This window comes from Mesorhizobium sp. NBSH29, assembly GCF_015500055.1.
Classification (GTDB): domain Bacteria; phylum Pseudomonadota; class Alphaproteobacteria; order Rhizobiales; family Rhizobiaceae; genus Neomesorhizobium.
The window spans coordinates 382,501-438,052 of record NZ_CP045492.1 but is presented as its reverse complement, the minus strand read 5'-3'; the positions used below and the strand labels follow the sequence as shown (position 1 = coordinate 438,052).

Here is a 55,552-nt window from a genome sequence, read left to right as displayed (position 1 = left end):
TAGGTGATCTTATTGACACTGTGGTTGCGGCAGAAGCCAGTGCCGAGCTCGTGATAATCGGCAAGCGGGGCGAGGGGGCGGATTTCGCCAAGCTGCATTTGGGATCAAATCTGGAGCGGCTGGTGCGTGCTTCGACCAAGCCGACCTTTGTTGCCTCACGCGCCTACAAGCCGATCGAGCGTTTTATCATTGCCTATGATGGCGGGAAGAGCGCGAAGCGGGCTGTTGAATATGTAGCGCATTCGCCGCTTCTTAATGGCATGGGGTGCACGCTTTTGAGTGTCGGTACTGACAGTTCAGAAAATCGGACAGCACTTGAGGCGCCTGCGCAACAATTGGCTGCGGGTGGGTTCGAGGTGGACATCCAGCTGCTGCCCGGCGATGCTGACGAAGTGATTGGCGCACGCGTTGAAGCTTCTGATATCGGTCTTCTGGTCATGGGCGCCTATGGGCACTCACGCATCCGCAATCTTGTGATTGGCAGCACCACGACCGCTATGGTGCGGCGCTGCAAGGTTCCGGTGTTGATGTTCCGCTAGAATGCCACCTGAATGGCTGCTTTAATCCAGCCAGTCAGGTAAGGAATCGAGCCCTATCAAATCCTCATAGGTCGGGCGGGCCCGCACGACGTGGAAACGGTCGCCATCGACCATCACTTCGGGGATCAAAAGGCGGGTATTATAGGTTCCAGCCTGAACAGCGCCATAGGCCCCAGCGGTGCGTACCGCGATGAGATCGCCCGGTGCCATGCGCGGCAATTCACGGTCAAGCCCAAGATAATCACCCGTCTCGCAGACCGGCCCGACAATGTCGGCGGTAAGGCGCGGGGCGTATTCAGCAGCCAGGCGCACCGGCACGATGTCGTGATGGGCGTCATAGAGCGTCGGGCGGATCAGATCATTCATAGCCGCATCAACGATCAGGAAGTTCTTTGCGTCGCCCTCCTTTACGTAAATCACTTCGGAAACCAGAATTCCAGCATTCCCGACGAGTAGACGTCCCGGCTCGAAAACCGTCTTCAGGCCAAGCGGGGCGATGTGTTTATGTACGATCTGGGCATAGGCATCAGGCAAGGGCGGGGGCGAATTGTCCGACCGATACGGAATGCCCAGCCCGCCACCCACATCAACATGGGTGATAGCGTGGCCATCTTCCTTCAGCTGGCCGACAAGTTCTGCCAGCAGTTTGAAGGCAGCGTCATAGGGCTCCAACTCAGTGATCTGGCTGCCAATATGCATGTCCACGCCAGCGACCCGCAGGCCGGGCAGGCTAGCCGCCCGCGCATAGGCGGTGCGCGCGTGCTTTAACGCGATGCCGAACTTGTTTTCGGCCTTGCCAGTGGAAATCTTCTTGTGGGTGCGGGCATCGACATCGGGATTGATGCGCAATGAAACCGGTGCCGTCTTACCAGCTGCCACGGCGCGGGCAGACAGAAGCTCCAGCTCAGGCTCGGATTCGACGTTGAAACAATGGATCCCGATCTCGAGCGCGAAGTCGATCTCGCGCGCGGTTTTGCCGACACCGGAAAAGACAATCTTCTCAGGTGCAATGCCTGCTGCAAGCGCACGTCGCAATTCACCTTCGGAGACGACATCGGCGCCCGCGCCCAGCTTTGCCAGCGTGCGGATGACAGCCTGATTGGAATTGGCCTTCAGAGCATAGCAGACCATAGCGTCGAGTTTGTCGAACGCTTTGGCGAAAACCTCGTAGTGACGGGTAAGCGTGGCCGTTGAATAGCAGTAAAATGGGGTGCCTACCTGTGTGGCAATGTCGGGCACCGAAACGTCTTCAGCGAAGAGGACGCCGTCGCGGTAGTCAAAATGGTTCACAGGTATAGGTCCTGGCTAAAATTGCCTGATGCGCGTCTAAAAGCCACGAGACTAGATCAGGCCGTCGAGAATGAAACGCCTGTCCTTTAGGGGCGGCGTTGGTTCCGGCGGCAGCGGCTCCTTCGCCTTTTCTGCATCCTTGCGCGCTTGCACTGCGGCCTCATAGGGCGAATCCAGACCTGATTTGCGGCCACAGCCTGATACAGCGAGAGCCGCTGTCAAAACCAACGCTGTTGCAAGGGTACGCGCCATCATCGATTTATCATCCCAAATTCTGCCAGACGCTTGTAGCGCATCGACGCCTGCGGGGGGAAACGGTTTTTCAAGGGTTCACGCATTGTCCAGACGGGCGCGCCAATAGGCAATCTGTTGTAGCACCTGATCGGGTGCGGTGCCGCCAAAGGAAATCCGGCTTTTCACTGAGTTTTCCACCGATAGTACATTGAAAACATCCTGCGTGATGGCGTTATTCAGCGCTTGCAAATCTGCGAGCGGAAGCTCCTCGATGCCGATCTTGCGTTCCTCGGCCATGGCAACAGCTCGGCCAGTCACGTGGTGGGCATCACGGAAAGGCAGGCCTGCCTCGCGGACCAGCCAATCTGCAAGGTCGGTGGCAGTGGAAAAACCAGCGCCGGCGGCGCGGCGCATGGCTTCTTCATTGATGTTGAGGTCACTGAACATGCCAGTCATGGCAGCCAGCATCAGATCCAGGGTTTCGGCTGCATCGAACACCGATTCCTTGTCTTCCTGCATGTCCTTTGAATAGGTCAGTGGCAGGCCCTTGAGCATTGTGAGCATGCCGATCAGATGACCGCTGACGCGCCCGGTCTTGCCACGAATCAGCTCAGCGGCGTCGGGGTTCTTTTTTTGCGGCATGATGGAAGAGCCGGTAGACCAGGAATCTGACAAGCGCACAAAACCGAATTGCGGCGTTGACCAGATGACGATCTCTTCTGCCAGGCGCGAGAGATGTGTCGCGGTGATGGATGCTATAGACAAAAATTCGAGCGCAAAATCGCGGTCCGAGACGGAATCGAGAGAGTTGCGTGTCGGTTCACGAAAGCCAAGTGCCTGCGCTGTCATGTGGCGGTCGATTGGGAAACTGGTGCCGGCTAGGGCTGCTGAACCAAGCGGGCTTTCATCCATGCGTGCCAGTGCATCGCGCACGCGCGACAGGTCGCGGCCGAACATTTCCACATAGGCCATTGTGTGATGGCCAAAGGTGACGGGCTGCGCTGCCTGCATATGGGTGAAGCCGGGCATGACGGTCCCCGCATGGGCCTCAGCCTTGTCGATGAAGACGGTGATAAGCTGCTTCAATGCTTGGGCAGTCCGGGTCAGCTCCTGCTTGACCCATAGGCGCATGTCGAGAGCGACCTGATCATTGCGCGAGCGTGCCGTGTGCAAACGTCCAGCCGTCGGGCCGATCAGTTCTGCCAAACGGGCTTCGATGTTCATGTGAATATCTTCGAGCCGAGTGGAGAACTCGAATTTTCCATCTTCGATCTCTGACCTGATCGTGATCAATCCCTCAGAGATTTTCCTTTGATCTTCGGCCGTGATGATGCCTTTTGCGGCGAGCATCTTGCTATGAGCAAGCGAGCCTTCAATGTCTTGCGCATAAAGCTTCTTGTCGAAGGAGATCGACGCATTGATGGCTTCCATTACGGCAGCCGGCCCCGAGGCAAATCGTCCGCCCCACATTGCGTTTCTGGCCTTCTTGTCGCTCATCGTGATATCCAATCCCCGGAGATTTTTTGACTATGACAGAGCCTAGAAAATCGATGTCCCTGACCTGGCGGGTGGTTGCCGCAGCCACCGTTGCAGGCGTGGCGGCAGGTGCGCTGGCGGTATACGTCACTGGGGCTCCTTCTGGCAACGGAGTCGAGGCTCCAGCTACATCGCAGCAGCTTGGATCCGGTGAGGCCGATACCGCCGCCTGCATTGCCAAGACGGATAAGGCAAAGCGTGTCGGCGCTGCTGCTATAGGCGACGTGGCGGCTATGCTGGCAGCAGACCCTCCGCAGTCGCTCAAGGGCCTGGCTTTCAATTCGCCCGAAGGTACGCCGATGACGCTGGCCGATCATTCGGGTAAAACGTTGCTGATCAACCTCTGGGCAACTTGGTGCGCGCCATGCCGTGCCGAGATGCCTGAGCTTGATGCCTTGCAGAAGGAGATGGGCAGCGACACATTCGAGGTAATCGCAGTCAATGTTGATACCGGCGGGGATGAGAAGCCGAAAAAGTTTTTTGAAGATGTCGGAATTGGTAGCCTCGCGTTTTACCGCGAAAGCAGTCTGGCACTATTTAACGATCTAAAGAAGCGCGGTCTGGCGCTCGGGCTGCCGGTCACCCTGCTGGTCGATGATGATGGCTGCCTGCTCGCTCATATGAACGGGCCTGCGAACTGGGCCAGCGACGATGCAAAGCGATTAATCGAGAGCGTGAGGTAGCGCTAGCGTTTCTTTGCTACCAGCAACTGGTTGGCTCCAAACAGAAAGCGTTGGTAGGTCACATCCTCAAAGCCGCAGTCTTTGGCCAGCTTAATCAGACTACTGCGGTCGAACATCACTTCATGCTCGTCGGCAGCATCGCGACTAAAGATTCCAGCCTTTGCGCCGAGGTCGTGAACTTTCCGGAATGCCTTGTGAGGAGTGGTCAGAACGATCCTGCCTCCCGCCTTCAGCCTCTCATGCCATCGCACAAGCTCGCCTGCCGGATCGGGCAGGTGCTCAACCAACGCTAGCGCGACGATAGTATCGAAACTGGAGTCACTTGGCATGGACGACGTAAATAGGTGTGAAGGAAATGCCTGTTTCGCTTCAAAAATGACTGCGACGTCGCGATCATATCCCACATAGTTGTCTGCAGAAACGAACGAGGCGATCCGTCCGGAACCACACCCGATGTCCAGAACCTTGCCATTCAACCACTTGCGTGCGGCGCGCAATCGCGCATTTCGGAGAAACGGCGAAAGCATCCCCTGCGTACCCTGGTCTGCCATCTTTCGCGAAGCCTCTATTGTAACTTGTAATCTAGCGCGTTGGGACCGGATGTTCGCCGCGGTAATCGTAGAAGCCGCGGCCGGTTTTGCGGCCTAGCCAGCCGGCTTCGACATATTTTACGAGAAGCGGGCAGGGGCGGTATTTGCTGTCAGACAGGCCATCATGCAGCACCTGCATGATGGAAAGGCAGGTGTCCAGTCCGATGAAATCCGCCAGCTGTAGCGGGCCCATTGGGTGGTTGGCGCCGAGCTTCATGGCGGTGTCGATAGAATCGACAGAGCCGACGCCTTCATACAGCGTGTAGATCGCTTCATTGATCATCGGTAGCAGGATGCGGTTGACGATGAAGGCGGGGAAATCTTCAGCCACGGTCGACGTCTTGTCGAGGCGGCGGATAAATTCCTTGGCGGCTTCGAAGGTTTCATCACCGGTAGCGATGCCGCGCACCAACTCGACCAGTTTCATCACCGGCACCGGGTTCATGAAATGAATGCCGATGAAGCGTTCGGGTCGATCCGTCTGGGCTGCCAGCCGGGTGATCGAGATCGATGAGGTATTGGAGGCGATGATCGCTTGCGGGTTCAACACCGGACAAAGCTGCGCGAAGATCTTGCGTTTGACGATCTCGTCTTCGGTTGCCGCTTCGATCACGAGATCGGCGCTGGCCAAGTCAGACATTTTGGGCGCTGCCTTGATACGGTCACTGGCAGCCTTGCGGTCTGCTTCGTCGAGCTTGCCGTGGCTGACTTGGCGCGCCATGTTGCCGCTGACAGTGGCGAGGCCCTTTTCGATTTGCTCGGGCGAAAGGTCGTAGAGCAGAACCTGATAGCCTGCCAGCGCTGCGACATGGGCGATACCGCTGCCCATTTGCCCTGCACCTACGATGCCAATGGTTTCGATCGTTGCGGCCATGTCTGATCCCGTCCGGAGCTGGTTAAGGGCAATCTTTTGCCCGCCCCTTGTTATTGCAGTGCAAACTAAAAGAGCGGGGCAGCTTCGTCTACCCCGCTCTTAAAACTTTGCATGTTTGGACAGTCAGTGGCTCAAAGCGCTTTTTCAAGCTCAGGCAAGATAACGAAGAGGTCACCCACCAGGCCGTAATCGGCGACCTGGAAGATTGGCGCTTCTTCGTCCTTGTTGATGGCGACGATGACTTTTGAATCCTTCATGCCTGCCAGATGCTGGATCGCGCCGGAAATGCCTACTGCGATGTATAGGTCAGGCGCTACGACCTTGCCGGTCTGGCCGACCTGCCAGTCGTTTGGCGCGTAGCCAGCGTCAACTGCCGCGCGCGAGGCGCCGACGGCAGCACCCAGCTTATCAGCCACTGGAAGCAGGACTTCCGTGAACTTTTCTGCCGAGCCGAGGGCGCGGCCGCCCGAGATGATGATCTTGGCCGAAGTCAATTCGGGGCGATCGCTCTCTGACAGGCGGTTTTCCACGAAGGTTGACAGGCCAGGATTTTCTGCCGCTTTGACGGTTTCCACGGCTGCTGAACCACCTTCGCCAGCTGCCTGGAAGGAGGCTGTTCGAATGGTGATAACCTTGGTCTTGTCGGTGGACTGCACAGTCTGGATCGCGTTGCCTGCGTAGATCGGGCGCTTGAATGTGTCGGCGGAAACGATCTCGACGATCTCTGAGATCTGCATGACGTCCAGCAATGCAGCGACGCGTGGCGTGACGTTCTTGCCCATGGAGGTTGCCGGGGCAACGATGGTATCGTAGCCGCCGGCGAGCGACACGATGAGGGCTGCTAGCGGCTCGGGAAGTTGTTCGGCCAGTTCATCGGCCTCGGCAAGCAGAACTTTACGCGCGCCGTTTAGCTTGGAAGCCGCATCGGCGGCCGCCTTGGCGCCCTTGCCTGCGACCAGGATATCGACATCAGAGCCGATCTTCAGTGCTGCTGTCAGCGCCTTGGCCGTCTGTTCAGAAACGCTTGCATTGTCGTGTTCTGCAATCAGCAAAATAGCCATATCTTCAAACTCCTTGTGATTGCCTTAGAGGACGCCGGCTTCGTTTTTCAGCTTGTCGACAAGTTCGGCGACATCCTTGACCTTGACGCCTGCCTTGCGGCCGCTTGGCTCTTCGGTCTTGAGGACTTTGAGTCTCGGAGACAGGTCGGCGCCGAAATCGGCAGCGGTCTTTTCTTCCATCGGTTTCTTCTTTGCCTTCATGATGTTGGGCAAAGATGCATAGCGCGGTTGATTGAGGCGCAGATCGGTGGTGATGATCGCTGGCATTTTTAGCTCGACGGTCTGAAGACCACCATCAACTTCGCGGGTAACCTTTACCGAACTGTCAGCGACTTCAACCTTCGAGGCAAAAGTGCCCTGGCTCCAGCCGAGAAGGGCAGCGAGCATCTGGCCGGTCTGGTTGGCGTCGTCATCAATTGCCTGCTTGCCAAGGATCACGAGGCCTGGCTGTTCGGCGTCGACAACGCCCTTGAGCACCTTGGCTACGCCAAGCGGCTCCACCAGATCATCGGTTTTGACCAGGATTGCACGGTCAGCGCCCATGGCAAGTGCGGTACGCAGGGTTTCCTGCGCTTGCTGAGGGCCAACAGAAACAACGATGATTTCTTCGACCTTGCCAGATTCCTTGAGACGGATCGCCTCTTCGACGGCGATTTCGTCGAACGGGTTCATCGACATTTTCACATTGGCGAGTTCGACACCCGATCCATCCGACTTGACGCGGATCTTCACGTTGTAATCGACTACCCGTTTTACAGGAACCAGCACTTTCATCGAGTTTATTACCCCTTAGACGGAAATTTCGAAGGCGCTATAGCAGCGCCGCAAAGGTCCAGCTTGTCGAAAGCCGACATGCCGGAGATGAAAAAGTCGTGTTGCATACCGTTCAAGGCCAGAGAGCCAGTTGGGAGCGCGCGGACCGTAGTTGCCTGTCGCAAGAGCGTCAATACCGCGCCGTAGCGCGAATCGTTTGAATTATTGGCGTCCCCAGCGAGGCACTGGCCCGGCCCTGCCCGGCGCTACGGCGCTGTTGTCCTCGACGACAACCGCGTCTGGCGTGACGATCGCCTTATCCAGAAGAGGCACGTCGCTGCGGCGCAGCAAGAACACCAGGACACCGCCAGCCAAGATGCCGCCGACATGACACGCCCAGGAAATCTGATCGTCTCCGCCCAGTGCAAACATAGAGATCTGGAACAAAATCCAGAGCGCTAGCACGGCATAGGCCGGGATGCGCAACGGAATACGGCCAAAGGCCAGCACCCATATTTTTACCCGCGGATGCAGCACCAGATAGGCAGTCACGATGCCAGCAATGGCGCCCGAAGCTCCGATTAGCGGCATCTGCGATTCCATAGCCACGATGCCATGCAAGAACGCGCCGACGGCGCCACAGATGAAATAGAAAAAGAAATATCGAACATGCCCAAGTGCGTCTTCGACATTGTCACCAAACACCCAGAGGAACAGCATGTTGCCCCCGAGGTGAAAAATGTCGCCATGCAGAAAGGTGTAGGTGACGTAGGTCAGGCTTTCGGGGACGAACTCATATTGCGGAGGCAGTTGGGCGATGTCGAATGCGACTGAGGGGATATAACTGAAGCCGATTACGGCTGCCTCGCTGAATTGCGCGCTGCCTAGCGAGGTCATCAGATAGACCACAACGTTAGCTGCGATCAGCGCCAACGTCACATATTGCAATTTGATGTACTTCAGGCTGTTGGCGTCATGGAGCGGGATGAACATGGTGTTTCCGCTCCCTCTGGCTTAGCGGTTCTGGCCAGGCACCCATAGCACGTCGGCCTTTCCGTTGTCATTGACGACGCGAGCCGCGACAAACAGAAAATCGGAAACGCGGTTGATGTATTTCAACCCTTCAGGATTGATGGGCTCGGCCTGCGCCAACTCGACCATCATGCGCTCGGCACGGCGGGCAACAGTGCGCGCCAAATGGAGATTGGCCGAGGCAGCTGAGCCGCCGGACAGAACGAAAGAGCGCAGTGGCTCAAGGTTCGTGTTCAAAAGATCGAGGTCGTTTTCCAGCCGGGTGACCTGTGTGGCGATGATGCGCAGGGGCTCATAGCCGAGTTCCTTGCCGCCGTCGGGAGTTGAAAGATCGGCGCCGAGGTCGAACAGATCATTCTGTATGCGCGACAGCATGGTATCGAGGTCGGGATGGGTGGTTCTGGTATGCACGCGTGCGAGCCCGATACATGCGTTGGCCTCGTCGACAGTGCCGTAGGCTTTGACGCGGAGGTCGAACTTCAGCCGCCGCTCGCCGGTGCCGAGACCCGTTGTGCCGTCATCGCCGGTTCGGGTGTAGATCTTGTTTAGCTTGACCATGTGTCAGCCGTTCAGCCGCCGCGGGTGAAGTAAAACGCCAGAAGTATGAACACAAGTGCCACGGCCTGCAGCATGACGCGCGCCTGCATGAGCTTGTTGGAAGCATTGCCGGAGCCGCCGCGCAGCATGTTGGCGAGGCCTCGGATCAGAACGACCACCACAGCGAACATGACGAGGATGGCCAGAATGTTGAATACGGTACCCATGAAGCCTTCCGGGGTTGCTGCATTCAGCCCTGCCGGGAAAGAATCCGGTAGAGCAGCGATGCCGGCAAAATGCGTTTCAAGAACACGCCGATCTTCGCTGGCGTTGTGACAGTATAATGCGGCTTGGGCCGCCGCGACAGGAGGGCGTGGCGCAATACCGCATAAACTGCCTCCGGCCCGAGCTTGAAACGCGAATTGGTACCGCCACCGCGCAGCCTTTTAAGTTGATCACGGTAGGCCTCGCGGTGAGCAGAATTCGCAACGTCGATGTTTTTTTCGAACCAATAGAGACCATTTGAAGCGATTTTTGATGTCACCGGTCCGGGCTCTATAAGCGAGACATGAATGCCCGAATCCTCAAGCTCCATGCGCAGGCATAGCATCAGTCCCTCCAGAGCATGTTTGGAGGCTGCATACGCCCCTCGAAACTTAACTGGCGTCAGCCCCAGGATGGACGAACAGTGAATGATGCGGCCATGCCCCTGGGCGCGCATGATAGGCAGAATACGCCGGGTGAGGTCATGCCAGCCGAAAAGATTGACCTCGAATTGCTGGCGTAGCGCATCGACCGGCAAGTCCTCGACGGCGCCAGGCTGGGCGTAAGCGCCATTATTGTACAGAGCGTCGAGCGTTCCGCCGGTGCGCGTCAGAATTTCGTGGACAAGGGCTGCAATTGATTCTGGTTCGCTGTAGTCGAGGTAGAGAGATTCTATGCCGTCTGCATGGAGAGCGGAAATATCCGCAGGTTTGCGGGCAGTGGCAAAGACCCTCCACCCATCGGCCTTCAGGGCGCGGGCGCAATGTGCGCCGATGCCTGACGAAGCACCGGTGACAAGAATAGTGCGCGGCGCGTCGTGATTATGAACAGGGCTGGTTGTGCTTGCCATTTGGGCAAAAGCCTTCCCATATTCGCGGCGGTGAAACAATGGAAGGAGCTGCATTGCGGAAGATCGTTGCGATACGGCGCATCCTTTCGGATGCGCTTGGCCATTTCAACGATGATGACGGTTGGTCGATGGCCAGTCATCTGGCTATCAGCGCGTTGATGGCGCTGTTTCCATTCCTGATCTTCGCAACCACGCTTGCCAGTTTTCTCGGTGCCGAAGCATTTTCGGAGACTGCGGTCCATTTGGTTTTCGATACCTGGCCCGACCAGATTGCTGAACCTATCGCCCGAGAGGTCGTCAATGTGCTGACTATCCAGCGCGGTGACCTGTTGACGTACGGTGTGTTGTTGGCGGCGTTCTTTGCCTCCAACGGTATTGAGGCGCTTCGCACATCTCTGAACCGGGCTTACCGCGTCAGCGAGACACGCGGTTTTGTGTTCCGGCGTCTGCAGAGCCTGGGCTTTGTGGTGTTTGCCACAATCATTTTCGTTATCATCAGCGTGTTTCTGGTGTTTGCGCCCATTTTGGCGCGGCTGGCAACTTCGCAATTTGAATGGCTGCAACCCTACACGGGTACCAGCACAGTGTGGCGATATGTCATTGCATCAAGCGTCATCGTGGTGGGGCTGGTCGCAGTGCACTTCTGGTTACCTGGCGGTAAAAGACGATTTGTCGACATTGTCCCAGGGATTATTTTCACGCTGGCCGCTTGGCTGGCGGGCTCGACGATCTTCGCCGCCTATCTCGACCGCTTTTCGTCCTACGTGTCGACCTATGCGGGGTTGGCCTCGATCATGATCGCGGTGGTGTTTCTCTACATCATGTCGCTGATTTTTATTCTGGGCGGCGAATTTAATGCCGCGATAAAGCGCTATCTGGACGCGCGGGCCCGCGTCGGCACCTAGAGAAACTCCAGCAAAAGTGTGCAGCGACTTGGCGTCTGGAGACGTTTGAAACAAAGGGTTATAGCTATCTAATGTTTTAGCAAACATTGGATAGCTATAGGATAGCGCAGCGTTTTAATTCTGGAGCCCGGCCGAGAGCTTGGTCGCTGTGGCGATCCATAAATCGCCGAGGCTCATCCCTGAACTGCTGGCGCCGGCAACGATGGCAAGCGAGATTAGAGCTCCGATCAGCCCATACTCGATTGCGGTTGCGCCGCCCTGGTGCTTCAAAAATTGCCGGATCATAAAATCGTTCTACAAGATGGATATTAAGAAAGGTTAAGGTGGCGTCGCTAGCAGTCGCCTTCCCGTTGGCCATAACTGCGGATAATGCATCCTGCACTGGGATTGGACTGCAGAACGCTGCGCCGAATGGTATAGTTGTCAAGCCGCCGCACGCTGCCGGTGGTAAAATTGTCGACACCGGCTGGTAGTTCGTTGCGAGCCGACCAGGACCGCGACGTCTCGTCTGCAGTAGGGACGAGAATAAGCGTAAACGCAACGGCAATGACGCCAAAGAGCAGCGCCAGCCGGATCAGGCCCATGCCGGTTTCGCGCAAGCCGCGAACTGACGGCTCGATCAAGTCCCAATCATCGTCAGAACGCATGTTCTGGATCTCCGGAGTGCGCGTACGCCAAAATAGTTCCTCCGCCAATTTTTCACATAGGGCTAAAGGATCGATTAACGATGACGCAGGAAGAGCCTTATCAAAGGAGATCGAGCAGGAAAGGGATCAAAGGGGCATCGGCAGCGGGCATCGGATAGTCGCGCATGTTGCGCGGACGCACCCATTTCAGGGTTTGGCCCTCTCGCGGGTGTGGCGTACCCTCGAAACGGCGACAAACATATAGCGGCATCAGCAGATGAAAAGTCTCGTAGCTGTGGCTGGCGAAAGTGAGCGGAGCGAGGCAGGCGGCCTTTGTCTCGATGCCGATTTCTTCCCGCAATTCGCGGATGAGCGCTTCTTCGGGCGTTTCGCCGGTCTCAACCTTGCCGCCTGGAAACTCCCAAAGGCCGGCGAGGGACTTGCCTTCAGGCCGCTGCGATAGCAACACGCGGCCATCGGCGTCGACAAGGGCGCAGGCGGCAACGAGGAGCAGGCGCTTCGCATGGGTTTCCATTTTCAGACAGCCGGTGGCCGTCTGTAGTGATAGCGGTAAACTTCTTTGAAGCCGAACGAGCGATAAAGCGCACATGCAGGCAGATTGTCAGCCTCGACCTGCAGCCAGACCTCGCGTGCACCGCGTGACTTCGACCAGTTCAACATTGCCAGAAGGAGCCGGCGCGCATGGCCCTGACCGCGATGGTTCAGGCTGGTGGCGACTTCGAAAATGCCGGCAAGATCGTTATCGTGTACTGAGATGGCGCTGGCCAACGGGCCCTTGCTGGATTCCAGTACGAAGAGACCAAGATGCGGCTGAATGCGCCCAAGCAGTTCGGCCAGACCGGCCAAGTAGGCGGGATCGGCGTCATGCACCATGGCGGCCTGTGCGATGAAGGACGCCCTATCTTCGACCGGTGGTAAAACCTGCTCGATGTCGACAGTTAGGTTTGTCAGCGGCAACCGCATGACGATGGATTCGGAAAAGCGCGACCAGCCAAGATGGTCAAAATGTCCATCTAATACCGAACCCGAGAGTGGAGAGAGGCGGAAGGTCAAGATTTGTCCGTTGGCCTGAAAACGGCGCGCGGCGCGCACGACCCGCTCGTCGAGATCGGTAATATCGCCCGGATCGAGCGGATTTACCGAGTTCAACCGTTTGGCAGGATGATCGAGCGTCAGGCGGATCACCCATGTACCGTCATAGTGGACGGAAGCCGCCGGCCAGGCGCGAAAACCTGCGGCCTCATAGCGGCGGACGCGTGCCAGATCGGGTGTCACGGCGATCGCCAAGTCAGCTCCGGTAGTCGCCGTTGATCTCCACATATTGCTTGGTGAGATCGCAGGTCCAGACGGTGGCTTTGCCGCGGCCAATGCCGATATCGGCGCGGATTCGGATTTCATCCTGTTTCATGTAGTCGGATGTGGCTGCTTCCGAATATTCGGGATCCCGTTCGCCATTGTGGGCCACGCGGATGTCGCCGAACCAGACCGACAACAGGTCGCGGTCCGCGGGTTCGCCAGCCTTGCCGACCGCCATCACCACGCGGCCCCAATTGGCGTCTTCGCCGGCAACCGCAGTTTTGACCAGTGGCGAGTTGGCGATAGAGAGAGCGATGCGCTTGGCCGAGCGAGCGGATTTGGCTCCGGTGACGTTGATCTCAACCTCCTTGCGCGCGCCTTCGCCATCACGCACCACCTGCAACGCCAGTGATTTTAGAATTCGGTTGAGGGCACGCTTGAAACTTGAAAGGCGCGGATCCTTCAACTCGGTAATCTCTGGTGCGCCGCGCTTGCCAGCAGCACCTGTCGCGAAGAGGAGCAGCGTGTCGCTGGTCGACGTATCGCTGTCCACAGTCACCGCATTGAAGGTCCTTCCCACACCTTGCGACAACAGAGCCTGCAATACCGGCGCTGCAATTGGCGCATCGGTTGCGACGAAGGATAGCATAGTCGCCATGTCGGGGGCGATCATGCCTGCGCCCTTGGCGATGCCGTTAATGGTCACGTCGACATTGCCGAGTTTGACCGTTTGAGTGGCATATTTCGGGTAGGTGTCGGTGGTCATGATGGCCCGACCTGCGTCGGCCCAGCGCGACGGCTCAGCGTCCTTCACCATATCTGCCAGAAGATGGCTGAATTTGCCGGCGTCCAGAGGCTCGCCGATGACACCGGTCGAGGCAAGAAACACATCGCCGGGCGTACAGCCGGCAGCCTTTGCTGCAGACTCGCCGGTGGCGATTGTCGACTGGAGGCCCTTCCGACCGGTGAAGGCGTTGGCATTGCCGGAGTTTACGACAAGTATGCGTGCCGATCCTTTTCCGAGATTGGCGCGGCAGAAATCGACGGGGGCGGAAGGGCATTTGGATCTGGTGAAGACGCCGGCAACCTGTGTGTCCGCTTCAAAGCTCATCACTAAAAGATCGGTGCGACCCTTATATTTGATGCCCGCCTCCGCTGTGGCGATGCGTACGCCGTCAATCGCCGGCATTTTTGGCTGCTTTTTGGGTGCAAGCGGTGAGATTGCGGTCGACATGGGAAGCCTCGGCGGCGTGAACGCGAAAGGAAGGCCGGTTTGCCCGATGAATTGGGGCGACGCAAGGCGTATTCGCTCAGTGCCTTTGCGACATAGACCAGGTTTATGATGGCGCCGCTTCTGGGCGGCGCCATTGAAGCTTGCAGAATGGTACGGTTACGGCTTGGCTTCGGCCTCGCCCCGCGCCTGTTTTTCCATCTGCTCGACGCCCGCCTTGAGGTCGGCATCTGCGATATCTACCTTGGCCGCATCGCGCAGCGATTTTACCAACGCGAAATATTTATCGCGCAGTACCATCGAGCGAAACTGATCCTTGACCTGATCAAATTCGGGTGCCTGTTGGGCGCGTTTGTCCTCCACCTTGATGATGTGGAAGCCAAACTGGCTCTGAACAGGTACTTTGGTGTAGGCGCCGACTTCGAGCGCCATTGCTGCTGTTTCAAACTCAGGGACCATCTGGCCGGGACCGAAATAGCCGAGATCGCCACCGCTTGTCTTGCCGCTTGGATCGCTGGTGTGCTCGTTGGCGAGCTTCTCGAAATCACCGCCGGCGTCGAGTTCTTTCACAAGGGCTTCGGCCTCTTCCTTGGTCTTCACCAAGATGTGGCGTGCATGTACTTCGTTGACGGGAGGCGTAGCGGCAATTTCGGTGTCGTAGCGGGCGCGGATTTCTGCGTCCGTTACTTTGGCTGCAACGTCTGCCTCGACAACCACGCTGTGAAGTGCGCGCTGCTGGAGGAATTCCATCCGGCGTTGAAAGTCTGCATCCTTATCCAGTCCATCAGTCTTGGCTTTTTCGCTCATAAGACGGATTTCGATAACGGCTGAAAGCGCTGCTGCGCGGCGCTGATCTTCGGGGAGCCTTGAGAATTGCTGGTCTAGGTCGCTCTGTGCAAGCGACAGCTCGGCATCGGTGATGGGCTGCCCATTGACGGTGGCGATCACCTTGTCTTCCTCGGCGCTGGCGAGGCCAGCAGGGAGCAACAGGGTACCGATGGCCAGTCCGCAAGTGACTAACGTGGCGCGAGAAAACAAAACAGGCATCGGCAACTTCTCCGGTGGGGTCTGAAAAATGCTTCCAAACCAGTCGAATGGGGCGGAATTGAGCGCATCACGCCGCAATCAAGCGGCGTTGACATCGTAGGGGGCCCCTCTTATCTGTCCTTCGACTTTGCGTCCAGAAGCGAATTCGGGGCGCTTTTTTGATAAATTCTGCCCCGGCGGATTGTCACGGCTGCACCGGCCGAGCTGTCGGCACGTTTGAAAGGACCATTGGATGGTCAGTCTCGGCGGCCTCGCCCGCAAAATCTTCGGTTCTTCCAATGATCGCCGCGTGAAATCGATGCGGCCGCGTGTTGAGGCAATCAACGCGATGGAAAATGAGATGGCGGCGCTTTCCGACGCCGAATTGCAGGCTAGAACCGCGCAGTTTCGAGCTGATATCGCCAATGGCGCCTCTCTGGATGACCTTTTGGTGCCTGCCTTCGCAACCATGCGCGAAGCCGCAAAGCGCGTGCTTGGTATGCGGCCTTTTGACGTTCAACTGATTGGCGGCATGGTGTTGCATGAAGGCGACATCGCTGAAATGCGCACAGGTGAAGGCAAGACACTGGTCGCTACGTTGCCGGTGTATCTCAACGCGCTGGCTGGGAAGGGCGTACACGTCGTCACCGTGAACGACTATCTCGCTTCGCGTGATGCGGAATGGATGGGTCGCGTTTACAAGTTTCTCGGGCTGAGCGTCGGCATAATCGTGCACGGTCTTTCGGACGAGGAGCGAAAGGCCGCCTACGCATGCGATGTGACCTACGCCACAAATAACGAGCTCGGCTTCGACTATCTGCGCGACAACATGAAGTATGAGCGCTCCCAGATGGTGCAGCGCGGCCATAACTACGGTATTGTCGATGAGGTGGATTCCATCTTGGTCGATGAGGCGCGGACGCCGCTCATCATTTCCGGTCCGCTTGAAGACCGTTCCGAAATGTACAACACCATCGATGCCTTCATCCTGCAGTTGCAGGCAGAGGACTACGAGGTTGACGAAAAGCAGCGCACTGCGATCTTTACCGAAGAGGGCACTGAAAAGCTCGAAAACCTTTTACGCGATGCGGGTCACCTTAAGGGTGAGTCCCTCTACGATGTTGAAAATGTTGCCATAGTGCATCACGTCAACAATGCGCTGAAGGCACATCGGCTTTTCCAGAACGACAAGGACTACATCGTCCGCGACGACGAGATCGTCATCATCGACGAATTTACTGGACGCATGATGCCGGGTCGCCGATTCTCCGAGGGTCTGCACCAGGCGCTCGAGGCCAAGGAACATGTGGCGATCCAGCCTGAAAACCAAACGCTGGCGTCGATCACCTTCCAAAATTATTTCCGTCTCTATTCGAAGCTTTCCGGAATGACTGGAACGGCGCAGACGGAAGCTGAGGAATTCGGCAATATTTACGGGCTGGAAGTTATCGAGATACCGACCAACCTGCCGGTGCTGCGTCTTGACGAAAGCGACGAGGTTTATCGAACGGTCGAAGAAAAATACAAGGCCATCATACGCGACATTCGCGAGGCTAGCGCCAAGGGCCAGCCGATCTTGGTAGGTACAACGTCCATCGAAAAGTCGGAACTTCTGGCCGAACGTCTGCGTAAGGAAGGCATGACGGGGTTCAAGGTGCTGAACGCCAAACAGCATGAGCAGGAAGCTTCCATCGTGGCGCTTGCCGGTGTTCCCGGCGCGGTGACGATCGCAACCAACATGGCTGGCCGCGGCACCGACATCAAGCTCGGCGGCAATGAAGAAACCCGCTTTGCACTTGAGCTTGGCGATATGCCCGAAGGCCCTGAACGGACGGCACAGGAAGAGGCTATCCGTCAAGATATACAGCGTCAGAAAGAAAAGGCGCTTGCCGCTGGCGGCCTCTACGTTCTGGCTACCGAACGCCATGAGTCGCGGCGCATCGACAACCAGTTGCGCGGTCGTTCTGGTCGCCAGGGTGATCCTGGCCGGTCAAAATTCTTCCTGTCGCTGCAGGATGATCTGATGCGAATCTTCGGTTCAGAGCGCATGGATGGAATGCTGCAGAAGCTTGGCCTCAAGGAAGATGAAGCCATCATCCACCCCTGGATCAACAAGGCTTTGGAGAAGGCCCAGAAAAAGGTCGAGGCGCGCAACTTCGACATACGCAAGAATCTGCTCAAATATGACGACGTGATGAATGACCAGCGCAAGGTCATTTTCGAGCAGCGCATCGAGTTGATGGATGCCGAAAGCCTTTCCGAAACGGTTGGCGAGATGCGTCAGGACGTGGTTGACGACCTGGTAGCCAAGCATATTCCTGAAAACGCCTATGCCGAGCAGTGGAATGTTGCCGGTCTCAAACAGGATGTCATTCAGAATCTCAATCTCGACCTGCCCGTAGAGGAATGGGCGAAGGAAGAGGGTATCGCCGAAGAGGAGATCCGTTCGCGTGTTTCGGAAGCGGCCGACAAAGCGGCTATGGACCGGGCCGAACGTTTCGGCCCCGAGGTAATGGCCTATGTGGAGCGCTCGGTGGTCCTCCAAACACTTGACCATCTGTGGCGCGAACACATCGTCAACCTTGATCATCTGCGTTCCGTAGTGGGTTTCCGCGGCTACGCGCAGCGCGACCCGCTCAACGAATACAAAAGCGAGAGCTTTGAGCTATTCCAGGCGCTTTTGGGAAACCTGCGCCAGAACGTCACTTCTCAGCTGATGCGCGTTGAACTGGTTCGCGAGGCTGCCGAAGCGCCGCCGCCCGAGGCACCCGAAATGCACGGCCACCATATCGATGGTTCTACAGGCGAGGACGATTTCGGCGACGCCGAACTCCTGGTTCGCCATGAAGCGGCAAAAGTGGTTGCACCGGAAGACCGCGACCCGAACGATCTTGATAGCTGGGGTAAGGTAGGCCGCAACGAGGCCTGCCCCTGCGGCTCCGGGAAGAAATACAAACACTGCCACGGTGCATTTGTATGATGAAGCGTTAGATCGGGGGGCCGGTCTATCGCTTAAAGACCCCGGTCGATTGTCATTCGGCAACTGGCCGGTAATTGCCCATCTCGGCCTTGATGCCGAGTCTGGCAAAAAACTGCTGTGGGTCGAAATTGTTCTTTGCGTGCAGGACCTGAACCTGTTTGCGGGCGTTTGCAACCACGTCCTCGTTATCCCATTCTGCGACGGTCACAATCGTTAATTTGGCCTCGTCAAGGTGTTGCTCAACGATAAAATCCTGCCGAAAACCATCCTGTTGGCGTAGCACAGCGTGGGTCTCGTGCACACGGGCAAGAAACTCCGTGCGTGCAGCGACGGGCACGAGAAAACTGTCGATCCGATAGTAGGGTTTGGCGGTTTGCGTCGGCTTGTTCATTTGGTGGGTATCCATCTTTTCGCTGGCTCGGAAATCCAGCCCTAGGACTTCAAGTGCAGTTGAGGTCAAGGGCAAATTTGTACCGGTGCACTTTGCAACGTGTGCTTCACTCCGGGCGGATTGCAGGCTGCTGCCCAACCGTTTCTTAAAGAGTTGTGGCTATGCCTGTTGGATACGAAGGGAAACGGAGAAAAATGCGTTGCGCTTTTCCGCGGCAATGACTGCCGAGCGGCTTTTGCCGCAGCGACTTGCGCTGCGCGCGCGGCCTATGCTCAACCGCGTGGACGCGCTGCTTTTCTCAAACGATGAGCGGGGCAGCGCTGGTCGTATGTCGCTTATCGCTTTCTCCATCCGGATTTTCAACGCTGCCGTGGCCTTTGTCAGCCAAGTGTTGCTGGCCCGCTGGATGGGCAGTTTTGAGTATGGGATTTTCGTACTCGTCTGGGTGACGATGATCATCGTTGGCAATCTTTCCTGCCTCGGGTTCCACACCTCAGTCATCCGCTACATCCCCGAATATCTAGGCCAGAAACGTCTTGCAGAACTGCGCGGTATCCTGCTCGTCAGCCGGGTGTTCGTGCTCATCGCCTCAACGACAATTGCAGCCGCCGGGATGATTGGATTGTGGCTGTTCGCGTCGATGGTCGAGAGCTATTATGTGGTGCCGTTTTATCTAGGTATCATCTGCATCCCGATGATTGCTCTGTCTGACGTCCTGCAAGGTATTTCGCGGGCCAATTCATGGACGATTTCTGCATTGGCGCCGGCCTATATCACGCGTCCCACTCTCATTTTGCTAATCATGGGTGCGGCATTGCTTGCCGGCTACGAGCCATGCGCGTCGAACGCAATCATTGCGGCCATCCTTGCGACCTATCTGACGACAATCTCACAACTGATTGAGGTAAAGACGCGGCTTGACCGCAAATTGCCGGCAGGCCCGCGCACCATCCACATGCGCGAATGGTTTGTGATCTCCCTGCCGATCTTCCTGGTCGAAAGTTTCTTTTTCCTGCTCACCAATGCTGATGTCTTGATGGTTGGCGCGTTCATGCAGCCTGACGACGTGGCAGTCTATTTCGCGACCGTGAAGACGTTGGCGCTGGTTCATTTCGCATATTTTGCGGTGAAAGCCGGAGTGGCGCAGCGCTATTCGCATTTCACGCACACCGACCCGGATCGACTGGCGGCGTTTGCGCGCGAAACCGTTTCATGGACGTTCTGGCCGTCGCTTTTGATGGCGGCGGTAGTATTGGCCGTCGGCGAGCCCATGCTGGCGCTGTTCGGCCCCGAATTCGTGCGCGGTTACCCACTGCTGTTCTTGCTCGTTATAGGCGTGGTGGCACGCGCGGCCGTCGGGCCAGCGGAAAGCGTTCTGACGATGAGCGGCAACCAGAATGTCTGTGCTGTGGTTTACGCGCTGACGCTTGCATTCAACGTCGCTCTGTCAGTCGCCTTGATCCCCCTGTTCGGTCTTTGGGGTGCCGCCATTGCGACTGCCTTGTCGATGATTTTTGAAGCGTCTGCCCTGTCATTTACGGTCTGGCGCAAACTCGGGTTCCTGATGGCCATTTTTGTGCCGGCAGTGCCGGCCAAAGGAGCAGACTGATGGTCGCTATCCCGCTGCTGGAAGAACTGAGCGGCAGCCCTTCTGCGCCGATGATTGCCGAACTGGCGGGGCTGAGAAATGCCGCGGTTGAGCGCGCCCAGATTGAAACGCTGGGGGATCACCGGCCGCCGCGCAAGCTGGCGATCTACTCAGCCTCGGCGGGTTTCGATCTGGTCGAGGAGCTCGACCATCTGACACCGCGTACCATCGAGTCGAATGTATTTTTCAATCCACGCTTTCTGGCACCGGCGATGCCACGACTGGATGATCGCGAAGTGCGGTTGGCGGTTATCCGTGACGGTGATGAGTTTCGTAGCCGGCTGAGACTTCTAGTGCCGTTTTCAATCGAGAGACCAACCATTCCTCTTGGCGTCTCAATCATGCGTAGCTGGGCCAGTCCTTTCGGCCCTCTTGGCACCCCACTCGTCGACAGAGACGACCCAGCCGGCGTGCTAGAGGACCTATTTACCATTTTGTCGCGCAAGCATCTGAAGCTTCCCAAGGTTTTTGTCATGCCCGACATCCGGCTTGACGGGCCAGTTTCAACGATCCTCCGCTCAATCGCGGATACCAAGGGACTTGCTCTTGTCACCACAAACCAGAACGAGCGGCCATTTCTGGAGAGCAGACTGGAAGGCGAGGACTATTTCAAGCAGGCGCTAAGACCGCATCATCTGCGCGAATTTCGCCGTCTCAAACGCCGACTGGCTGATCAAGGCGTTCTTGAATATCACGTGGCGCGCGATGAGGATGAGATCAGGCGTGGCGCCGAAGCATTTCTGACGCTCGAGGCTGCCGGTTGGAAGGGGCGTGAACGCACCGCCATGGCGATCGACCGCTACCGTGCAGCCTTCGCGCGCGAAGCGGTATTCCTGATGGCCGAACGGGATCTGTGCCGGGTCCATTCGTTGACGCTGGATGGAGTTGTCATTGCCTGCCTGATTGTGTTCCTAGAAAACGGCATCGCTTATACTTGGAAGACGGCCTACGACGAACGCTATGCGGCGTTCTCGCCTGGCGCGCTTCTGATGATCGAGGTCACCCACAACCATCTCGATGATCCCAACATCATGGCGACTGATTCCTGCGCTGTGCACGATCATCCTGTGCTCAGCCGCCTCTGGACCGAGCGAAAGCCTATCGGCACCATGGTGCTGGGGCTGACGCCGGATGCTGACAGGGCAGCACGCCAGGCGGCCTCGCAATTGCACCTCTACAGCGAAACTCGCAATATGGCGCGTATGTTGCGGAACCGGGTCAAGGAACTTTTCGGCCGTCGCTAATGAACGCTACGCTGAGCCGCGGCGTAGATAATCCCATATCGACCGTTTGCTGGTCCCATTACTAGAAAGTGGCGGGCCGCGCCGCCGTGCAACCGATTTCAACCCAAAGTTTGAGCGCTCGTGCAGGCCACGCAAAGCAATGCACGTTTAAAGTGTTGTTAGTCATGTCACACTCTCGCTCTACGTGAAACTTCTTCTAATCACCCGAATTAATTGAATCGTTACGACTAGAGGACCAAAACGGGGTGGGACAGGGCTTACTTGACGATCAACCCGCGATTTGCGGGCTATCTTGAAGGAGCGTCTTATGAAACTTGTACCATTGGCCCTAGTGGCCGCCGTCGCGACAACTCTGACACCTATGGGGCCGGTTATGGCTGCCACGTCGACGGCCAACATGAATGTTAGAATTACGATCCAGGCAGCATGTTCGGTAGGTTCCGCTAGCGACATGGACTTTGGCACGCAGGGCGTGATAATGCCAATGTTGATCAGATCAGCACGGTCAGCGTCCAATGCACGCTGCTCACCCCTTACACGTTGGGATTGGGTGCTGGAAATGGTGCCGGAGCAACGATCGCTGCGCGCAAGATGACTAATGTCGCCGGTACGATCGACTATTCGCTCTATACCGATTTACTGCACACCGATGTCTGGGGAACAGGCGGAGGTGGTGCGAACGGATCAACTGTTCCCGGCATTGGTACTGGTCTTGCTCTTCCCCACATCGTTTATGGACGCGTTCCGCCGCAAACCACCCCTGGACCGGGTGTCTATACGGATGTCGTAGCGGTTACCGTCACATACTGAACAACGAGCGGAGGAACTTGTATTATGCGTTTCCTACCGAAACTCAGTACTGCCATCGCGCTTCTGACGCTTGTATCACCGATTGCCGACGCTGCGTCGCTGCAGGTGGCTCCGACAACCATCGAGATGCTGGCGCCCGACAGCGCGGGCATGCTCAACCTTCACAATGATGGCAAAGCACCGATCCAGGTGCAGGTCCGCGTGTTTCGCTGGAGTCAAAAAGGCGGCATCGAAACGCTGGAGCCAACCGCTGCGGTCGTGGCTAGCCCTCCGCACACAAGGCTTGCACCCAACGCTGACTATGTCGTCCGTGTTGTGCGCGTTTCCAAGAGCGTGGTGAAGGCAGAGGAAAGCTACCGCTTGGTGGTCGATGAGGTGCCTGATCCCTCCCGCCTGAAGGCGGGTACGGTGGCGCTCGTGGTGCGGCAGTCCATACCAGTCTTCTTTCGAAATCCTGCCGCATCGGGGCCGGAAGTGTCATGGAAGCTGAAAAAGAACGGTAGCAGCCTGATGCTTGTTGCACAAAACAAGGGCGCGAGCCGGCTTCGCCTTGCTGATATTGGTCTGTCTCAGGATGGCAAAACGATTGCCAGCAGTCCCGGTCTTGTCGGCTATGTGCTCGGCGGGGCTACCATGCAATGGCCGCTCGGAGGGGCGAACCGGCTGTCCGGATCTAATGCCAAACTGTCCGGAGCCAGCCATCTGGGGCCGATCGATGCGCAAGTTGCGGTCGGCCGCTAGGCTCACGGTACTACTTGGTTCGCTGGCGGTATCTGTCTTCCCGGCCTTTGCCGAGGAGACCGATACGCCGCGCGCTGACCAGACCGAGGCAGAGGTGCCGGCGGTGCGTGAGCTCTATCTCGAAGTTTTCATGAACATGGTGTCGACGGGGCTGATCGGGAACTTCAAACAGCTTGCCGATGGAAGTCTAGCGACCACGATAGACGAACTGGTCGAGATCGGGTTGAAACCGCAGGGCGCGCCGGTAAGTGCCGATGGGTTGGTGAGGCTCGACGACCTGCCAGATGTTTCAGCCGACCTCGACGAAGCGATGCAACAGCTTTACATCATCGCCACCAACGATGCGCGGGCCCCCAAAATCGTCGATGTTGCCGGCCCGGGGAAGACAGAGCGCATCAAGCCGCAATCGTCGATAGGGGCAGTTCTCAATTATTCACTGTTTGCCAGCTCCAATACCCTGTTTGAGGGCGAAACCAACCTTTTTGAGGGCATTACGGGTGGATTTGAAGCGCGAGCTTTCGGGCCAATGGGGACACTCAGCCAAGGGTTTATAGCCGGGTATTCAGAAGGCAAACTGGGTGACGTCACAAGGCTTGCCACTACCTGGAGCTATTCCGACCCCGAGCGCATGATGGTTTACCGGGCCGGCGACTTTACTTCCGGCGGCCTAGGCTGGACACGACCGGTTTATCTCGGCGGTATCCAGGCGCAGCGCCGCTTTTCCTTGCGCTCCGACCTTGTGACATTGCCGCTACCATCTTTTGCAGGCACTGCTGCGGTGCCGTCGACGCTGGAAATTTACACTCAAAATACCCGCAGCTATGCTGGCGATATATCCGCCGGGCCATTCCAGGTCATCAACGTGCCGGCCTATTCTGGTGGAGGCGAGGCGCGCGTCGTGGTGCGCGACAGCCTTGGGCGCGAGACGGTGACGACGTTGCCGTTTTACACGTCGAACTTGCTTCTCGCCAAAGGCCTGCTGGATTTTTCGGCAGAGGTTGGCTATCCGCGCCGCAACTTTGGCGTCGAGTCCAATGACTATGATGACCGTCTGATGGGTTCAGCGACATTCCGCTACGGGCTGACAGACCGTCTGACGTTAGAGGGGCACGCCGAAGGCGGAGACAGCCTGATCAATGGTGGCCTTGGCGTGGCTTTCCCGCTTGGCCCGTACGGCGTTGCTTCGCTTGCTGGCGCCGGTAGCTATCATGACGGGCGAACCGGTGGGCTGGTAAATGCTACTGTCGAGCTCAGCCACTCAGGGTTCACGCTTTACGGTCGCGTGCAGAGAGCATTTGGTGATTATCAGGACATTGCCTCGGTAACGGCCATGCCCGCGCTGTCCGACGAACATGGACTGCCGATCTTCAGTGCCGGGGTGCCGCGGGCCATTGAACAGGTGACGCTCAGCGCGCCGATGCCGCTCGACATGTCCAGCCTCAACCTTTCCTATACTCATATCAAGGACGCCGAAGGTGACAGCAGCCAGATTGTCGGCGTGTCCTACCGCCAGCAGGTGTTCAAGCGAGCGTCGCTCTTTGCCACCGCCTTCAAGGATCTGGACGATCGCGATAGCTTTGGTGTCTTCGCCGGCTTATCATTTTCACTGGGAGAGTCTGTAACAGCATCCTCAGCAGTCGAGTATGGGCCTGATGGCACCAGCGTCGCGGCCGACGTGGTCAAGTCGGAGCGGCTTGAGAATGGCAGCTATGGCTGGCGCCTGCATGCTTCTCAGGGTGCTGTGGTCAACCGATCGGCTTCGGGCAGCTACCGCGCGCCGTTTGCCCGCATGCAGGCCGGCATCCAGCAATATGCCGGCGACGTTCGCGCAACCGCGCAGGTGGACGGGGCGTTGGCGATGGCAGGCGGTGCCATCTTTGCCACGAACCATATTCATGACGCGTTTGCGGTTGTTGATGTGGGGGCGCCCGATGTCGATGTGCAGTTGCAGAACCGCCCGATTGGAAGGACCAATCGCAATGGCAAGATTCTTATTTCCGATCTCAACTCCTATGAACCCAACACGCTTTCCATTGATCCAAGCCGCTTGCCGATCGATGCAAACGTTCCTGTAACCAAAGAAGTGGTAGTTCCTGCTGATAGGAGCGGCGTGGTCATCAACTTTGGCGTGACTGAGAAAGCGGCAGCCGCACTGGTCAAATTCGTCGACGGCAACGGGACGCCGCTGGGAGTTGGGATGGAAGGCAAGGCCAACGGATCGTCGGAAACATTTGTCATTGGCTATGATGGCGAAGCCTATGTGACGGGCCTGCAGACCCAGAACTCGGTCCACGTGTTATTGGCAGGTTTGGCCAGTTGCGATGCCAGCTTTGCCTACCGCGAAAGCCCAGGCGAACAGGTGGTCATCAGCGGGGTGGTCTGCCAATGACCCGGATGATGCGGTGCAGTCTGTCAGCTTTATTTTTGACGGTAGCGCTAGGTTGGACAAGCAGCGCCAGCGCGCAGTCCTGCAACTTCACGGTCAGCACTCTCAGCTTCGGCAATGTGGATACGTTGTCGGGAAGCGCAACCAATTCAACGGCAACAATAAGCGCCAGTTGCAGCGGCTATTCGGTCTTGACTCCACGTGTGCTTGTCTGTCCGAATATCGGAGCGGGCACCGGTGGGGCTACCGCTGGCGCTCGGCAGATGGCAGGCGCTGGTACGCTCAACTACCAACTCTATTCCGACGCCTCGCGCACGGCAGTATGGGGGTCTTACGCCTGGCCCTATCCGGCGCGAGCGCCGGCGATGGCGGTAGGACTCCTGCTTGGCGCAGGCTCGGCCAGCGATACGATTTATGGCTCGGTGTTTGGCGGCCAGCAGGCGGTGCCGACAGGAAGTTATCTGGCTGCCTTCAGCAGCGCCGATGTCGAATTTCTATACCGCGCGACGTCGAGCAGTGACTGCACGACACCCAGCGGCACTGCTGCACGTCCGACTTTCAACGTGACAGCGAACATTCCCGCGAACTGTCTGGTTTCAGCCCAAAATCTCGATTTCGGAACCAATGGTGTTTTGAACACCAATGTCGATGCCACGGGTGGCGTCGCCGTGCAATGCACGCAAAACAGCGCCTATTCGGTGTCGCTTGGTGGCGGCAATGCCAATGGAACACCGACGGAGCGAAAGATGTCCAGGCTTCTCGAGAGCGTTACCTACGGTCTTTACAAGGATGCAGCGCGTAGCCAGCCGTGGGGAGACGTGGCAACACCGGGCAGCACCGTGCCGGGCTCCGGCAGTGGCGGCACTCAGAATTTCACCGTCTATGGCCGTGTGCCAGCGCAACAGACCCCCTCGCCGGGGGTGTACAACGACACGGTGGTGGTGACCGTTACATATTGAGTGATCAGGCGGCTACTGGCGTCGCTCGTAGCAACATCCCGAAAAGGTCGCGTGGTTCGTCAGGGTCAGCCAGCAGGTCAAGCTCGTCGTAAAGGCCCGTCTTGCCCAATTGGTCCCGGACATAGCGCAGTGCCGAAAAATCCTCGATGGCAAAGCCGACGGAATCAAACAGCGTTATTTGTCGCGCGTCGGTCCGGCCTTGGGTTTTTCCAACGATCACTTCCCACAGTTCCACCAGCGGATGATCGTCGTCGAGCTGCTGGCTTTCGCCTTCGATACGAGTCTGAGGTGGATATTCGACGAAAATGCTGGAGCGCAACAGGATGTCCCGGTGTAGTTCAGTCTTGCCCGGGCAGTCGCCTCCGACCGCGTTGATATGGACGCCGTTGCCTACCATGTTGTCGGTGAGAATGGTGGCGGAGCGCTTGTCGGCGGTTACCGTGGTGATGATATGTGCACCCTCGACTGCTTCCTGGGCGGATGCGACACAGTCAATGTCGAAACCGTAGCCCTGAAGATTTCTGGCGCAGCGCTGAGAGGCCTGTGGGTCGATGTCGAACAGCCGCAGACGCTTGATGCCGACCAGCGCCTTGAACGCGACTGCCTGAAATTCGGACTGGGCGCCATTGCCGATAATGGCCATGCATTCGGAGCCTGCCGGTGCCAGATACTTCGCTGCCATCGCCGATGTCGCTGCGGTGCGTAGCGCAGTGAGGATGGTCATTTCGGTCAACAGCATCGGGTAGCCATTGCCGACATCGGCGAGTACGCCGAATGCGGTTACCGTCTGGCGTCCATCGCGCGTGTTTTTCGGGTGCCCGTTCACGTACTTGAAGCCGTAGAGCTGGCCGTCGCTGGTTGGCATCAGCTCGATGACACCATCCATGCTGTGGGACGCGATGCGCGGGGTCTTGTCGAACTGCTCCCAACGCCGAAAGTCTTCCTCAATGTAATCGGCAAGCTCTCGAAGGAAGCGGTCTATGCCGATGGCGTGTACCAGCTTCATCATGTTGTCAACGCTGACGAAGGGTACGATGTTCAGGTGTTCAGTCATTTTCAATAGCTCCGGGTCGGGCGGTCCATGATGCTGCGGCCCATGAGGCTCGCAGTCAGGTCGACCATCAGGGTAGCCGTGCGGCCGCGTTCATCGAGGAAGGGGTTCAGCTCAACAAGGTCGAGGCTGGTGACCAGGTGGCTGTCATGCAGCATTTCCATGACCAGATGCGCTTCGCGAAAAGTCGCGCCACCTGGAACCGTGGTGCCAACGGCGGGCGCAATAGAGGGGTCCAGAAAATCGACGTCAAAGCTGACATGCAACATGCCGTTTTCCGCGCTGACGCGTTCAAGGAAGGTGCGCAACAGCGGGGCTATGCCCATCTCGTCGATGGCGCGCATGTCATGCACGGTGACGCCGGCATGACGCAGCGCTTCGCGCTCTGCCCGGTCAACGCTGCGGATCCCCATGGCGCAAATGTTTTCGGGGTCAACCGGCACCGCAAGGCGCGGAAAAAAGCCCTGGAAGCCTGCCTGACCGCTGGCATAGGCCAACGGTACGCCGTGCAAATTTCCACTGTTTGTGGAATCGAGCGTATGAAAATCCGGGTGGGCGTCCAGCCAAAGAACAAAGAGCGGGCGTTTCGCCTCGAATGCGCGCCGTGCCATGCCGGCCAGGGTACCGGCGGCAATGCTGTGGTCGCCGCCTAGAAATATCGGAACCGCGCCGTCAGCAGCGTGGTAGGCAGCTTCCGTGATGGCGGTCGTCCAGGCGACGATTTCGGGCAGGCATTTCAGGGACGTGTTGCCGTGAACGGCCGGTCGCGCCTCGCGCGGCACCACAGTTCCAAGGTCGGTTAGCGTATGGCCGAGTTCCCTCAGCGCGAGCGCCAGTCTTGCAGTACGCAAGGCACTTGGCCCCATTTCGCACCCCATGCGCCCGGACCCATCTTGGACCGGCATCCCGAGTATCGTAAAATGCACTTTTTGTTACCCCGATATTCTGCAGCGCATCCAAGCCGGTAATGCTGGCAATTTGAATGGCTCAAAGTGGCAAAAGCGCGAGAAGGGCTTGCCAAATTGGCAGGTATGGCTTTCAATTTGGAACATGGATACAATCGACGAACAGCTGATCACTCTTTTGAGACACGATGCGCGGCGCAGCATTTCGAACCTGGCGGTGGATCTCGGGGTCTCACGTGCGACCGTACGATCGCGGGTTGCGCGGATGGAACGCGCCGGCATTATTATCGGATATACGGTGATCTTGCGGGCGGATGCGGTCGACCAAAGCGTTCGGGGCATTACGATGATTGAAATTGAGGGTCATGCGGCGGACCGGGTGATCCGCACACTTGGTGGTTTTGCGGAGGTGACAACCATCCACACCACCAATGGCCGTTGGGACCTGGTTGTCGAACTCACCACTCAAACCCTGGCCGAATTCGATGCGATACTGCGCCGCATCCGGCTGGTGCAGGGTATCACGGGCAGCGAAACCAGCCTGCTGCTGGCAACTCCAAGGAGCACGCGGGCACGACTTTAAACGGTTGGCGAACCAGCAGCGCCTTGGCGTGAAGCTGGAGCAACACAGAGATGCGCGATCAAAAACCAGAATGTTGGATTCAATGGGAGGATCAGCAGCGTCGAAAAATCACGCTCAGATTGTTTGCTGGCATCTCGATACGCGCGATCTGCTCGAACCCGGAATCCCCTGCCATGCCACGGAGCATTGAAAGATTGCGCAATCCCCATTCTGGATTGCGTTGTTTCAGGCTCTGATTGAAAGCAACATTGCCGGGGAGGGTCTCGCGGTCGTCTTCCTCGAAGGGCCCATAGAGATATAGCAGCCCGCCGCACTCCAGTAATCTGGTGGCTCCGCAAAATAGTCCTTTGGTCGCTGTCCATGGCGCAATATGGATCATGTTAACCGCCACGATGGCGTCCGCGTTCGAAACCGGCCAATTCATTTTTGAGGCATCAAGAAGCAGAGGCGCAAGCAGGTTGGGCAAATTAGCGTCGCGTTGTAGGACCGTCAGCGCATCCACCGCCACAGCGTCAATCTCGGTAGGCTGCCAAGTCCAATGCGGCATCTGGGCGGCGGCATGCAGGGCGTGAGCCCCAGACCCGGAGGCGATCTCGAGAACACGCGCATCCGCAGGCAGAAATTCACGTAATACGCCGAGAATGGGATCGCGGTTTCGCATCGCCGATGGTGGGAAAACATCTGGGCTACCAAGAGCTTGCATCCGCGGGATCCCAGCGAGGCGTTGATAACTAGTCCGGAAGAAAACTAGCCACAATCCAGCCCGCAGGCAACTCGCGCCCCAACCTGGTAAATACGGTTTAAATCGCACAGCGTTAGAAGCTGAAATGGTGCCCCTGGCCGGAATCGAACCAGCACTCCTTGCGGAACTCGATTTTGAGTCGAGCGCGTCTACCAATTCCGCCACAGGGGCCCGGCCACGATTTAAGGTCGGACAGCGAGCGGACTATACGGAGAGGGGGTGGCGCGTCAACTCTGCAAAGCCAGAACTGCAACGATGGCACGATCAATTTGACAAAAGCCTACTCTATTGCGACCGCCTGCACCATTGTGCGTCGAAGCGTGCGGCTGTAAGCATCCCCGCGCAAACTGGGATTTCCGATGCTTCGCAGACTGTATGACTGGACGCTCTCACTGGCAGCGCGTAAATCGGCCGAATGGTGGCTGGCGTTTATCGCGTTCATTGAAAGCTCGGTCTTTCTTGTCCCCGCCGATGTGCTGTTTCTGCCGATGGCGCTCAGCCGTCCGGAACGCGCTTATCGCTATGCCTTGATCGCGACTATTGCTTCGGTTCTGGGCGGCATTGCTGGCTGGTTCCTTGGCCATTTTGCCTATGAGGCAGTAGCCAGGCCGGTGCTGGAATTTTACGGCAAATATGATAGTTTTGAAGCGCTGCGCACCTCAAGCGGCATGGGTTTTATCGTCCTGATGCTCATCACTTCGGGTCTTGCCCATCTGCCGCCGATAAAGGTGGTAACCATTTTGTCCGGCGTCATTGGCGTCAATATATGGATTTTTATCCTTGCGGCCATAGTAGCGCGCGGCGCCCGGTTTTACTTCCTAGCCTGGTTGCTGAAGAAACATGGGGAGCCGATCCGCGAGTTCATCGAGAAGCGGCTCGGGCTTTTGGCAGGATTGGGGGCGGGTGCCCTTATTCTGCTATATCTCGCCGTCAAATATTTTCACTGATCTGATTTTTACGGAACCCATTCATGACAGCTTTCAACGCACCCATAGGGCGCAACCAGATCCAGGGCGCTGTGTTTCTGGCGCTTGCCATGGCCGCTGTGGTTGGCGGCGCGCTCGCCTTTGAACATCTTGGTGGCTACATGCCATGCAAGCTGTGCTTGGAGCAGCGCACGCCCTATTATGTCGGGGCGCCGCTGATGCTTTTGGCCGCTCTCTCTGCCACCTTGCGCATTCCCGCGCCGCTCACCCGTGGATTGCTGCTCTTCGGCGCTGGTCTGATGGCCTATGGGCTTTATCTCGCTGTTTTTCATTCCGGAGTGGAATGGGGCTGGTGGCCTGGCCCCAGCGATTGCGGTGCGGTCACTTCGGCCGCGACGGGGGGAAACGGCGTTCTGGATGTACTTAACACGATCATTCCGCCGTCCTGCGACACGGCGGCGCTGCGATTTCTCGGGCTGTCGATGGCTGGCTGGAATGCGATTGCTAGCCTGATCCTGATGGGGGTCGCAGTTCGGGCGGCCTTTTTGCGCGGCTGAGCCTACGGCTCCAGTTCGACATCCCAGTAGAGATAATCGATCCAGCTTTCGTGCAGATAGTTTGGCGGGAAGCGTTTGCCGTTGTTGTGCAGGTCATGCACAGTCGGCTGGAATGGCTTCTGGATGGGCCACATTTTCGCTTGGGCCGGCAGCATGCCGCCCTTGCGCAGGTTGCACGGCGAGCAAGCGGCAACGACGTTTTCCCAGGTCGTTGCGCCGCCGCAATGGCGCGGGATCACATGGTCAAAGGTCAGATCTTCCGGTGTGCCGCAATATTGGCACTGGAATCGATCGCGCAGGAATACATTAAAACGGGTGAAGGCGGGATTGCGTGAGGGCTTCACATAGGTCTTCAGCGAAACCACGCTTGGCAGCCGCATCGAAAACGTAGGTGAGGAAACCTGGTGCTCGTACTCGGCAACAATGTGCACCCTGTCCAGGAACACAGCCTTGATGGCGTCCTGCCACGACCATAGCGACAGGGGATAATAGCTGAGCGGGCGATAATCCGCATTCAGCACGAGCGCGGGCAGCCCATTTGGCGACACTGCGATCGTCACGTGTGGCACCTCCTTGGCTCCAGAACCGATCGGCGCAGATAGTGTAAGCCCGAGGTGACAGGAATGTGAAGCCGTCTCGTTACGATTCCGGTTGGACGAGCAACGTGCAACTCCAGTGTTTTGTTCGGATTACTCAACGGGGATGGCGTCGCGCCCCTTCCATTCGCGGTAATATGCCCAGAACAACCGAGCGGCTATGCCCCGCCACGGGCTCCATGATTCGGCCAGTGCGGCGAGAATTTTTTCTCCAGGCCGAGGCTCAATGCCAAACGCGTGGCCGACAGCAGCCTGCAACGCGACGTCTTTTGTGGGAAACACATCGGGATGGCCTGCGGCGAACAGCAGATAGCATTCGGCGGTCCATGGGCCGATGCCTGAGATCTGTGTTAGCCGGGCAATGGCCTGGTCTGCATCGAGGGTGCACAGATGGTGCAAGTCGAGCCCGTCTTCCACAGCAGCAGCAACAGCCAGAAGCGTTCTTTGCTTGGGGCGTGACAGTCCTGCCCTGCGAAAGATATCTTCGTCGGCGGCCAGCACCGCGCTGGGGGTCAAGGGGTCGAGCATTTTGACCAGTCGGCCAAAGATCGCCTCGGCACTGGCACGGCTCACCAGTTGGGACACGACAATCGAGGCAAGATGTTGATACCCCGGTTCAGAAAGGCGCAGTGGCACCTTCCCGGCTATGGATCGCACCTTTTCCAGCCGAGGGTCGAGCAGGCAGAGCGTATCGAGCCCGGCTTCAATGTCGGCATCTGACTGAATACGATGCATGGGGGACCTTGTTCCTGTTGGGCACTCACCGTAGCAATCGTCTGGAACATCACACAACAGGATTGCCGTCTGGCCATGACGCTGCTGACATTCCGATTTGCACCCAGTCCGAATGGCGAATTGCATCTGGGTCATGCGCAGTCGGCATTGCTGAACCATGACATGGCACGCCGCGTTGGCGGGCGGTTTTTGCTCAGGATCGAAGACATCGATACGTCCCGCTGCACGCCGGAATTCGAGGCCGGGATCTACCGCGATCTTGAATGGTTGGGGATAGAATGGGAGACCCCAGTGCGGAGACAGTCGGAACATTTCGCCGACTATGAAGCTGCGCTAGCCCGACTGATCAAGGCCGGTTTCGTATACCCCGCATTTATGACGCGTGGTCAAATCCGCGGCTTTCTGGCTGAACGCACCATTGCGGGAGACCTTTGGCCACGTGATCCGGATGGCGCTCCCCTCTATCCGGGGCTCGACAAAAAACTTTCGGAGAGGGGGCGTCTCAAGCGTATCGCGTCAGGCGAGAGCTTTGTCTGGCGGCTTGATGTCGAGAAAGCCTGCGGGGCATTGCCGGCGGAAGAGCTGTCATGGCAGGAGGCAGAGGATGGCAGCTGGGAGGCTCGCCGAACGATATTGGCCGAACCACGACTGCTTGGCGACGTGGTGATTGCGCGCAAGGAAATCCCGACCAGCTATTTCCTCTCGGTGGTGGTGGATGATGCGCTGCAAGGGGTTAGCCATATTGTCCGCGGGCGCGACCTTTATCAGGCCACAGCGATTCAACGTCTGCTCCAGCAGCATCTCGGCCTGCCTGCGCCACTCTATTTCCACCACCGGCTGATCGAAGGGCCAGACGGGCGCAAACTCTCCAAATCGAACCGTGACAGCGGTATTCGTGCGCTGCGCGAGGCTGGTGTCACTCCCGCTGACGTGAGACGAATGGTCGGTCTGGAGTGAATTTAGTGCAACTGGGCTGGTATTGAAGATTAGATTGTTTGCTTTGCGCGCCGAGCGGAACGGTCTACAGCGGGGCTTTCAACCCTCTGTGGCGCCCCTTCATGATTTCTCCGGTTCGGCTCGTTCCTGCCCTTTTTGTTGTGCTCTGGGCTACCGGTTTCATCGGCGCGCGCTATGCGATGCCCTGGGCGGAGCCATTTAGCTTTCTCGCAGCCCGTTTCGGCATTGCGGTTCTCATCGTTGCGGGCATTTTGTGCTTGGTGGCAGTGCGAAGGTCTAGCCGCGTGGGCATCGCCAATGCGATGTTTGCCGGGGTTCTGATGCACGGTCTTTACCTGGGTGGCGTGTTTTGGGCGATCCACCGCGGCATGCCTGCTGGTATCGCAGCACTCATCATGGGTTTGCAGCCGCTGGTCACGGCGCTTCTGGCCGGAAAACTGCTTGGCGAGACGGTTTTACCTAAACACTGGCTAGGTCTGGCCATCGGATTTGCCGGCGTGATCATCGTCCTTTCGCCGAAATTCGGCACGCTTGGCAGTGGCATCACCGTGGCGACGCTCGGTGCTGCGCTTGTCTCGATGTTCAGCATGAGCCTTGGCACTGTATGGCAGAAACGCCATGGCGGGGAGACTGACATGGTGACGGGGACGATGTTTCAATATCTCGGTGGTGCGCTGGTGATGGGCATCGCTTCGGCCTGGCTGGAAACGCGCACCTTCACCCTGAATGGCGAACTGGTCTTTGCTATGACGTGGCTGGTGCTCGTGCTGTCCATTGGCGCGATCTTCCTTCTGATGTATCTCATCCGGGAGGGCGAGATGTCGAAGGTCGCATCGCTTTTTTATTTGGTGCCAGCCGTCACGGCGGTACTGGCTTGGGTGCTGTTCGGAGAGGCATTGACAGTGGTGCAGATCGCCGGGATGGCGGTGACCACCTTTGGTGTTGCGCTGGCGACCGCAAAGCCGGTGGGCGCAGTCTAAATCAGGTTTCGCTGCGATCACTCCCCGTTTCGATGTCATCGAGAAATTTTGTCAACGAGGTTTTGGCCGAGCCCGGTTTAAGGGGTGTTTGCTGCGAGGTATGTGGAGCCCAGCCGGACAACCAGATAAACGAGAATGTCGCGCGAATGCGCCCATCGGGATCGGCAAAGCGCTCGGCATAGATTTCAGCGGCGCGCTGAAACAGGTGTCGTGTTCCTGGCTGGCGTGATCGGTCGGCCAGCGAATTGGTGGTTCCCATGCCGCGCAGGTCTTTCAGCAAGCCGAACATCGTGTCGTAGCGCACGGTCACTGTTTCCACATCCGCTACCGGGAGGGCAAAGCCAGCGCGCTGCAACAGGCCTCCGGCTTCACGCACATCGGCAAGCGGGCTTACTCGCGGGCTGGCGCCGCCTCTGATTTCGGTTTCTGCGGCAAGCAGGCACTCGCGCAGTTCGGCAAGGGTACCATTGCCTGAAAAGGCCGCGAGAAACAGCCCATCCGGCTTCAGCGCCCGCCGGATCTGGATAAGGGTACCCGGGATATCGTTGATATCCTGGAGGCCAAGCAGTGACACCACGAGATCAAGACTTTCCGGGTTCAACGGGATTTTCTGTCCAGCGTTCGCGACCGCGCCGCCCTCCGGACCGAGCATCGCGCCATCCGTCTCGATGCGGGATATGCTGTCGACCTTGCCGGAGGCGCGCAGCGTTTCGGTTGCATGTGCCGTCGTTGAAAAGAGCGCGGCGGCGGTAGGAAAACGGCGTTCCACCGTCGACAGGCGCTCGGCAAGATCGTCCGCGACGCGCGTCATCAGAAAGGCAGCGCCTGCGTCTGCAGATGCCAAAGCGCGGCGTTTACGCGCCACGATTAATGCTTCGTCGAAGATTTTTTCCAATTTACCATGCTCCACACAATCGCGTGCTTGCCGGGCCACTAATTCTCCAGTCAGATGTGGACTAGAGCATTTGAGAAAAGCACGTGACTGATCTGGCACGGGAGATCAAGGGATTTGCGTCGTCGGCACTGCGCTGGCCGGCGCGGCTTTTGTTTCCACCGGTTTGTGCCGGTTGTCGCCGTCAGACATCTCAACCGGGAACACTGTGCGCGGCGTGCTGGCCGCAGCTTAAGTTTTTGGAGCGACCGTGGTGCGAGGTGATGGGCACGCCGTTCAGCCATGACATGGGCGAGGGGTTCCTGTCGGCGGAAGCGATCGCCAACCCGCCGCCCTTTGGGCGGGCGCGGGCGGCGGTTTCTTATTCCGGCATCGCCCGGCAGATGGTGCAGGGGCTGAAATATCACGACCGTACCGACCTCGCGCCGTGGATGGCTCGGTGGATGCTGCGGGCGGGAAGAGACCTGATTGCCGACGCTGATCTGGTCGTGCCGGTGCCGCTCCACTGGCGGCGATTTCTTTCACGCCGTTTCAACCAGTCGTCCGAACTGGCGCGCGCAGTTGCCCGGCTTGGTACTAGGCCATTCGAACCAGGTGCGCTCCATCGCGTTAAGGGGACACGTCAACAGGTGGGCTTGAAGAAGTCCGAACGCGACGCCAATGTGAAGGGTGCGTTCCAGGTTCCCGCGGCGGCGGACATTAAGGTGAGGGGACGTACCATCCTTCTCATCGACGATGTCTATACGACGGGCGCAACGGTGAGGGCGGCGACCTTGGCGCTTAAGCGCGCAGGTGCCGCCCATGTTGATGTGCTGACCTTTGCGCGTGTTATCCCGGGGGACTTTCAGGCGGGCGAGGTGGAAACTATATAGGATGGGTAGAATGGAAGAGACATGATGGCCGAAGTGACGATTTACACCCGCATGATGTGTGGCTACTGCGCGGCGGCCAAGCGGTTGCTCGACAAAAAAGCCGTCACATACACCGAGCATGACGCCAGCTTCTCACCGGAACTGCGCCAGCAGATGATAGACCGTTCTGGGCGTTGGACGTTCCCACAGATTTTCATCGGCGAGACGCATGTGGGCGGCTCGGATGAACTGCACGATCTGGACAAAAGCGGCAGGCTTGACGCTATGCTCGCTGTCGGCAATTGAAGAGGACGGAGACCATGGGGAATTTCAAGGCAGCCGCAATCCAGATGCGCTCCAGCATCGATCCGAAGAAGAACGCGAGCGATTTTGAACAGATGGTGCGAGAGGCGGCCGCTAAGGGCGCAACCTATATCCAGACGCCGGAAATGACCAATGCTATGGTGCGCGACGAGGCTGCTCGTTCGTCGCTGTTCGGGACGGTTGACGAGGACATTGTGGCGCAAACGGCAGCAAGGATCGCCGCCGAGCTATCAATTACTATCCATGTCGGTTCAAATGCCATCGTTGCCAGCGACGGCAAGCTTGCCAATCGCGCGCTGGTCTATGACGCCCACCGTGGCCTCGTAGCTACCTATGACAAGGTGCATATGTTTGACGTGGATTTGGACAATGGCGAAAGTTGGCGGGAGTCGGCGGCCTATGAGCCAGGTCTAGAGACCGTGGTGCTCGACCTGCCGCAGGGCCGGTTCGGTCTGGCGATCTGCTTTGATGTGCGGTTTCCGCAATTGTTTCGCGCGCAGGCCCTAGCCGGCGCCGAGGTCCTGACTGCGCCTGCTGCCTTTACCCGACAGACGGGAGAAGCGCATTGGCATGTTTTGCTGCGTGCACGCGCTATCGAGAACGGAGCATTTGTTATTGCCGCCGCGCAAGGCGGGCTTCATGAGGACGGCCGCGAGACGTTTGGACACTCCCTCATCATCGACCCATGGGGCAAAGTGCTGGCCGATGCCGGCAATGATGAACCCGGTATCGTCTATGCCGATATCGATACCGACGCGGTGGCTGCGGCACGCCGAAAAATACCCAACCTCAAGAATGCACGCGAATTTTCGGTGCGCATGATCGGCACAAAGGCCGGTTTGAGGGCGGCATCTTGATCCGCTTTTCACTGGGCTGTGAGCGCGACCACGCGTTTGAAGGCTGGTTTCGCAACAATGAGGATTTCGAAACTCAGCAGAAGCGGGGCTTTGTGGAATGCCCGGTCTGCGGTTCGCATTTGGTCGAAAAAGCGCTGATGGCACCTGCGGTCTCAACCGGCCGCAAAAAGGAAAAGATGGCATTGACGCTTGATGCAAGTCAGCGTCAGGCGATGGCTGAGCTGAAGGCGCTATCGGAGAAGATGCGTGCCAACTCTGAGGATGTCGGCGATAAATTTGCCGAAGAGGCACGCAAAATCCACTTTGGCGAGACTGATGCGCGCAGTATCTACGGCGCAGCTACGGTGGATGAGGCGCGCGGTCTGGTTGAGGACGGGGTTGAGTTCATGCCGATACCCTCGTTTCCCGACGATCGGAATTGAGCGTCACGGATACGTCACGCCTCGGCGGGTTTTTCCGCCAGGACCATATAGTTGACGTCCATGTCCGTTGATCGCTGCCAGCGGTCGGCGAGCGGATTGTATGTCACGCCGGTGCGGTCAGTGGTCGACAGCCCGGCCTTGACTAGGGCAGCGTCCAGTTCTTCGGGACGGACAAGCTTGCCATATTGGTGGGTTCCTCGCGGCAGCCAGCGCAGCACGTATTCGGCTCCAATGATCGCCAGGCCGAGCGCTTTCAATGTACGGTTGATGGTCGCCACGAACATGATACCGCCGGGCTTGAGCATCTCGCCGCATTTGCTGATAAAAAGCTCTACGTCGGCGACATGTTCGACCACCTCCATATTGAGAATGACGTCGAATTTTTCGCCTTCGTCGGCCAGATTTTCGGCTGTGGTGGCGCGATAATCGATGTCGAGGCCACCCTCAACTGCATGTAGCTTGGCGACCTCGATATTGTTAGCAGAGGCGTCGGCGCCCACTACTGTCGCGCCAAGCCGCGCCATCGGTTCGCACAAGAGTCCGCCTCCGCAACCGATATCAAGGATGCGCAGGCCCTCGAATGGGCGCGCAGCGCGCGGGTCGCGGCCAAAGCGGGCGGCGATTTGGTCCCGGATATAGGCAAGGCGGACAGGGTTGAACTTGTGCAGTGGGCGGAATTTGCCGTTTGGGTTCCACCATTCGGCGGCGAGGCTTGAAAAGTGCTCGATCTCGCGGGCGTCGATTGTCGTTCGGCGGGCTTCGGGCATAGTCTCGGTGTCTCCTTGGAAGGCAAGGAAGTCGGGTTCCCGCAGCCGAATGTCAAGACTGGACAAGTCAATAGAACTCTGCTTCGCATCCCGGTGCCATTGTTGCGCGGTGTCGGGTATTGGCAGCATAGGTTGCATTCGGCTTCCGGATATCTCTCAAAACTATGGTATTGCACCGTCGGCTCTCCCATATGCCATTCGCATCAGCGCACTTGCCCTTCCTTCCGCTCTCAACGGCAGCCCCATCATGCAACCAATTATCGCGATAAAAAGCCTTTCCAAGACCTATTCCACCGGTTTTGAGGCGCTGAAAAGTGTCGACCTTGATGTGACGAAGGGCGAGATTTTTGCCCTTCTGGGCCCCAACGGCGCCGGCAAGACAACGCTTATCGGTGTCGTTTGTGGACTGATCAATGCCAGCACCGGTTCGGTCACAGTCGGAGGCCATGATATTATCACCGATTACCGCGCGGCCCGCGCGATGATCGGGCTGGTGCCGCAGGAACTGCATACCAACGCGTTCGAGACGGTATTTGCGGATGTATCCTTTACTCGTGGCCTGTTTGGTAAGCCGGCCAATCCCGCACTGGTGGAGAAGATCCTGCGCGACCTTTCGCTGTGGGACAAAAAAGACGCCAAGATCATCACTCTTTCGGGTGGCATGAAACGTCGGCACATGATCGCCAAGGCGCTGTCGCACGAACCGGATATTTTGTTCCTTGATGAGCCGACGGCCGGCGTTGACGTCGAGCTGCGCCGCGACATGTGGAACCTGGTGCGAAAGCTGCGCGAGACAGGCGTCACCATCATCCTCACGACGCATTACATTGAGGAAGCCGAGGAGATGGCCGACCGGATCGGGGTCATCAACAAGGGCGAGATCATCCTTGTCGAGGAAAAGGCACGGCTGATGCAGAACTTGGGCAAGAAGCAGCTCACGCTAATGTTGCACGAGCCGATGGACGTCATTCCGCCGGGGCTTAGCGGCTATGACCTTTCGCTGGGTAAAGAGGGGGCTGAGCTCACCTTCACCTATGACAGTCGCGGTGAGCGCACTGGCATCACGTCGCTGCTTGCCGATCTCTCCAAAGCCGGGGTTCGCTTCAAGGACCTGCAGACGAGCCAGAGCTCGCTGGAAGATATCTTCGTGAATCTGGTGAGGGACCGGGCATGAACTGGCGCGCCGTCAAATCCATCTATGTGTTCGAGATGCAGCGCGCTTTCCGCACGCTGTTTCAGAGCATCGTTTCGCCGGTCATCTCGACATCGCTGTACTTCGTGGTTTTCGGGACCGCCATCGGGTCGCGCATCGAGAGCGTGGAAGGGATCAGCTATGGTGCTTTCATTGTGCCCGGATTGATCATGCTGACACTTTTGACCCAGTCGATCGCCAATGCCTCATTTGGCATCTACTTCCCTAAATTCACGGGCACGATCTATGAAGTTCTGTCGGCGCCGGTCTCCTATTTCGAGGTAGCACTGGCCTATGTTGGTGCTGCTGCGACCAAATCCACCATGCTTGGGTTGATCATTCTGGCCACAGCATCACTTTTTGTACCGCTGACCATCCAGCATCCGCTGACTATGGTGCTGTTCCTAGTGCTCACGGCGGTGACGTTCAGCCTGTTTGGCTTTATCATCGGCATTTGGGCCGACGGTTTCGAGAAGCTGCAGCTCATTCCGCTTCTGGTTGTCACCCCGCTCGCCTTCCTCGGCGGCTCGTTCTATTCGATCCAGATGCTGCCGCCCTTCTGGCAGACGATCTCGCTGTTCAACCCCGTTGTCTATCTGGTCAGTGGGTTCCGCTGGTCTTTCTTTGGCACGTCGGATGTCAGCGTTGGAGTGAGCATCGGCATGACGCTGATGTTTCTGCTGGCCTGCTTGGCTGTCGTGGCGTGGATCTTCCGGACGGGGTACCGGCTGAAGACATAGTGTCTTAGTCGGATCCGACCGCGGAGTTTGCCTTCCATGAGTGATCATTTGAACCAGATTCTGCTCGTTTACGCCGCTTACCTGATTGCGACCGCGAGCCCAGGCCCCAGCAACATGGCGATTATGGGCGTCGCCATGGGGCAGGGCCGCGCGTCAGCGGTTGCGCTGGCGCTCGGTGTTTTCACGGGCAGCATGTTCTGGGCGACGCTCGCAGCTACCGGCATTTCGGCGGTTCTGGCCCATTATGCGCAGGCGCTTTTTTTCATCAAGATCGCGGGCGGATTTTACCTTATCTATCTCGCCGTGAAGTCGGCCAGATCCGCACTTACTGCGCGGCTGCCGCAACCGCTGGTCTCGGCGCCCACTGTCAGCAAAGCCGTGTTCTACCGGCGTGGCGTTTTCCTCCATCTCACAAATCCCAAGGCGGTGCTGGGCTGGATAGCCATCATGTCGCTCGGCCTCGGGCCCTCGGCGCCGGCTTACACCTTCCCCGCCATCCTGGCAGGATGCGGGCTGTTGGGGATATCGGTTTTCTGCGGCTACGCGCTAGTGTTTTCCACCGTTCCCATGGTTCGCGCCTATCAAAAATCGCGGCGCTGGATCGAGGGCACACTTGCGGTGTTCTTTGGCTTTGCTGGAATTCGCCTGCTGTTGTCCAGGGCATAGCACTCCACGTCGTCGCTTTTCAAAGCCCGTGCCTTGCGGGAATTTCCTGATTTGGCTATGGAAACCGCGACCTGCGCCGGCGCATTCGGCCGCGGCATCGTAACGGGAACCGGCTTCGGTCCAATTAACCGGAAGGCAATTCAGCTTCATGGCGCGTATCGTGATGAAATTCGGCGGCACGTCCGTCGGCGACATCAGCCGCATCCGTAACGTCGCGCGCCACGTCAAACGCGAGGTCGATGCGGGGCACGAGGTCGCCGTGGTGGTCTCCGCCATGTCCGGCAAGACCAACGAGTTGGTCGGTTGGGCTCGCGAAGCCTCGCCCATGCATGATGCGCGCGAATATGATACCGTTGTGGCAGCCGGCGAGCAGATTTCCTCAGGGCTTCTGGCGATTACGCTTCAGGGCATCGGCGTTGATGCACGGTCATGGCAGGGCTGGCAGATCCCCATACGCACCGACAACTCCCATGGTGCAGCGCGGATCCAGGAGATTGACGGTACAGAACTCATCAAGCGCTTTGGTTTCGGCCAAGTGGCGGTGATTTCCGGTTTCCAGGGTATCGGACCCGACAATCGCATCGCCACGCTTGGCCGCGGCGGCTCGGACACGAGTGCTGTGGCGATTGCGGCGGCGGTGAAGGCTGATCGTTGTGATATCTATACCGATGTGGATGGTGTCTATACGACCGACCCGCGCATCGAGCCAAAGGCCCGCCGGCTTTCTCGCATTTCATTTGAAGAAATGCTCGAAATGGCGTCACTTGGCGCCAAGGTTCTACAGGTGCGCTCGGTCGAGCTTGCGATGGTTCACAAGGTGCGCACCTTTGTGCGCTCGTCCTTTGAAGATCCTGATGCTCCGGGCATGGGTGATTTCGACAATCCGCCCGGAACGCTCATTTGCGACGAGGATGAAATCGTGGAACAGCAGGTTGTAACCGGAATTGCTTATGCCAAGGACGAAGCGCAGCTTTCTTTGCGCCGGGTATCTGACCGTCCTGGTGTCGCCGCCAGCATTTTCGGCCCGCTGGCCGAAGCAAATCTCAACGTTGATATGATCGTTCAGAACATTTCCGAGGATGGATCGTTCACCGACATGACGTTCACGGTGCCGTCGAGCGATCTTGACAAGGCGCTGGGAGTGTTGAACCGGATGAAGGAGACCATCACCTTCGACATGGTGCAGTCGGAAGCGGGTATGTCCAAGGTTTCGGTGATCGGTATCGGGATGCGCAGCCATGCAGGTGTTGCGGCAACGGCGTTCAAGGCGCTTGCCGAAAAGGGTATCAATATCCGCGCCATCACAACATCCGAGATCAAAATCTCCATTCTTATCGATGGAGCCTACACGGAACTTGCAGTTCGCACTTTGCATTCCGTCTACGGTCTGGATAAGCAGTAGACAGACGAGATTCCCATAGCGGCACGGTTTGGCGCTTCAAGGAGGGAAGCGCTACCCGAAGCCGTTGGAGAGCCCGATGCGTGATATGCCCGCTGGACCTCGCGTGCTTCTGAAACGGCTCCGCGAGCTCATGGCTGAGCCGCTGGAGCCACAGGAGAGGCTTGACCGCATTGTCCGTGAGATCGCCCAGAACATGGTGGCCGAGGTTTGCTCGCTCTACGTTTTGCGCGCGGATTCGGTTCTTGAGCTTTACGCCACCGAAGGTTTGAACCCCGGCGCGGTCCACTTGGCGCAATTGCAGCTCGGCCAGGGTCTGGTCGGCACGATCGCGGCGAGCGCGCGGGCACTCAATCTTTCTGACGCTCAAAAGCATCCTGCCTTCGCCTATCTGCCGGAGACCGGGGAGGAGGTGTATAATTCCTTCCTAGGCGTTCCGGTGCTGCGGGCCGGGCGCACGTTGGGCGTTCTGGTCGTGCAAAACCGCACCAAACGCATATACCGCGAAGATGAGACCGAGGCGCTGGAAACCACCGCTATGGTGATCGCGGAGATGATCGCCACGGGCGATCTATCGCGCCTGACGCGGCCAGGCCTCGAACTTGATCTCAGCCGTCCGGCAACCTTTTCGGGCCTGTCCTTCAACGAAGGCGTGGGTCTTGGCCACGTTGTCCTGCATGAGCCGCGTATAGTCGTCACCAATCTTTTCAATGAAGACAGCGACGAGGAGACGCTGCGGCTCGAAAAAGCGGTCAGCTCGCTGCGTCTTTCCATCGACGACATGCTGTCGCGACGCGATGTTGCTTTTGAGGGCGAGCATCGCGCGGTTCTTGAAGCCTACCGTATGTTCGCCAATGACCGGGGCTGGGTGCGCCGGCTGGAGGAGGCGGTGCGCAACGGACTCACGGCGGAAGCGGCTGTTGAAAAAGTGCAGAGCGATATGCGGGCGCGCATGCTGCACATGACCGACCCCTACCTGCGCGAACGCATGAGCGATTTCGATGATCTGGCCAACCGGCTTCTACGCCAACTCATGGGCCATGGACCAGAGCTTTTGGCGGCAACACTGCCGCGTGATGCCATCATCGTTGCGCGCTCCATGGGTGCTGCCGAACTGCTTGATTATCCGCGCGACAGATTGCGCGGGCTGGTGCTCGAAGACGGTGCTGTTACCAGCCACGTCGTTATCGTTGCTCGCGCCATGGGCATTCCGGTGGCAGGCCAGGTCAAGGGCGCCGTTTCCATGTCGGAAAATGGCGACGCGATCATCGTCGATGGCGATGAAGGCAAAATCCACCTGCGCCCGCAGCCCGATGTCGAGGCAGCGTTTGCTGAGAAAGTGCGATTCCGCGCGCGCCGGCAGGAACTTTACCGTGAGCTGCGCAACAAGCCTTCGACCACTCTGGACGGCACGCATATCGACCTGATGATGAATGCCGGTCTGGCGGTCGACCTTCCACAACTTGCCGAATCGGGTGCGGCAGGCATAGGGCTGTTCCGGACCGAGCTGCAGTTCATGGTCGCCGCTACCTTCCCGCGGGCCGAAGCGCAGGAGCGGCTTTACCGCGATGTTCTGGATGCAGCGCATAACCAGCCCGTCACCTTCCGCACCATCGATATCGGTGGTGACAAAGTGCTGCCCTATTTCAAGAGTTCTGCCCATGAGGAAAATCCTGCGCTGGGCTGGCGTGCCATACGTCTGACGCTGGATCGCCCAACGCTTTTGCGCACCCAGGTGCGCGCGTTGCTGAAAGCGGCAGGTGGGCGGGAATTGCGTCTGATGCTGCCGATGGTGACTGAGATCAGTGAGATCATGCAGGCGCGCGAACTGATCGACCGGGAGGTGCGACATTTGTCGCGCTTTGCGCATGATTTGCCGACCATTCTCAAACTTGGTGCGATGATCGAAGTGCCCTCGCTCTTGTGGCAGCTGGACGAATTGATGAAGACGGTCGACTTCGTGTCAGTCGGATCAAATGACCTGTTCCAGTTCGTTATGGCAGCGGATCGCGGTAATACTCAGCTTGCTGAGCGCTTTGACCCGCTGTCCGTACCGTTCCTGCGCGTGCTGAAGCAGATCGCGGATGCCGGTCACCGCACCGGGACATCCGTAACCTTATGCGGGGAGCTTGCGGGCCGGCCCATTTCCGCAATGGCGCTGCTCGGTATCGGCTACCGCTCGATCTCCATGTCTCCCGCCTCCATCGGCCCCGTCAAAGCCATGCTGACGGAGCTTCCGCTGGCCGAACTGACGACGCTTCTCGACCAGTCACTGGCGCATCCCAACGCGATGAAGAACATGCGTGCCGATTTGCAGGCCTTCGCTGCCGTCCACAATATTCCGCTTTAAAGTTTTTGAAATCATGATCAGTCTGCCCCGCGACCGTATGGACCAGGTAGTAAAGCGCTTCGATATGCTCGAAGCGTCGATGGCGACCGGGCCGGAACCTGAAGCCTATGTGAAAATGGCTTCGGAATATTCCGAGCTTCAGGAGCTGGTTGGCCGGATCCGGGAACTGCGGAGCGCCGAGGCTGAATTGACGGATCTGGAAGCAATGCTCTCAGACAAGTCCACCGATGCGGAGATGCGTGGTCTGGTCGAGGCGGATCTGCCGGGCGTGGAAGACCGCATCGAGGCGTTGCAGGCTGGCATCCAGCTTCTCCTCCTGCCGCGCGATGCTGCTGATGACAAGAATGCCATTCTCGAAATTCGCGCCGGAACGGGCGGCGATGAGGCGGCGCTCTTTGCGGGTGATCTCTACCGCATGTATGAGCGCTACGCGGGCGAACAGGGCTGGAAGTTTGAGATTGCATCTGCAAGCGATGGCGACGCGGGCGGGTTTAAGGAAATCATAGCCACCATTTCGGGCAAGGCGGTGTTTGCCAAGCTAAAGTTCGAGTCCGGAGTGCATCGCGTGCAACGCGTGCCGGCCACCGAAGCGCAGGGCCGTATCCACACATCCGCAGCTACGGTTGCAGTGTTGCCGGAAGCCGAGGAAGTGGATGTCGAAATCAAGAACGAGGATATCCGTATCGATACGATGCGTGCCTCGGGTGCGGGCGGGCAGCACGTCAACACGACCGACTCGGCAGTGCGCATCACGCACCTTCCCACAGGCATCATCGTCGTTCAGGCAGAAAAATCACAGCACCAGAATCGGGCACGGGCGATGCAGATTTTGCGTGCAAGGCTATACGATCTGGAGCGTTCAAAGCTCGCCGATGAGCGGTCTGAATCGCGCCGCGCCCAGGTGGGCACTGGTGATCGCTCTGAGCGGATACGCACCTATAATTTTCCGCAAGGGAGGCTGACCGACCACCGCATCAACCTAACACTCTATAAACTTGATCGCGTGATGATGGGTGAACTGGATGAGATCATCAATGCGCTCAGCGCCGATCATCAATCCAAACTGCTCGCGGACCTGGGCAGCAATGGCTGAAGCACACGCTTCGCTTGGCGCCCTGCTTGGCCATGCGCGGCGGCGTCTCAGCGTTTCCTTCATCGAAGACCCCGCCCTTGAGGCGCGGATGATCGTCGAACATTTTTCGTCGACCAGCCGCAAAGAAGCGATTTCCAATCCCGATATGCCGCTTCCCCCGCCGATTGTGGCGGCTGTTGCAAGCGCGCTCGACCGAAGACTGAACCACGAGCCGGTGCACCGCATTTTTGGGTTTCGCGAGTTTTACGGATTGCGGCTTTCGCTCTCGGCAGAAACGCTGGAACCACGTCCCGACACGGAAGCACTGGTGGAAGCGGTGTTACCGATCGTGCGCAAGACAGTCCTGAGCGTGGGTGGCTGCCGCATCCTCGATCTTGGCACCGGGACGGGCGCGATTGCACTGGCGCTCTTGAGCGAGGTTGCGCAAGCGGAGGCTACCGGTGTCGATATTTCTGTCGATGCGCTCGAAACGGCGGCCCGCAACGCGGCGGAAAATGGGCTGGAGTTCCGCTTCACCACGCTTTGCTCCGATTGGTTTGCGGACGTTTCCGGCGGCTATCATGTGATTGTCTCAAACCCTCCGTATATTTCGCAACAGGAGTTGGCAGAACTCGATCCGGAAGTCCGCCATTTCGATCCTTTGCGGGCGCTTGATGGCGGCAATGACGGCCTTGATGCCTACCGCGTCATTGCCCGCGATGCTGGTCTCCATCTTCTGCCCGGTGGCTGCGTGGCGGTCGAAATTGGCCACACCCAGAAGGAAGACGTAACCGCGATATTCGAACGCGCTGATTTGCGGCTTTTTGCAGCTTCGAAAGACCTGGCTGGAAGTGACAGAACGTTGATTTTCGAAATGAAATGAAGCGTTTGGAGGAGAATTAAAAAATACTTGGCATTGGTGGGGAATGTGTTTAGGGTCTTTTTACCGGATGAGACGAAGCAGGCAGTGCTGTTATCGATTCGGTTTCCGAAGACAAAGCTGCCTTCTGCGTGAACGACGCCTTAGCTTCGTGCGGGATCATCCGGCAAGTAAACGAACCGGAACGGGATGGATGTGACGCCAGCGCAAGAGATGCAGGCGAACACCGGTAGGACGGATGGAACGGCTGACACGTGACGTGCGCCGGCCACATAATTTTTTCAACGTAAAGCTCTACAACATGAAGAGAATCGGATGAGGCCACAACAGCAGAACCGTCGTATGCGCGGTCGCAATAATAATGGCGGCGGCAATAACAACAGTAACAGCAATAACAACAGTGGTAATAACAACCGCAAAGGCCCCAACCCGCTGACGCGTAACTATGAAAGCAATGGTCCGGATGTCAAAATCCGTGGATCAGCCCAGCAGATCGCCGAGAAATATACCACACTTGCTCGCGATTCTCACAGCTCCGGTGATCGCGTCATGGCTGAGAACTATCTCCAGCACGCTGAGCACTACAACCGCATCATTGCCGCCGCCCAAGCGCAGATGCCGGTTCAGCAAAATCGCTTTGACGGAGATGAGGAAGGTGGCGATGACGATATGGATATCGGCAACGCTAACAATCAGGGTTTCGGCAACGGCAACTCGCAGGGACAACCGAACCAACAGCGTTCGAACGAGGACAATGGCTCAGGTGACAATGGCTCGGGGCCTCAACCGGTGATCGACGGCACGCCAGCCGAAGTTGCTTATAACAAGCAGGCTTCTCAAAACAGGGAAGAACGCCGACCGCGCGCGCATGTTGCTAATAGCGGGCAGGGGACGGACGCCGAAGCTACCGTTGCTCCTATCGCCGATGCCGCTCAAGGTGGTGATGATGGCGAGGAGGAAAGACAGCAGCCAGCGCGCCGCCCGCGCCGCCCGCGCCGCCCGCGCATCGAGCAGAATGCCGGTGCCAGCAATAACGAAACGCCTGGCAATGATGCGCCAGCGCCTGAACCCGTCGCGGCTGCCGCGTCGGAGGCTCCGGCTGAAAAGCCACCGCTGGTGACATCCGACAGCTGAGCCAGAATTTTCGGGATATAGTTTGAACGGCGGGGGCTTTCAGTCTCCGCCGTTTTTGTTGGTGGCTAACACTCTTGAGGATTGTCGCGCCATCACCATATGTTTCTCAACGGCTTGGCTTATAAAGCAGGTCCGTCACCGCAACGGATCCGGTGCCGCTAAGCGGGCTGGTGACGATAGGAGACAGTGAATGAACCTCGAAAAATATTCAGAACGCGTGCGCGGTTTTATCCAGTCGGCACAGACGGCCGCATTGTCGCGCAATCACCAGCAGTTTACGCCCGAGCACATGCTCAAAGTGCTGGTTGATGATGAGGAAGGGCTGGCCGGATCTCTGATCGACAGCGCCGGTGGCCGGTCCGCCGATGTGCGGCTTGCCGTTGATGCAGCACTCAATGCTATGCCGAAGGTTGAGGGTGGCAATGGCCAGCTTTATCTGGCGCAGCCGACGGCGAAGGTTTTTTCTACCGCCGAAGAGCTTGCAAAAAAGGCGGGCGATAGTTTCGTTACGGTGGAGCGCTTGCTGAGCGCGCTTGCTGTCGAGAAATCGGCGAAAACATCTGACATTCTGGCAAAGGCCGGTGTGACGCCGCAATCGCTCAATTCGGCAATTGAGGCTATTCGCAAAGGGCGCACCGCAGATTCTGCCAGTGCCGAGCAGGGCTATGATGCGTTGAAAAAATATGCGCGTGATCTCACTGCCGATGCACGCGCTGGCAAGCTTGATCCGGTGATTGGCCGCGATGATGAAATTCGCCGCACCATCCAGGTTCTGTCGCGGCGCACCAAGAACAATCCGGTGCTGATTGGCGAGCCGGGCGTCGGCAAGACCGCGATCGCGGAAGGCCTGGCGCTACGCATCGTCAATGGAGATGTGCCAGAAACGCTGAAAGACAAGCAATTGATGGCGCTCGATATGGGCGCGCTGATTGCGGGTGCCAAATATCGTGGCGAGTTTGAAGAGCGGTTGAAGGCGGTTCTATCGGAAGTCACGGCGGCTGCGGGCGGTATCATCCTGTTCATTGACGAAATGCACACGCTGGTGGGAGCCGGTAAGGGCGAAGGCGCGATGGATGCCTCCAATTTGTTGAAGCCGGCACTTGCGCGCGGTGAACTGCACTGCGTCGGCGCCACGACGCTGGATGAATATCGCAAGCATGTGGAAAAGGATGCCGCATTGGCGCGGCGTTTCCAGCCGGTTTTTGTCAATGAGCCGAGTGTCGAAGACACGGTTTCCATTCTGCGCGGGCTGAAGGAAAAATACGAGCAGCACCACAAGGTGCGCATTTCGGATTCGGCCCTGGTGGCTGCGGCCACGCTTGGCAATCGCTACATCACCGATCGGTTCATGCCAGATAAGGCGATTGATCTGATGGATGAGGCGGGGTCGCGCCTGCGGATGCAGGTTGATTCCAAACCCGAAGCGCTCGACGAGATTGACCGGCGCATCATGCAGCTCAAGATCGAGCGTGAAGCGCTCAAAGTTGAAACAGATGATGCCTCGAAAGACCGTCTTGGCCGGTTGGAGCAGGAACTGACTTCGCTCGAGGAAGAATCAGATGGGCTTAGCGCCGTCTGGATTGCGGAAAAGGCCAAGCTTGGGCTTGCCGCAGATCTGAAGGGCGAACTGGATGATGCCCGCAATGAGCTGGCTATTGCCCAGCGCACCGGCGAGTTTCAGCGCGCGGGCGAGCTGGCCTACGGCAAGATTCCTGATCTGGAAAAGAGGTTGGTGGATGCAGAGGCGCAGGATGGCAAGGGCGGCATGGTCGAAGAGACCGTAACGCCAGACCATATCGCGCATATTGTGTCGCGCTGGACCGGCATTCCGGTTGACCGGATGCTGGAAGGCGAACGCGACAAGCTTTTGCGCATGGAAGATGCGCTGGCGAAACGCGTTGTCGGGCAGGGCGAGGCGGTTCAGGCGGTGTCGAAAGCTGTGCGCCGCGCGCGTGCCGGATTGCAGGACCCCAACCGACCGATCGGCTCTTTCATGTTTCTTGGGCCAACGGGCGTTGGCAAAACAGAGCTGACCAAGACGCTTGCCAACTTCCTGTTTGATGATGACAGCGCGATTGTGCGGCTGGATATGTCGGAATTCATGGAAAAGCACTCAGTCTCGCGGTTGATCGGCGCGCCTCCCGGCTATGTCGGCTATGAGGAAGGCGGCTCGCTGACTGAGGCTGTGCGTCGCCGGCCCTATCAGGTCATTCTTTTCGACGAGATCGAGAAGGCGCATCCGGACGTCTTCAACGTGCTGTTGCAGGTGCTGGACGATGGGCGCTTGACGGACGGGCAGGGCCGCACGGTCGATTTCCGCAACACGCTGATCATCATGACCTCCAATCTGGGCTCCGAATATCTGGTTGGGCTTGGCGATGACGAGAATGTCGACGTTGTGCGCGATACGGTTATGGGTGTTGTGCGCACGGCGTTCCGGCCTGAATTCCTGAACCGCATTGATGAGGTGATCCTGTTTCACCGTCTGCGCCGTCAGGATATGGGTGCGATTGTGCAAATCCAGCTCGAAAGGCTGGAAAAGCTGCTGGTTGACCGCAAGATCAAGCTGTCGCTCGACGATGAGGCAATCAACTGGTTGGCCAATAAGGGCTATGATCCAGCCTATGGCGCACGCCCTCTCAAGCGGGTGATGCAAAAAGAGCTTCAGGACCCGCTGGCAGAAAAAATCCTGCTCGGCGAAGTGCTGGATGGCTCGAAGGTCAAGGTGACGGCCGGATCAGACCGGCTGAATTTTCGGGCGAAACCGCGGGACTTGGAGCCGGCTGAGGCGGCCTGAGGCAGAGCCGACCCGCGCCCCCCGCCGGCCTACCGGCGGGAGCGTTCGACATTGAGGCAAGGGCCATCCTGCCGGAACGACGAAGCGGCGACTGCATTAGTCGACATACGCAACGCCCAGAAGGTGAAGAACAGTGCTTCTCAAAATGATCGCGCTGCACGACCGCCGGCGCGATCATTCCGGGGGGCTACGCGCTGATTTCCGCCGCGCTGATCGTGGTCAGTCTGGGGGTCTTCTTTGGCTTCGTGTTCCCGGAAACCAGCAGACCGCGAACTGGATCCAGTTCGCCGCCAACTGGGAGGACCTGCGCCTGAGCTGGGAATACGGTCATGCCACCAATGCGGGGGCATTTTGTGGCTCTGCTCGCCACTGGTCGTTCTCTCATCGGTCGCCAACGTTTGCCATGGCAAGCTGCCTTGTGGTCGATCGCACTGGGTTGACTCATACCGACCGGATGGTATGAATTGCAAATGGCTAGACCGACCAAACATTCTCCTGAACGCGGCGACGCACGGACACGGCTGCTTAAGGCGGCGCGGGATGTCATCCGCGCCAAGGGCTTTGCGGCAACCAGCGTCGATGATCTTTGCAAAACGGCGGAAGTCACCAAGGGCGCCTTCTTTCACAGCTTCGGCAGCAAGGAAGCTCTGGGTGTTGCAGCGGCGGAATTCTGGCAAGAGACCACCACAGAATTCTTCGCTGCAGCACCTTATCACGAAGCCACTGGCGCGTTGGAGCGCGTGCTCGCCTATGTGGCTTTCCGCCGGGCCATTATCGGTGGCGAGATTGCCGAATTCAGCTGCCTTGTCGGAACCATGGCGCAGGAGGTATTTGCGACATCGGCGGATATTCGCGATGCCTGTGGCCGCAGCATTTTCGGCCATGCCGCAACGCTGGAGGCCGATGTAGAAGCGGCGCGGCGCGAACGGGGCATCGACGATGGCTGGACCGCCGCCAGCCTGGCCCGGCACACCCAGGCCGTTCTCCATGGCGGCTTCCTCCTCGCCAAGGCCGGCAACGATTCCGAGCTGGCGCGGGAAAGTCTTGACCATCTGGATCGCTACATCCGGCATCTGTTTCATCTCACGCAGGAAGAGGCATCATGAGCAAGTTCACTCATATTGGCTGCGCGTGCGGCAAAACCCGGCTGGAAGTGCAGGGCGAACCAATTCTGGTCTCCGAATGTCTGTGCAACAGCTGCCGGCAGGCAGCAGCGCGGCTGGCAAAGCTGCCGCGGGCGCCCAACATTCTCACTTCCCATGAAGCCACCGCCAGCGCCGAATACCGCAAGGACCGCATCCGGTTTGTCTCCGGCAGGGAGCATCTGGCCGAGTTCCGGCTCGTGGCCGACGCCGGCTCGCGCCGCGTGGTTGCCACCTGCTGCAACACGCCGGTGCTTCTGGAAATGAAAGGCGCGCACTGGCTGAGCCTCTATCTGCACCTGTGGCCGGAATCCTCGCGACCGGCGATCGATATACGCACCATGGTCAGCGATTTACCCGACGCTTCACACCTGCCGGACAACGTGCCGAACCTGAAAACCCACACCGTCTCATTTTACATGAAGCTGCTGTGGGCCTGGATCGGAATGGGTTTCAGAAATCCGAAAATCGAAGTGGCGAGGACGGTCGATGCCTGAGGACAAGGTTGAAATCGAGAGCATCACCACACCGGGCCGTACCGAGCGGGTCAGCCGGGCAAAATATATGGCGATGCGCGATGCGTTGCTAGCGATCTTGCCCGATGCATCACCCGGGCTGACGGTGGCTGACGCGCGCACCGCTTTATTGCCGCATCTGCCGGAAGACCTGTTCCCGCAAGGTGCCACCGCCGGCTGGTGGCTGAAGGCCGTACAGCTTGATCTCGAAGCAAAGAAAATCATCAAGCGCGCCGAGAGCAAGCCGGTTCAGCTTTATAGATGCGGATAAGCGTGGTTGCGAGAGTCATCATGATATTTAAACCAGTAAAAACAGTACCCTAAATAATATCCGCTCCTTTCAACGACCCAAATCTATCCACGCCCTTCCACCCGCCCGCATAATTCCCTCGCGTCCTGCACGTGGGAACCCTGGTTGCGCACCAGGTGGCCAGGGGCAGGGCGACGGTGCCGGGCTGGTGGAACTGTGGTGGTTCTGCTGGGTGATGAGCCCCTAAGCCTGGGTCCTGCCGCTGCGGTGAGAGCTTGAACGCGCCCGCAGCACCATGACAGGACAAGCAGCCGGCGGGGCGTCGGGAAGGCGCCAATAAAATCATAAAAAGAGGTGCCGAGCCGCGCCCCGCTTCCCCACTTATCAATCCGGCTGGTGCGCCAGTTCGGCGGGCGAAGCCTTGCCGTGCCGGGGGAACGCGGCTGTTCAACTCCAGACAAAGGAACGAAGCCATGGCGACCAAATTCGAAACCTACCCACCCAAAAAACCCCGGCCGCTCCAGAAGATCGCCGGCCATGAAATGCGTGCCGGCGCCTACGACATCCTGCTGATGCTGTTTCGAATCGCCGCCGCGCATGACGATGCGCCCCAACGCTGCCGCAACCGCGAATGCCGTGGCAAGACGCGCTGCATGGCAGGCTTTCGAACGCCCGATCGCCCCGCCTGCGATGTGCCGCTGACGCGTGCCGGTGAAAGCACGCTGAATGCGCTGCTCGATTTCGTCATGATGTTGAACCCGGATCACCGCGGCTTGTGAGATGGCTCTCGCTTTGCATGGGGTGTGAAAGTGGCCAGCGGTGTTGTTCGTTCACGCGGGCGGTGCCGCGCCCGCTCCCACTCACTGGCCGGACGGCATTCGGTCCGGCGGGCGAAGCAGCCTTTCTATACCACGAGACCGAAGACCAGGAACGAATGGCGGCGGCTCGCGTTCTATCTTGCCTTCACGATTTGTTTCGCAGTTGGCCATTTTCATGCCCGGTTCATGTTTGATGGTCCATTTTTAAGCGTGCCGTGGCGGCAGATCCGCTTGTGGCGAAGCGCGGGATAGAGAATTGGCAGACATGCTAGGCAAATTGTTGTTCGTTTCGGTGGTGGTGGCAGGCGCTGTGCCTCTGCAGGCGCACGCTCGCGAAAGTGTGTCGCCTGCAATTATGCAGCCTTCGCGCTCGGTTGAGCTGCAACTGGCGCAATCCGGCGATCTTGAGGTCTACTATGATGGTCTTGGCCGGCGGGTGTTGATCGATCCCTATACGGGTGAAATTCTCTCGATCCAGAGACCGCGGCGTGGGAATGCCCGACCGGCGCGCCGGCAGCCGCCGCGTGACCGCTATTATCTTGATGACCCCGAGGATATGACGCGGCTGCGGCAGGATCGTATGCGTCAGCTCGGGCGCGCGGCACCCGAGGGCGAATTTGCGGCACCGGAAGATCCGTACGGACGCGAGCCCGCCTACCAGGAAGCATTTCCGGAAGCGCCTCCACCGGGTGTGCGCAAGCCCGCGGCGCAACCGCGTACAGTTACCCGCGGTCCGGTCAAGCGCCAGCCACTGGCCCCCGCCATTCAACGGGATGTCGATACCTACGAGCCCACAGTGGAAGCCTCGATTCCCGGCGAGCAGCCCTCTGATGTGATTGTCGAGCCGACCAACCCGGCCTCGGCGCCGGCTGCAATCGAACCCCCGGTCACGTCGAAGGCGCGTATCGAAGTTGCCGAGTTGCAAGTGCTGCTCGACCGCAAAGGCATTTCACCCGGCGTGATCGATGGTCATTTCGGGGGGAATGTGGATAAGGGTCTTGCTGCCTACCGCGAGGCTACAGGGTTGGTGCTGCGTTCGACTGATGCGGCTGGGATCAAGAAGGCGCTGGCCGATAGCGGCGGTGATGCTTTCACCAGCTATACGATTTCGGCTGAAGATGCGGCAGGGCCTTTCGTTGCCTCTGTGCCGTCCGATTACGGCGAAAAGGCCAAACTGGACCGGCTGAGTTATACCTCGGTTATCGAAATGCTGGCTGAACGCTTTCATATGGATGAGCGCTATCTCAAAGCGCTGAACCCAAGCGCGAATTTCGGGCGTCCCGGTACGATGATCCGCGTGGCCAATGTTGGCGGCGCGGTGAAGACGCCGGTGGCTCGAATCGTTGCCGACAAGAGACAGAAGCAGGTTCGCGCCTATGATGCGGGTGGCAAGCTGGTTGCTGCCTATCCCGCGACCATCGGCTCGGGCGATACGCCTTCGCCAACGGGGACGCATACGGTGGCGCGCATCGCGATCAATCCGGAATATACCTACAATCCGAAGATCAACTTCAAGCAGGGTGAAAACCACGACATCCTCAAGATACCGCCCGGTCCCAATGGACCTGTCGGCAGCGTTTGGATTGCGCTTTCAAAGCCAACCTATGGCATCCACGGTACGCCCGATCCGTCAAAGATTGGAAAGACCGAGAGCCATGGCTGCGTGCGGCTAACCAACTGGGATGCCCAAGAACTGGCCAAAATCGTCAAGGCTGGTGTTTCCGTTGAGTTTCTGGAGTAGGCGCACGTCGCGCCTTCCCCGTCAGGAGGACGACAGTTTTGCCGAGGCGACCTTCAAGCTGTCGCCGTCCTTCTGTTCCAGCAAGTCGTCGATGCGCCTGCGCTCGCGCTTGTAGGCTTCAAGTTCCTTGCCCTTGAGCGTGCGACCCACCGGCAGACGCACTCGCATCGGGTCCACCTTGGTGCCGTTCACGACCAGCTCGTA

At 58.3% G+C, this 55,552-nt stretch carries 58 protein-coding genes, 1 tRNA gene and 1 pseudogene (2 of these 60 running past the window's edge); 33 read left to right on the top strand and 27 right to left on the bottom strand.

Translation table 11 applies throughout. From position 1 onward, the window contains the following. On the top strand, positions 1-539 hold the 3' portion of the coding sequence (locus tag GA830_RS02105) for a universal stress protein (protein WP_195163484.1). 316 nt of this gene lie to the left of the window's left edge; 539 of the gene's 855 nt are visible here — the last part of the coding sequence; its start codon lies beyond the left edge, outside the window; its stop codon occupies positions 537-539. A gap of 21 nt (positions 540-560) precedes the next feature. On the opposite strand, the gene lysA is transcribed toward GA830_RS02105, so the two are convergent. The 3 genes from lysA to argH all read right to left on the bottom strand — a co-directional run bounded on the left by lysA (position 561) and on the right by argH (position 3,560). Further along, the gene (gene lysA / locus GA830_RS02100) at positions 561-1,829 is read right to left on the bottom strand and encodes a diaminopimelate decarboxylase (protein WP_195163483.1); all 1,269 of its coding nucleotides are present in this window, start codon (positions 1,827-1,829) and stop codon (positions 561-563) included. Between the two features lie 51 nt (positions 1,830-1,880). Beyond that, positions 1,881-2,084 (bottom strand): lipoprotein, encoded by a 204-nt coding sequence (locus GA830_RS02095; RefSeq protein ID WP_195163482.1) that lies wholly within the window; start codon positions 2,082-2,084, stop codon positions 1,881-1,883. 75 nt (positions 2,085-2,159) lie between these two features. After that, on the bottom strand, positions 2,160-3,560 hold the full coding sequence (argH, locus tag GA830_RS02090; RefSeq protein WP_195163481.1) for an argininosuccinate lyase: 1,401 nt from the start codon (positions 3,558-3,560) through the stop codon (positions 2,160-2,162). A gap of 32 nt (positions 3,561-3,592) precedes the next feature. Between argH and tlpA the strand changes: the two genes are divergently transcribed. After that, entirely contained in the window at positions 3,593-4,282 is a 690-nt protein-coding gene (gene tlpA / locus GA830_RS02085) for a thiol:disulfide interchange protein TlpA (protein ID WP_441338658.1), read from the top strand. A 2-nt stretch (positions 4,283-4,284) separates the two neighbouring features. On the opposite strand, the gene GA830_RS02080 is transcribed toward tlpA, so the two are convergent. From GA830_RS02080 to GA830_RS02045, 8 genes are all read right to left on the bottom strand, one after another. Further along, entirely contained in the window at positions 4,285-4,809 is a 525-nt protein-coding gene (locus tag GA830_RS02080; protein ID WP_195163479.1) for a class I SAM-dependent methyltransferase, read from the bottom strand. A 55-nt stretch (positions 4,810-4,864) separates the two neighbouring features. Continuing rightward, positions 4,865-5,746 carry a 3-hydroxybutyryl-CoA dehydrogenase gene (locus GA830_RS02075; RefSeq protein WP_195163478.1) on the bottom strand — a complete coding sequence of 294 codons (882 nt, stop codon included), beginning with the start codon at positions 5,744-5,746 and terminating at the stop codon, positions 4,865-4,867. Between the two features lie 131 nt (positions 5,747-5,877). After that, positions 5,878-6,807 carry an electron transfer flavoprotein subunit alpha/FixB family protein gene (locus GA830_RS02070; protein ID WP_195163477.1) on the bottom strand — a complete coding sequence of 310 codons (930 nt, stop codon included), beginning with the start codon at positions 6,805-6,807 and terminating at the stop codon, positions 5,878-5,880. A gap of 24 nt (positions 6,808-6,831) precedes the next feature. Further along, positions 6,832-7,581, bottom strand: coding sequence for an electron transfer flavoprotein subunit beta/FixA family protein (locus GA830_RS02065; RefSeq protein ID WP_195163476.1), 750 nt, complete (start codon positions 7,579-7,581; stop codon positions 6,832-6,834). A gap of 201 nt (positions 7,582-7,782) precedes the next feature. Further along, positions 7,783-8,553: a rhomboid family intramembrane serine protease gene (locus GA830_RS02060; protein ID WP_195163475.1), complete on the bottom strand. Its 771-nt coding sequence runs from the start codon at positions 8,551-8,553 to the stop codon at positions 7,783-7,785. 21 nt (positions 8,554-8,574) lie between these two features. After that, on the bottom strand, positions 8,575-9,150 hold the full coding sequence (locus tag GA830_RS02055; RefSeq protein ID WP_195163474.1) for a cob(I)yrinic acid a,c-diamide adenosyltransferase: 576 nt from the start codon (positions 9,148-9,150) through the stop codon (positions 8,575-8,577). A gap of 11 nt (positions 9,151-9,161) precedes the next feature. Beyond that, positions 9,162-9,356 carry a twin transmembrane helix small protein gene (locus tag GA830_RS02050; RefSeq protein WP_195163473.1) on the bottom strand — a complete coding sequence of 65 codons (195 nt, stop codon included), beginning with the start codon at positions 9,354-9,356 and terminating at the stop codon, positions 9,162-9,164. Positions 9,357-9,379: 23 nt separating this feature from the next. Then, positions 9,380-10,243, bottom strand: coding sequence for an SDR family oxidoreductase (locus GA830_RS02045; RefSeq protein WP_195163472.1), 864 nt, complete (start codon positions 10,241-10,243; stop codon positions 9,380-9,382). A 38-nt stretch (positions 10,244-10,281) separates the two neighbouring features. Between GA830_RS02045 and GA830_RS02040 the strand changes: the two genes are divergently transcribed. Beyond that, on the top strand, positions 10,282-11,148 hold the full coding sequence (locus GA830_RS02040; RefSeq protein ID WP_195163471.1) for a YihY/virulence factor BrkB family protein: 867 nt from the start codon (positions 10,282-10,284) through the stop codon (positions 11,146-11,148). Between the two features lie 114 nt (positions 11,149-11,262). On the opposite strand, the gene GA830_RS02035 is transcribed toward GA830_RS02040, so the two are convergent. The 6 genes from GA830_RS02035 to GA830_RS02010 all read right to left on the bottom strand — a co-directional run bounded on the left by GA830_RS02035 (position 11,263) and on the right by GA830_RS02010 (position 15,369). Further along, positions 11,263-11,433, bottom strand: coding sequence for a Flp family type IVb pilin (locus GA830_RS02035; protein WP_195163470.1), 171 nt, complete (start codon positions 11,431-11,433; stop codon positions 11,263-11,265). 47 nt (positions 11,434-11,480) lie between these two features. Continuing rightward, positions 11,481-11,795 carry a hypothetical protein gene (locus GA830_RS02030; RefSeq protein ID WP_195163469.1) on the bottom strand — a complete coding sequence of 105 codons (315 nt, stop codon included), beginning with the start codon at positions 11,793-11,795 and terminating at the stop codon, positions 11,481-11,483. Positions 11,796-11,895: 100 nt separating this feature from the next. Further along, on the bottom strand, positions 11,896-12,309 hold the full coding sequence (mutT, locus tag GA830_RS02025; RefSeq protein ID WP_195163468.1) for an 8-oxo-dGTP diphosphatase MutT: 414 nt from the start codon (positions 12,307-12,309) through the stop codon (positions 11,896-11,898). Positions 12,310-12,311: 2 nt separating this feature from the next. Continuing rightward, positions 12,312-13,115 (bottom strand): GNAT family N-acetyltransferase, encoded by an 804-nt coding sequence (locus tag GA830_RS02020; protein WP_195163467.1) that lies wholly within the window; start codon positions 13,113-13,115, stop codon positions 12,312-12,314. Further along, positions 13,084-14,325 carry a bifunctional glutamate N-acetyltransferase/amino-acid acetyltransferase ArgJ gene (gene argJ / locus GA830_RS02015; RefSeq protein ID WP_195163466.1) on the bottom strand — a complete coding sequence of 414 codons (1,242 nt, stop codon included), beginning with the start codon at positions 14,323-14,325 and terminating at the stop codon, positions 13,084-13,086. The genes GA830_RS02020 and argJ overlap by 32 nt, the downstream gene beginning before the upstream one ends. A 156-nt stretch (positions 14,326-14,481) precedes the next feature. Further along, positions 14,482-15,369: a peptidylprolyl isomerase gene (locus GA830_RS02010; RefSeq protein ID WP_195163465.1), complete on the bottom strand. Its 888-nt coding sequence runs from the start codon at positions 15,367-15,369 to the stop codon at positions 14,482-14,484. Positions 15,370-15,601: 232 nt separating this feature from the next. Here GA830_RS02010 and secA point away from each other — a divergent pair, with 232 nt between their 5' ends. Beyond that, entirely contained in the window at positions 15,602-18,328 is a 2,727-nt protein-coding gene (gene secA, locus GA830_RS02005; protein ID WP_195163464.1) for a preprotein translocase subunit SecA, read from the top strand. 52 nt (positions 18,329-18,380) lie between these two features. Here secA and GA830_RS02000 read toward each other — a convergent pair whose 3' ends face one another. After that, positions 18,381-18,719, bottom strand: a complete 339-nt coding sequence (locus GA830_RS02000) for an antibiotic biosynthesis monooxygenase (protein ID WP_195163463.1) — start codon at positions 18,717-18,719, stop codon at positions 18,381-18,383. A gap of 199 nt (positions 18,720-18,918) precedes the next feature. Here GA830_RS02000 and GA830_RS01995 point away from each other — a divergent pair, with 199 nt between their 5' ends. The 6 genes and pseudogenes from GA830_RS01995 to GA830_RS01970 all read left to right on the top strand — a co-directional run bounded on the left by GA830_RS01995 (position 18,919) and on the right by GA830_RS01970 (position 26,507). Then, positions 18,919-20,328, top strand: a complete 1,410-nt coding sequence (locus GA830_RS01995) for a lipopolysaccharide biosynthesis protein (RefSeq protein WP_195163462.1) — start codon at positions 18,919-18,921, stop codon at positions 20,326-20,328. Then, complete coding sequence (locus GA830_RS01990; protein WP_195163461.1) at positions 20,328-21,611, top strand: GNAT family N-acetyltransferase; 1,284 nt, start codon at positions 20,328-20,330, stop codon at positions 21,609-21,611. Before GA830_RS01995 ends, GA830_RS01990 begins: the two co-directional genes overlap by 1 nt. Positions 21,612-21,918: 307 nt before the next feature. Further along, positions 21,919-22,421 (top strand): annotated as a pseudogene (locus GA830_RS20555) (Csu type fimbrial protein). A gap of 24 nt (positions 22,422-22,445) precedes the next feature. Further along, positions 22,446-23,162: a fimbrial biogenesis chaperone gene (locus GA830_RS01980; RefSeq protein WP_195163460.1), complete on the top strand. Its 717-nt coding sequence runs from the start codon at positions 22,446-22,448 to the stop codon at positions 23,160-23,162. Next, positions 23,137-25,551: a fimbria/pilus outer membrane usher protein gene (locus GA830_RS01975; RefSeq protein WP_195163459.1), complete on the top strand. Its 2,415-nt coding sequence runs from the start codon at positions 23,137-23,139 to the stop codon at positions 25,549-25,551. The genes GA830_RS01980 and GA830_RS01975 overlap by 26 nt, the downstream gene beginning before the upstream one ends. Positions 25,552-25,556: 5 nt before the next feature. Beyond that, positions 25,557-26,507, top strand: coding sequence for a Csu type fimbrial protein (locus tag GA830_RS01970; RefSeq protein WP_258045627.1), 951 nt, complete (start codon positions 25,557-25,559; stop codon positions 26,505-26,507). A gap of 4 nt (positions 26,508-26,511) precedes the next feature. On the opposite strand, the gene GA830_RS01965 is transcribed toward GA830_RS01970, so the two are convergent. Both GA830_RS01965 and rocF read right to left on the bottom strand, forming a co-directional pair. After that, positions 26,512-27,561 carry an ornithine cyclodeaminase gene (locus tag GA830_RS01965; protein WP_195163458.1) on the bottom strand — a complete coding sequence of 350 codons (1,050 nt, stop codon included), beginning with the start codon at positions 27,559-27,561 and terminating at the stop codon, positions 26,512-26,514. Positions 27,562-27,563: 2 nt separating this feature from the next. Next, on the bottom strand, positions 27,564-28,484 hold the full coding sequence (rocF, locus tag GA830_RS01960; RefSeq protein ID WP_258045528.1) for an arginase: 921 nt from the start codon (positions 28,482-28,484) through the stop codon (positions 27,564-27,566). A gap of 124 nt (positions 28,485-28,608) precedes the next feature. Here rocF and GA830_RS01955 point away from each other — a divergent pair, with 124 nt between their 5' ends. After that, positions 28,609-29,046, top strand: a complete 438-nt coding sequence (locus GA830_RS01955; protein ID WP_195163456.1) for an Lrp/AsnC family transcriptional regulator — start codon at positions 28,609-28,611, stop codon at positions 29,044-29,046. A gap of 91 nt (positions 29,047-29,137) precedes the next feature. Here the strand turns inward: GA830_RS01955 and GA830_RS01950 are convergent, their stop codons facing one another. Together GA830_RS01950 and GA830_RS01945 are read right to left on the bottom strand one after the other, a co-directional pair. Beyond that, positions 29,138-29,749 carry a DUF938 domain-containing protein gene (locus GA830_RS01950; protein WP_195164716.1) on the bottom strand — a complete coding sequence of 204 codons (612 nt, stop codon included), beginning with the start codon at positions 29,747-29,749 and terminating at the stop codon, positions 29,138-29,140. Positions 29,750-29,874: 125 nt separating this feature from the next. After that, positions 29,875-29,959, bottom strand: a tRNA-Leu gene (locus tag GA830_RS01945). 188 nt (positions 29,960-30,147) lie between these two features. Between GA830_RS01945 and GA830_RS01940 the strand changes: the two genes are divergently transcribed. Next, positions 30,148-30,735 carry a YqaA family protein gene (locus GA830_RS01940; protein WP_195163455.1) on the top strand — a complete coding sequence of 196 codons (588 nt, stop codon included), beginning with the start codon at positions 30,148-30,150 and terminating at the stop codon, positions 30,733-30,735. Positions 30,736-30,758: 23 nt separating this feature from the next. After that, positions 30,759-31,271, top strand: coding sequence for a disulfide bond formation protein B (locus tag GA830_RS01935; protein WP_195163454.1), 513 nt, complete (start codon positions 30,759-30,761; stop codon positions 31,269-31,271). A 2-nt stretch (positions 31,272-31,273) separates the two neighbouring features. Here GA830_RS01935 and GA830_RS01930 read toward each other — a convergent pair whose 3' ends face one another. Both GA830_RS01930 and GA830_RS01925 read right to left on the bottom strand, forming a co-directional pair. Then, complete coding sequence (locus GA830_RS01930; RefSeq protein WP_195163453.1) at positions 31,274-31,831, bottom strand: HNH endonuclease; 558 nt, start codon at positions 31,829-31,831, stop codon at positions 31,274-31,276. A 129-nt stretch (positions 31,832-31,960) separates the two neighbouring features. Beyond that, positions 31,961-32,602: a DNA-3-methyladenine glycosylase family protein gene (locus tag GA830_RS01925; protein WP_195163452.1), complete on the bottom strand. Its 642-nt coding sequence runs from the start codon at positions 32,600-32,602 to the stop codon at positions 31,961-31,963. 75 nt (positions 32,603-32,677) lie between these two features. Between GA830_RS01925 and gluQRS the strand changes: the two genes are divergently transcribed. Both gluQRS and GA830_RS01915 read left to right on the top strand, forming a co-directional pair. Further along, a complete protein-coding gene (gluQRS, locus tag GA830_RS01920; RefSeq protein ID WP_195163451.1) occupies positions 32,678-33,559 on the top strand; it encodes a tRNA glutamyl-Q(34) synthetase GluQRS in 882 nt (293 codons plus the stop codon). A gap of 101 nt (positions 33,560-33,660) precedes the next feature. Then, on the top strand, positions 33,661-34,539 hold the full coding sequence (locus GA830_RS01915; protein WP_195163450.1) for a DMT family transporter: 879 nt from the start codon (positions 33,661-33,663) through the stop codon (positions 34,537-34,539). A 1-nt stretch (position 34,540) separates the two neighbouring features. Here the strand turns inward: GA830_RS01915 and GA830_RS01910 are convergent, their stop codons facing one another. Then, the gene (locus GA830_RS01910) at positions 34,541-35,434 is read right to left on the bottom strand and encodes a methyltransferase domain-containing protein (protein WP_195163449.1); all 894 of its coding nucleotides are present in this window, start codon (positions 35,432-35,434) and stop codon (positions 34,541-34,543) included. 83 nt (positions 35,435-35,517) lie between these two features. On the opposite strand from GA830_RS01910, the gene GA830_RS01905 reads away from it, so the two are divergent. From GA830_RS01905 to GA830_RS01890, 4 genes are read left to right on the top strand one after another with little or no spacing between them, the layout of a single operon-like run. Beyond that, positions 35,518-36,303 (top strand): ComF family protein, encoded by a 786-nt coding sequence (locus GA830_RS01905; protein ID WP_195163448.1) that lies wholly within the window; start codon positions 35,518-35,520, stop codon positions 36,301-36,303. Between the two features lie 24 nt (positions 36,304-36,327). After that, complete coding sequence (gene grxC / locus GA830_RS01900) at positions 36,328-36,588, top strand: glutaredoxin 3 (protein ID WP_195164715.1); 261 nt, start codon at positions 36,328-36,330, stop codon at positions 36,586-36,588. Between the two features lie 14 nt (positions 36,589-36,602). Further along, entirely contained in the window at positions 36,603-37,463 is an 861-nt protein-coding gene (locus GA830_RS01895) for a carbon-nitrogen hydrolase family protein (RefSeq protein WP_195163447.1), read from the top strand. After that, entirely contained in the window at positions 37,460-37,885 is a 426-nt protein-coding gene (locus GA830_RS01890; RefSeq protein ID WP_195163446.1) for a DUF1178 family protein, read from the top strand. Before GA830_RS01895 ends, GA830_RS01890 begins: the two co-directional genes overlap by 4 nt. Before the next feature lie 14 nt (positions 37,886-37,899). Here the strand turns inward: GA830_RS01890 and ubiG are convergent, their stop codons facing one another. Beyond that, positions 37,900-38,652: a bifunctional 2-polyprenyl-6-hydroxyphenol methylase/3-demethylubiquinol 3-O-methyltransferase UbiG gene (gene ubiG, locus GA830_RS01885; RefSeq protein WP_195163445.1), complete on the bottom strand. Its 753-nt coding sequence runs from the start codon at positions 38,650-38,652 to the stop codon at positions 37,900-37,902. Between the two features lie 247 nt (positions 38,653-38,899). Here ubiG and GA830_RS01880 point away from each other — a divergent pair, with 247 nt between their 5' ends. From GA830_RS01880 to GA830_RS01815, 14 genes are all read left to right on the top strand, one after another. Next, complete coding sequence (locus GA830_RS01880; RefSeq protein WP_195163444.1) at positions 38,900-39,826, top strand: ABC transporter ATP-binding protein; 927 nt, start codon at positions 38,900-38,902, stop codon at positions 39,824-39,826. Continuing rightward, entirely contained in the window at positions 39,823-40,584 is a 762-nt protein-coding gene (locus GA830_RS01875; RefSeq protein WP_195163443.1) for an ABC transporter permease, read from the top strand. The genes GA830_RS01880 and GA830_RS01875 overlap by 4 nt, the downstream gene beginning before the upstream one ends. Before the next feature lie 36 nt (positions 40,585-40,620). After that, the gene (locus GA830_RS01870; RefSeq protein WP_195163442.1) at positions 40,621-41,250 is read left to right on the top strand and encodes a LysE family translocator; all 630 of its coding nucleotides are present in this window, start codon (positions 40,621-40,623) and stop codon (positions 41,248-41,250) included. Between the two features lie 148 nt (positions 41,251-41,398). Then, positions 41,399-42,652: an aspartate kinase gene (locus tag GA830_RS01865; RefSeq protein ID WP_195163441.1), complete on the top strand. Its 1,254-nt coding sequence runs from the start codon at positions 41,399-41,401 to the stop codon at positions 42,650-42,652. Between the two features lie 76 nt (positions 42,653-42,728). After that, positions 42,729-44,999, top strand: coding sequence for a phosphoenolpyruvate--protein phosphotransferase (gene ptsP, locus GA830_RS01860; protein WP_195163440.1), 2,271 nt, complete (start codon positions 42,729-42,731; stop codon positions 44,997-44,999). Between the two features lie 13 nt (positions 45,000-45,012). Further along, positions 45,013-46,092 (top strand): peptide chain release factor 1, encoded by a 1,080-nt coding sequence (gene prfA / locus GA830_RS01855; RefSeq protein ID WP_195163439.1) that lies wholly within the window; start codon positions 45,013-45,015, stop codon positions 46,090-46,092. Next, positions 46,085-46,954, top strand: coding sequence for a peptide chain release factor N(5)-glutamine methyltransferase (gene prmC, locus GA830_RS01850; protein WP_195163438.1), 870 nt, complete (start codon positions 46,085-46,087; stop codon positions 46,952-46,954). The genes prfA and prmC overlap by 8 nt, the downstream gene beginning before the upstream one ends. A gap of 312 nt (positions 46,955-47,266) precedes the next feature. Beyond that, positions 47,267-48,085, top strand: coding sequence for a DUF4167 domain-containing protein (locus GA830_RS01845; protein WP_195163437.1), 819 nt, complete (start codon positions 47,267-47,269; stop codon positions 48,083-48,085). Between the two features lie 190 nt (positions 48,086-48,275). Next, complete coding sequence (clpB, locus tag GA830_RS01840) at positions 48,276-50,882, top strand: ATP-dependent chaperone ClpB (protein WP_195163436.1); 2,607 nt, start codon at positions 48,276-48,278, stop codon at positions 50,880-50,882. Between the two features lie 470 nt (positions 50,883-51,352). Then, on the top strand, positions 51,353-51,988 hold the full coding sequence (locus tag GA830_RS01835) for a TetR/AcrR family transcriptional regulator (RefSeq protein WP_195163435.1): 636 nt from the start codon (positions 51,353-51,355) through the stop codon (positions 51,986-51,988). Further along, positions 51,985-52,521, top strand: a complete 537-nt coding sequence (locus GA830_RS01830; protein WP_195163434.1) for a GFA family protein — start codon at positions 51,985-51,987, stop codon at positions 52,519-52,521. Before GA830_RS01835 ends, GA830_RS01830 begins: the two co-directional genes overlap by 4 nt. Beyond that, positions 52,514-52,810 carry a DUF6958 family protein gene (locus tag GA830_RS01825; protein ID WP_195163433.1) on the top strand — a complete coding sequence of 99 codons (297 nt, stop codon included), beginning with the start codon at positions 52,514-52,516 and terminating at the stop codon, positions 52,808-52,810. The genes GA830_RS01830 and GA830_RS01825 overlap by 8 nt, the downstream gene beginning before the upstream one ends. 452 nt (positions 52,811-53,262) lie before the next feature. Further along, complete coding sequence (locus GA830_RS01820) at positions 53,263-53,568, top strand: hypothetical protein (protein ID WP_195163432.1); 306 nt, start codon at positions 53,263-53,265, stop codon at positions 53,566-53,568. A 304-nt stretch (positions 53,569-53,872) separates the two neighbouring features. Next, positions 53,873-55,348 (top strand): L,D-transpeptidase, encoded by a 1,476-nt coding sequence (locus GA830_RS01815; protein ID WP_195164714.1) that lies wholly within the window; start codon positions 53,873-53,875, stop codon positions 55,346-55,348. A 21-nt stretch (positions 55,349-55,369) separates the two neighbouring features. Here the strand turns inward: GA830_RS01815 and GA830_RS01810 are convergent, their stop codons facing one another. Next, on the bottom strand, positions 55,370-55,552 hold the 3' end of the coding sequence (locus tag GA830_RS01810) for a M23 family metallopeptidase (protein ID WP_195163431.1). The gene runs 1,797 nt beyond the window's last position; the window shows 183 of its 1,980 coding nt (coding positions 1,798-1,980); its start codon lies off the right edge, out of view — the gene reads right to left on this strand; the stop codon is at positions 55,370-55,372.

What these genes read in the sequence shown, in the direction of transcription:
- GA830_RS01950 (WP_195164716.1), bottom strand. Translation starts at nt 29,749, where the DNA reads ATGCAAGCTCTTGGTAGCCCAGATGTTTTCCCACCATCGGCGATGCGA.
- GA830_RS01830 (WP_195163434.1), top strand. Translation starts at nt 51,985, where the DNA reads ATGAGCAAGTTCACTCATATTGGCTGCGCGTGCGGCAAAACCCGGCTG.
- prmC (WP_195163438.1), top strand. Translation starts at nt 46,085, where the DNA reads ATGGCTGAAGCACACGCTTCGCTTGGCGCCCTGCTTGGCCATGCGCGG.
- GA830_RS02050 (WP_195163473.1), bottom strand. Translation starts at nt 9,356, where the DNA reads ATGGGTACCGTATTCAACATTCTGGCCATCCTCGTCATGTTCGCTGTG.
- GA830_RS01970 (WP_258045627.1), top strand. Translation starts at nt 25,557, where the DNA reads ATGATGCGGTGCAGTCTGTCAGCTTTATTTTTGACGGTAGCGCTAGGT.
- argH (WP_195163481.1), bottom strand. Translation starts at nt 3,560, where the DNA reads ATGAGCGACAAGAAGGCCAGAAACGCAATGTGGGGCGGACGATTTGCC.
- GA830_RS01815 (WP_195164714.1), top strand. Translation starts at nt 53,873, where the DNA reads ATGCTAGGCAAATTGTTGTTCGTTTCGGTGGTGGTGGCAGGCGCTGTG.
- GA830_RS01915 (WP_195163450.1), top strand. Translation starts at nt 33,661, where the DNA reads ATGATTTCTCCGGTTCGGCTCGTTCCTGCCCTTTTTGTTGTGCTCTGG.
- GA830_RS01955 (WP_195163456.1), top strand. Translation starts at nt 28,609, where the DNA reads ATGGATACAATCGACGAACAGCTGATCACTCTTTTGAGACACGATGCG.
- secA (WP_195163464.1), top strand. Translation starts at nt 15,602, where the DNA reads ATGGTCAGTCTCGGCGGCCTCGCCCGCAAAATCTTCGGTTCTTCCAAT.
- GA830_RS01875 (WP_195163443.1), top strand. Translation starts at nt 39,823, where the DNA reads ATGAACTGGCGCGCCGTCAAATCCATCTATGTGTTCGAGATGCAGCGC.
- GA830_RS01835 (WP_195163435.1), top strand. Translation starts at nt 51,353, where the DNA reads ATGGCTAGACCGACCAAACATTCTCCTGAACGCGGCGACGCACGGACA.
- GA830_RS01870 (WP_195163442.1), top strand. Translation starts at nt 40,621, where the DNA reads ATGAGTGATCATTTGAACCAGATTCTGCTCGTTTACGCCGCTTACCTG.
- GA830_RS02080 (WP_195163479.1), bottom strand. Translation starts at nt 4,809, where the DNA reads ATGCTTTCGCCGTTTCTCCGAAATGCGCGATTGCGCGCCGCACGCAAG.
- GA830_RS01980 (WP_195163460.1), top strand. Translation starts at nt 22,446, where the DNA reads ATGCGTTTCCTACCGAAACTCAGTACTGCCATCGCGCTTCTGACGCTT.
- argJ (WP_195163466.1), bottom strand. Translation starts at nt 14,325, where the DNA reads ATGTCGACCGCAATCTCACCGCTTGCACCCAAAAAGCAGCCAAAAATG.
- GA830_RS01845 (WP_195163437.1), top strand. Translation starts at nt 47,267, where the DNA reads ATGAGGCCACAACAGCAGAACCGTCGTATGCGCGGTCGCAATAATAAT.
- GA830_RS01820 (WP_195163432.1), top strand. Translation starts at nt 53,263, where the DNA reads ATGGCGACCAAATTCGAAACCTACCCACCCAAAAAACCCCGGCCGCTC.
- GA830_RS02030 (WP_195163469.1), bottom strand. Translation starts at nt 11,795, where the DNA reads ATGCGTTCTGACGATGATTGGGACTTGATCGAGCCGTCAGTTCGCGGC.
- ptsP (WP_195163440.1), top strand. Translation starts at nt 42,729, where the DNA reads ATGCGTGATATGCCCGCTGGACCTCGCGTGCTTCTGAAACGGCTCCGC.
- GA830_RS02010 (WP_195163465.1), bottom strand. Translation starts at nt 15,369, where the DNA reads ATGCCTGTTTTGTTTTCTCGCGCCACGTTAGTCACTTGCGGACTGGCC.
- GA830_RS02045 (WP_195163472.1), bottom strand. Translation starts at nt 10,243, where the DNA reads ATGGCAAGCACAACCAGCCCTGTTCATAATCACGACGCGCCGCGCACT.
- clpB (WP_195163436.1), top strand. Translation starts at nt 48,276, where the DNA reads ATGAACCTCGAAAAATATTCAGAACGCGTGCGCGGTTTTATCCAGTCG.
- GA830_RS01925 (WP_195163452.1), bottom strand. Translation starts at nt 32,602, where the DNA reads ATGCATCGTATTCAGTCAGATGCCGACATTGAAGCCGGGCTCGATACG.
- GA830_RS02055 (WP_195163474.1), bottom strand. Translation starts at nt 9,150, where the DNA reads ATGGTCAAGCTAAACAAGATCTACACCCGAACCGGCGATGACGGCACA.
- GA830_RS02095 (WP_195163482.1), bottom strand. Translation starts at nt 2,084, where the DNA reads ATGATGGCGCGTACCCTTGCAACAGCGTTGGTTTTGACAGCGGCTCTC.
- prfA (WP_195163439.1), top strand. Translation starts at nt 45,013, where the DNA reads ATGATCAGTCTGCCCCGCGACCGTATGGACCAGGTAGTAAAGCGCTTC.
- GA830_RS01965 (WP_195163458.1), bottom strand. Translation starts at nt 27,561, where the DNA reads ATGACTGAACACCTGAACATCGTACCCTTCGTCAGCGTTGACAACATG.
- GA830_RS01990 (WP_195163461.1), top strand. Translation starts at nt 20,328, where the DNA reads ATGGTCGCTATCCCGCTGCTGGAAGAACTGAGCGGCAGCCCTTCTGCG.
- GA830_RS02040 (WP_195163471.1), top strand. Translation starts at nt 10,282, where the DNA reads ATGGAAGGAGCTGCATTGCGGAAGATCGTTGCGATACGGCGCATCCTT.
- GA830_RS01825 (WP_195163433.1), top strand. Translation starts at nt 52,514, where the DNA reads ATGCCTGAGGACAAGGTTGAAATCGAGAGCATCACCACACCGGGCCGT.
- grxC (WP_195164715.1), top strand. Translation starts at nt 36,328, where the DNA reads ATGGCCGAAGTGACGATTTACACCCGCATGATGTGTGGCTACTGCGCG.
- GA830_RS01895 (WP_195163447.1), top strand. Translation starts at nt 36,603, where the DNA reads ATGGGGAATTTCAAGGCAGCCGCAATCCAGATGCGCTCCAGCATCGAT.
- GA830_RS01935 (WP_195163454.1), top strand. Translation starts at nt 30,759, where the DNA reads ATGACAGCTTTCAACGCACCCATAGGGCGCAACCAGATCCAGGGCGCT.
- mutT (WP_195163468.1), bottom strand. Translation starts at nt 12,309, where the DNA reads ATGGAAACCCATGCGAAGCGCCTGCTCCTCGTTGCCGCCTGCGCCCTT.
- GA830_RS02075 (WP_195163478.1), bottom strand. Translation starts at nt 5,746, where the DNA reads ATGGCCGCAACGATCGAAACCATTGGCATCGTAGGTGCAGGGCAAATG.
- GA830_RS01880 (WP_195163444.1), top strand. Translation starts at nt 38,900, where the DNA reads ATGCAACCAATTATCGCGATAAAAAGCCTTTCCAAGACCTATTCCACC.
- GA830_RS01940 (WP_195163455.1), top strand. Translation starts at nt 30,148, where the DNA reads ATGCTTCGCAGACTGTATGACTGGACGCTCTCACTGGCAGCGCGTAAA.
- GA830_RS02070 (WP_195163477.1), bottom strand. Translation starts at nt 6,807, where the DNA reads ATGGCTATTTTGCTGATTGCAGAACACGACAATGCAAGCGTTTCTGAA.
- GA830_RS02020 (WP_195163467.1), bottom strand. Translation starts at nt 13,115, where the DNA reads ATGTGGAGATCAACGGCGACTACCGGAGCTGACTTGGCGATCGCCGTG.
- GA830_RS01975 (WP_195163459.1), top strand. Translation starts at nt 23,137, where the DNA reads ATGCGCAAGTTGCGGTCGGCCGCTAGGCTCACGGTACTACTTGGTTCG.
- GA830_RS02060 (WP_195163475.1), bottom strand. Translation starts at nt 8,553, where the DNA reads ATGTTCATCCCGCTCCATGACGCCAACAGCCTGAAGTACATCAAATTG.
- GA830_RS02065 (WP_195163476.1), bottom strand. Translation starts at nt 7,581, where the DNA reads ATGAAAGTGCTGGTTCCTGTAAAACGGGTAGTCGATTACAACGTGAAG.
- GA830_RS01865 (WP_195163441.1), top strand. Translation starts at nt 41,399, where the DNA reads ATGGCGCGTATCGTGATGAAATTCGGCGGCACGTCCGTCGGCGACATC.
- GA830_RS02000 (WP_195163463.1), bottom strand. Translation starts at nt 18,719, where the DNA reads ATGAACAAGCCGACGCAAACCGCCAAACCCTACTATCGGATCGACAGT.
- gluQRS (WP_195163451.1), top strand. Translation starts at nt 32,678, where the DNA reads ATGACGCTGCTGACATTCCGATTTGCACCCAGTCCGAATGGCGAATTG.
- ubiG (WP_195163445.1), bottom strand. Translation starts at nt 38,652, where the DNA reads ATGCCCGAAGCCCGCCGAACGACAATCGACGCCCGCGAGATCGAGCAC.
- GA830_RS02035 (WP_195163470.1), bottom strand. Translation starts at nt 11,433, where the DNA reads ATGATCCGGCAATTTTTGAAGCACCAGGGCGGCGCAACCGCAATCGAG.
- tlpA (WP_441338658.1), top strand. Translation starts at nt 3,593, where the DNA reads ATGACAGAGCCTAGAAAATCGATGTCCCTGACCTGGCGGGTGGTTGCC.